The sequence below is a fragment of the Brevibacillus formosus genome (assembly GCF_003013405.1).
Classification (GTDB): Bacteria; Bacillota; Bacilli; order Brevibacillales; family Brevibacillaceae; genus Brevibacillus; species Brevibacillus formosus.
Map to the genome: position 1 here is coordinate 1 of NZ_PXZL01000008.1, position 57,671 is coordinate 57,671.

The following is a 57,671-nucleotide window of genomic DNA, read 5'->3' on the forward strand; positions in this document are numbered from 1 at the left end:
AGTTTTCAAAGAGCATTTTTAGTTCTGCTAAACTAGCAGGAACTCTATGGTAGCACATTGACCCTCAGTTGTCAAACGCTTTTTAAAGTGTTTTTCAACCGATCTGCAATTTGTTTAGTAAGAGCAGATTTTCAATATATCATGTGCATCACATTCATGTCAACCATCTTTTTAAGAAATCGATGGTCGGGAAGACAGGATTCGAACCTGCGACCCCTTGGTCCCAAGCCAAGTACTCTACCAAGCTGAGCTACTTCCCGATTACAGTTCTTCATTTTTTAAGATGAAGATGCGTGCCCTGAGAGATTCGAACTCCCGACCTTTTGATTCGTAGTCAAACGCTCTATCCAGCTGAGCTAAGGGCACATGTTATGGAGCGGACGAAGGGTCTCGAACCCTCGACCTTCGCCTTGGCAAGGCGACGCTCTACCAATTGAGCTACGTCCGCATGTTTATTGGTGCGGTCGAGAGGACTTGAACCTCCACGGTGTTGCCACCACTAGAACCTGAATCTAGCGCGTCTGCCAATTCCGCCACGACCGCATATAAAATTCAATCTCTCGCTTTTTTAAAAAACTGGTGAGCCATGAAGGACTCGAACCTTCGACCCTCTGATTAAAAGTCAGATGCTCTACCAACTGAGCTAATGGCTCTCGCTATATTTATCGCTATTTCAGACCATCAAGGTTGAAATGGCGGAGCTGACGGGACTCGAACCCGCGACCTCCGGTGTGACAGACCGGCGTGAACTCCAACTTCACCACAGCTCCATATTCGGTTGCACCCAAAGGGTACTCCCATCCTACTTGATCACGCATGATTACTCAACGGAGTCCATGTAGAAAATTTGGTTGCGGGAGCAGGATTTGAACCTGCGACCTTCGGGTTATGAGCCCGACGAGCTACCGAGCTGCTCCATCCCGCGATAGTTAAGTGGTGGAGGCTGACGGGATCGAACCGCCGACCCTCTGCTTGTAAGGCAGATGCTCTCCCAGCTGAGCTAAGCCTCCAGGATCCCTGCGTTTGCAGGGCGTTTTGCTAGGTGACCCGTAGGGGATTCGAACCCCTGAATGACAGCGTGAAAGGCTGCTGTGTTAAACCGCTTCACCAACGGGCCATTTCTAAGAAAGTGATGGCGGATGGAGTGGGATTTGAACCCACGAGACGGTTCGACACCGCCTACACGATTTCCAATCGTGCTCCTTCGGCCGCTCGGACATCCATCCGTATATTTGAAGTGGATCAAAGCGATCCGCTTGTTTGCCTTTCAGAATTCATATGTTAGCATGCATTCATCTGAAACGCAAGAACTTTTTTAGAGAAACTTAAAAAGTTCAATGTGACATAACTTTTCTGTCAGGCACAATAGCCATTGTAGCGTGTGGATCATGTGCTGTCAACGAAAAGTATTGAAAATCTCAACTTTTTTCTCTGTCACCAGCAATGTTACTCGCCGAGTACCACTCTTTTTGTCGAGTCGGCTCGTATCTACACTACTAACAGAACTCACCATAGAGTAAGCCGAGATGGTATAATTTAACTCGAGACAAGACTGGCGGTGGAAGACCACGGCACAGCTTCCTGTAAAGGAGGTGATGCTGATGGTCTCGCTCGGCACGCTTTACCTTTTCCTAAAAGTACTGGCAACCATGCTAAGCCTCTGGTTTAGCAGCAGGAAGCTCTACCGATGGATAAGAAAGTGGCGTAACAAGCGAAAACCCACCGCCTAAGGTTGACCGCCTGACGGTGGGTTCGCTGTTTTTGTAATCATGCGCGCCGTGGGTGTGCCACAGCTACTTGTCTCAGGAGCCTTGCCGCTGCAACGGTATTGGCTCCTTTATTTATATGTTGGATAATCCATATCTCTACCAGTAGTTTAACACCCTTTTTCCATTCCATACAATATTGGCAACGATTTACAAGTAGAAAGGATTTGAAATGGATGACCTCGATTAGTCTAGCTACTCCTCAAGACATTCCTGCTGTATGTACGATTGATGCCATGGTTCTCGGTTCAACCAGTCGTTCATCTGAACTTCAAGAAGCCATCGAGCAAGGGCATTGCTACTTGGCGTTAATCGACAAGAATATCGTCGGTTTTGCCATCATCAATCAATCCTTTTTTAAGAACAGCTTTATTCATCTGCTCATTGTTCACCCTCACTATCAGAAACGAGGGGTTGGCGAGGAGATGATGCGCTATCTGGAAACGATCTCCCCAACGGAGAAGTTGTTCACTTCTACTAACCTTTCCAACGAAAGAATGCAACGCCTCTGTCTGAGGCTGGGATATGTTCACTGCGGAACTCTGACTCATCTAGATCCAGATGATCCTGAAATGTTTTTCTGCAAATACGTTCGCCATCCACTATGACTGATTGCGCTCATAGATCAAACGAAGTCCTTTTAGCGTAAGATTCTGATCCACGACATGGATACAAGAGGTCTCATTTGCAAAAAGCGCTGCCAACCCTCCCGTAGCAACTACGGTAGGTCGCGTCCCGTATTCATCCATGATTCTGCGTACAATGCCTTCGACCTGACCGACGAACCCATAGAAAATACCGGATTGCATCGCCGCTATCGTATTCCGCCCCACTACACTTGCAGGCTTGGCAATTTCGATTCGCGGGAGTTTGGCAGCACGAGTGAAGAGCGCCTCTGTCGATATCCCGATACCAGGAGCAATCGCCCCGCCCCAATACTGCGCCCGCTCATCCACATAGCAAAAGGTCGTCGCTGTACCAAAATCGACAACAATAAGCGGCGCACCATAATGATGAATCGCAGCAACAGCGTTCACGATTCGATCGGAACCAACCTCTCGCGGATACTCATACTTGATGTTCAGTCCTGTTTTGATACCCGGTCCGATAATCAGCGCTTTTTGTTGCATGTACTTCCCACACATGCGTTCAATCGTGAGGTTTAAAGGCGGCACGACAGACGAGATGATGACGCCTCTTACCTGTTCAAGACCAAGCCCTACGCTACCAAACAAGCTTTTGACGAGCATGCCGTACTCGTCTTCCGTTTTGTTACGGTCTGTGGACACTCTCCAATGGTGTTGAAGCTCGTCGCCTTCATACAAGCCCAACACAATATTGGAGTTGCCTATATCGATCACCAATAACATCGTGGTCGCTCCTTACCGCTTGCGTGTATTCAGATCGAGGCTGATATCAAACGCTTTGACAGAATGAGTCAGCGCCCCGACCGAAATGATATCTACGCCTGTTTTTGCAATGTCACCAATCGTCTCTAGACTCACACCGCCAGATGCCTCGACAATCGCCCGCCCATTGATATACTGCACGGCTTCCACCATTTGATCGAGGGACATATTGTCGAGCATGATTGTATCTGCACCTGCTGCCAATGCTTCCTGAACCTGTTCGAACGATTCGGCCTCTACTTCTACTGTCATCGTATGAGGAATAACCGCGCGTGCCGCCGCAACAGCCTGTGCGATACCGCCCGCTCCTTTGATATGATTGTCCTTGATCATCACGGCATCATACAGGGCAAAACGGTGATTGTAGCCTCCCCCGACTCGAACCGCATACTTTTCCAAAGCCCTGAGGCCTGGTGTAGTCTTTCTCGTATCGACAACTCGTGCCTTCGTCCCTGCGACGGCGGTTGCGTATTCACTCGTTTTCGTGGCAATCCCAGACAGTCGTTGCATTAAATTAAGGGCAAGCCGCTCTCCGCTCAAAATAGAACGAACCGAGCCGCTGACTTGGGCGATCTGCTGACCAACCTCTACTTGTGCCCCTTCTTCTACTTTTGCCTCAAAAACGAGGGTAGAATCAACCGTGGAAAATACTTGCTCCGCAATCGGCAAGCCTGCCACGATCCCCGCTTCCTTCGCATATAAAATACCCACACCCTGCTCCGATTCAGGAATCGTGCTCATCGTCGTCACATCACCAAACCCCACGTCTTCCTGTAGCCATTCCTCTATTTTTCGCTGAAGCTCCCGTTTATTCCACATCATGCTTCTCACACTCCTCTTGGACACCATCTTCTATAGACTGGATCAAATGCTTGCGCCACACCAAGTCGTCTTTATTTGGAAAATCAGTACGATAATGCCCACCTCTACTTTCTTCCCGCAAAAGTGCCGCTCGCGTTGTCAGGACGGCAGCATTCAGCAGATTGAAAAATTCAAACGTTTCCAGACTCTCAGGCTCGTACTGATAGTATTGCTCCATTCGCGCAAGCTCTGCTAATGCTTTCGTTAATCCTTTATCGTCGCGCTTCACACTAACGTGCCGCAGCATGAGCTTTTGCATTTTCAATCGTTGTTCACGTGTATTGAACGCTTGGGGCAGTTTTTGCTTAGAACCAACCTGGAAGGGATGAATGCTCGGCAAATCAGCCAGCTGCTTGATACGCTCCGCTATGCGGTGACCGAATACAACAGCTTCTGATAACGAGTTACTAGCCAGTCGATTTGCTCCATGTACCCCTGTGCAGGAAGCTTCCCCGCATGCAAAAAGCCGCTTCGTCGAGGTCTCCCCGTTCAAATCAGTCTGGACCCCACCCATAATATAATGGCAGGCAGGAGCTACTGGAATCCAATCTGTCACCATATTGAGCCCATATTGTAAGCAAAAATTATAAATCGTCGGAAAACGCCGCTTAATAAGGTCCTCCGATTCGTGGGTAATGTCCAGATACACGAACGTAGACTTCGTCTGTTCCATCTCAGAGACAATCGCCCTGGCGACAATATCGCGCGGTGCCAGCTCCTTTTGCGGATGGTACTTGTCCATGAAGCGATCACCATTGCTGTTACGCAAAATGGCACCCTCCCCACGAACGGCTTCCGAAATCAAAAAGCGCGGGGCTCCCGGATAGTAAAGCGCAGTCGGATGAAACTGGATAAATTCCACATCTTTAATGCGAGCGCCAGCCCGATACGCGATGCCGATCCCATCTGCTGTAGCGATTTGCGGATTCGTTGTGTAACGATAAAGCTGACCTGCACCTCCCGTAGCCAGTACCGTTGCTTTTGCTTCCAGGAAAAACAGTTCGCCATCCGGCTTACGCACGAGGACACCCACGCATTCGCCATCCTGCGTGATAACATCCACAGCAAAATGATATTCCAAAACCTGAATGTTTGGCTGCTCTATCACACGCTTGGACAAAGCGCGGACGATCTCTGCCCCTGTGGCATCTCCGTTCGCATGCAAAATACGTCGTTTGCTATGCGCGCCTTCCTGTGTCAGCTCGTACTCCCCTTGTTCATCGCGGTCAAATTCCGTTCCATATGCAATCAGTTCATGCAAGCGATCAGGGCCCTCATGCACCAGGACTTCCACAGCGTTATACGAGCAAAGACCTGCTCCAGCGATTAACGTATCCTGTCGATGAAGGGCAGGAGAATCTGATTGGGCTGTTACAGCAGCGATTCCTCCCTGAGCCCAGCGTGTGTTACTATCATCGAGTCCCTTCTTGCTGATCAACACCACATCCGCATACTCACTCGTTTGCAACGCCGTATACAACCCAGCAATTCCTGCTCCAATAACAGCTACATCTGCCCTCATCCGAGGCAAGGTGTGCAAATCAAAGTCCACAATGTAACGGGGAATCATGACTGTGTCCCTTCTCTCTTGTAACTGATGATTTTCCACCCATTATAGCAAATACACGCTTGGAGGAGATGCAAAAAAAGAGCGCCCGCAAAAGCGAGCACTCCCCTCTATCCGATTAATTCGAATGTGTTACACATTCCTTGCACGTCCCATATACCTCGAACTTGTGCCCCGTCACCTGAAACTCTTCCGGTACCGCGGAAATGATATTCATCGGACATCCTGGCAAAGAAGAAGTCTTTCCACATTCGGTACAAATCACATGGTGATGATGGTGTCCATCTGTCGAACAGGCCAAACGGAATCTGCCTTCCCCATCCAGCTCCGTCTCTTCCAGAATCCCCAGCTCAACAAAAGTGGAAATGTTGCGATAGACGGTATCGAAGCTGAGTGTCGGATACTGCTCCTTGATTCTTTCCATAATATCTTTGGCAGACAGATATCGCTTCTCGGCCGCGCAGATTCGAATCATCTCCTCCCGCTTGCCGGTATACTTGAAACCATGGTCTTTCAATATTTGCAGCGCTTCTTCTACTTTCATCGACAAACACTCCTTCCTTTTGTCATATCCGGAAAACTCTTATCGAAAAGCGGCCCGCAGCTTTTTTACACCCAATACAACCAGCATAACCAGTACTGCCATCAGTACAATTGTACCACCAGATGCCCAATCAAGGAGATAGGCAAAATACAAACCGCTCAGCACGGAAAACTCCGCGAACAAAATCGACAAGAAAATCGTTTGACGAAAGCTTTTTGCGATTTGCAGACTAGCCGCCACCGGAAGCGTAATCAGGGCCGAGATTAACAGGACACCAACAATACGCATGGAAGCCGCAATCGTCAGAGCGACGAGCACCATGAACCACAAATTAATCGAACGCCTTGCCACGCCGGAGACGCGAGCGAATTCCTCGTCAAAGGAGACAGCAAAAAGCTCTTTGTAAATCAACAAGACTGTCCCTAAAACGACTACTGCCACACCAATCAGCGCATACAGATCTTCAATGGACACCGTCACGATTTTTCCGAACAAGTACGAATACAGATCTGCATTAAAACCGTCTGCGATACTGATCAATACCGTAAATAGCCCAAGTCCCGCGGACAAAATAATCGGAATCGCCAAATCCTGATACGCTTTGTACACCTTACGCAGCCGCTCGATGAACAACGAACCGATCACCGCAAACAACATCCCAAAAAACAGCGGATTAACCACGGAGAAGAAGGCGACCTTTTTGGAAATGAGCATCCCGGCAGCTACACCGGACAGCGTGACGTGTGACAAGCCATCTGCCATCATCGACAAGCGACGAACAATGAGAAACGTACCCAAAATAGGGCAGATCAGACCAATTAAAATCCCTGAAAACAGGGTATACCGCAAAAAGTCATACTGCCACCAATCAGCAAGCATGTGCATATTCCTTCTTTCTTACCTATTTACAAAGCTTAATGATGATGAGACAGCAGTCTGACCGAATCACCGTACATACTTTGCAAGATTTTTTCTTGGTTATGCTCAAAATCGTGCGCCGTTCCATGGAAGTGAATTTTTTTCTGCACACAAGCCACCTTGGTCACCCATTGCGACATGACTCCCACATCGTGGCTGACGATCATCATCGTCAATCCGTTCTCTTCCTTCAGCGAACGAAGCAAGCTGTAAAATTGATCGATCGATTCCTGATCGACACCGACTGTAGGCTCATCGAGGATCAACAGCTCCGGTTCAGCTACGAGAGCTCGCGCTATGAATACGCGCTGCAATTGCCCGCCGGACAAGTTGCCGATTCGTTGATCCAGCTTCTCCAGCAAGCCGACACGCTCTACCGCAGCCCGTACACTCTCATGATGCTGACCTGTCAGTCTGCGAAAAAGGCCTACTTTGCCGACCAATCCAGATGACACGACTTCTCGCACCGTCGCCGGAAATCCACCCGCTCCATGCGCAACCTGTTGAGCCACGTATCCAATGCGGTTCCATTCACGAAACTTGGATAGCGGTTGCCCGAAGAGCTCCACTGTCCCTTTGTTTGGCGTCAACAGACCCAAAATCAGCTTCATCAGCGTAGATTTTCCTGATCCATTCGGCCCGACGATGCCAACAAAGTCTCCGCGTTCCAGTGTGAATTCAACCTCATCGAGAACCTGTTTGTCTTCATATTGAAAGGAGACGCCTGTGAGCTTAATGACTGGCACCTCTTGTTTATGTGGTTCCATGAAATATCCATCCCTTAAATCGGATTTGTTCTTATTTGCTTCCCTTCATCGTACTACGATTTTACCCGAACCACAAGCATCCTACTAATGAATGAAAAAATGCCGCCTGGTCAGCGACATCTTTTCAAGGGAAAGCTTATTGGAGTGCAGTCTTCAATGTATTCATATTGTCGCGCATAATGGACAAGTAATCACGGCCTGCCTTCACATCGTCTTCCGTCAAACCTTCCAACGGATTGAGTGTGGCTGTCTTCACGCCCGCTTCCTTCGCAATCACTTCCGCTACCTTCGGAGAAACTAACGTCTCGAACAGCACATAAGAAATGTTGTGTTCCTTTACATGCTCCACCAAGCTCTTCAACTCTGTTGTAGATGGCTCATCAGAAGGATTAACCCCTGAGATCGCTACTTGCTCCAGCCCGTAGCGTTTTGCCAGATAGCTGAATGCGCTATGAGAAACCATGAATTCTTTCTTCGGCGCTTGCGTAACCATGTCTTTGAACTCTTTATCCAGCTGTTCCAGGTCTGTTGCTAATTGTGTGTAGTTCTTTTCATAATCAGCAGCATGCGCCTGATCCTTTTGCACGAGCGTATTTTTGACCTTCTCTGCCTGTGCCTTCAGTTGCATCGGATCGAGCCATACATGAGGGTCCATATCCCCGTGGTCATGCCCTGCCTCTTCTGCGTGACCTTCTTCTGTGTGTCCTTCTCCTTCATGCTCATGCTCAGCTGCACGAATCAGCTCGAGACCTTCCGTCGCATTAACGATCGTTGTTTTGTTTTTGTCGAGGTTGGTTACAGCCTTCTCTACCCACAGCTCCAAACCACTGCCGTTATAAGCAAAGATATCTGCTCCAGAGAGAGCGACCATGTCTTTTGCGGTTGGTTCGTAGTCGTGAGGCTCTACGCCAGCGGGAACCAGATTCGTTACCTCCACGTGTTCACCGCCGATTCGCTTCGCTACATATTCCAATGGATAAATCGTCGTGTATACTTTTGGCTTCCCGGACGCGTTACCACCAGTTTGCGGTGTACCAGCCGTTTCATTCGCTGCTCCACATCCCACTAGCCCCACTGCCGTAATGAAGCTGAGGGCTGCCAACATAGCTCTTTTCATCTATATTTCCTCCTGACCCAATTCAAAATGATTCCGATTTACGTTCTCGTCGTTTTTCATTATACGGAGAGGCGCCTAAAAAGTAAATAGGATTTATTCCGATTTAATCGTCATAAATGTGTATCTTCTCCCGTAGCTTCACAATTTCTCCATCGCCTTATGATAAAATAACTGGCAGGAGGTATGTCCAAGATGAAACGTAAATCATGGTTAGCCATTACTTTTATCACCGCAGCTCTGCTTACTGGCTGTGGCTCTACTGATCAAGCTGAACAGAATCATAGCGATCACACGCAGCACGCCCCCAATGGAGACTTGCAGGAATTGACTGCTTCCGCTGATCAGCTTCCAAAATTTTTAGACAACCAAGACCCTGTTATTATCCAATCCTACAAAGTTGCTGCCGCAAACCGTGAGTTGCTCAAATCCATTCCCTGCTATTGTGGTTGTGGTGAAAGTGCTGGACACGGGCATAATGGCAACTGCTTCATCAAAGAAGAAAAATCTGATGGCTCCATTGTCTGGGATGACCACGGCACTCGCTGCGGCGTATGCATGGAAATCGCCGTTATTTCCGGCAAGCTGAAAGAAGAAGGCAAATCTACAAAAGAAATTCGTACCTATATAGACCAAACCTACGGGCAAGGCTACGGAAAACCAACTCCTACCCCGATGCCTTCCTAAACACAGATAACAAGACTTCCCGACGAGGAGGTCTTTCTTTTTTCCCTTTTATGGAATAGAATAATACATAGGTATTCGAGGTATCGAAATCCGAGGTATAAGGAGGTAGCTATGGCAGTTAACAAAGAGTTGATGAAAGGCAGTACGGTCATTCTCATTCTTACCTTGCTGGAACAAAAGGCGATGTACGGCTATGAGATGATCAAGACGATGGAAACTAGCTCTAACGGTGTGCTGTCTCTCAAGGAAGGCACCCTCTATCCTATTCTTCATACCCTTGAGTCTGAAGGAAAGGTCGAGGCGTTTTGGAGTGAGGGGGAAGGAGAGCGGAAACGTAAATATTATCAAATCACCCGCGAAGGCAAGAAGCATCTGAAAGAAAAGAAACAGGAGTGGGAATCTTTTCGTACCGCTGTTGACTCCGTGCTGGGAGGGCAGGCTACATGAACGGGAACAAGCGAACTGCCCATTACATAAAAGAAGTTTGTGATCAGATTAAAAACAAAGAGGTTCATGCAGCGATTACGCTAGAGTTGGAGAATCATTTCGCCGAAAAGATCGAGGACTATCGTGAGGCTGGGTACGGGGAAGAAGAAGCGACTCGGATTGCGATTGCGGAGATGGGTGATCCTGTTGATGTCGGGCGGCATCTGCATCAAGCGCATAAGCCGCGGATGGAGTGGGGAATTGTTTCGATTGTGGGAATCCTACTCGCTATCGGGCTGGTTACCCTGTATTCTCTTCATATTGCAGAAGATAATCGCAATTTGATCGGTAGACAACTGGTCGGAATCATAATCGGAACAGTCGTCCTCGTGGCGATTCTCTTTTGGGATTACAGTAAATTAAAGAGATATAGTAAGATTCTGTATTTCGGCACGATGACCTTACTCTTATATACACTGCTCGCAGGGAGACCTATAGCCGGTATTCAGTATTTGGACATCGGAGATTCTCAACTCCATTTCATTGGAATCAGTCCCTTCCTGTTCATCGTAGCCCTCGCAGGAATTTTCACCGAGTGGAAGGAGCACAATCGCTACACCATCGTAAAACTGATATCGTACTTCCTCCCCCCGTGCCTACTTCTCATGTTAGGCGAATACGAATTTGCCGTTCTCTTATATGTCGGTGGCTACATCGCCCTCATGATTGCCGCTGTGCCTAAAAAACTTGTTATAATGAGCTACCTCGCTATGGTTTTCGCGTTTGTCGGAGGGATGGTTTACCTGTTCGCTCAACCTTATCAGCTAGATCGTCTATTTCACTTCCTGAATACGTACCTCGAACCGGATGGAAGAGGATATATCACCAATCAATCCTTGAAAACCATCCAGTCAGCTACCTTATGGGGACAAGGCTTCGGTGCCTCTCTAGATGATGCATTGCCTGCCCTTGAGTCTGACTATATTTTTGCCTACATGGTGTATATCTTTGGACCAATTGTAGGGATAGCCTTTTTCTTCCTGGGCGTCTTGCTGTTGCTTCGTTTGCTCCAGGCCATTAGACGAGTAAAAGATGTATACGGATCCTTGCTGTTATCCGGTATGATTGTACTCTTTTTCACGCCGTTTTTCTGGGGTATTTTCATGACTGTCGGTCTGGCTCCCCCTATCGCTGTGAATCTACCATTCGTTGGCTTTGGAATCGTGCATACCGTATTGCAGATGGCATTGATTGGACTCGCCCTGAACATTTACCGACGAAAAGACATCCAGCCCTTAACCAAAGCCTCCTAATAGAAAAAGGGAGTAAAGCCCCTGCGCTCTACTCCCTTTTTGCATTTGATCAGACTGCCTCTTAAGCAGGCGCTACCGCAAGCATGCGCTCCAACGAAGCACGTGCCGCATCAGCAACATCCTTCGGAACAAAAATCTCCGGCTTCATATTCTCCAGCGCCTCGACGCACTTTTTCAGGTTGTTCACCTTCATATTCGGGCAAACGAGGTACTTGGAAGCGAAAATGAACGTTTTGTCCGGACTGTCCTTTTCCAACATGTAGCGCGTGCCGTCTTCCGTTCCGATAATAAACTCTTTGTGCGAAGACTCACGGCAGTATTTCAAAATTCCGGTCGTGGAACCAACGTAGTCAGCCAGTGATACCACTTCTGGGCGGCACTCTGGATGAACGACAACCACAGCCTCTGGGTGCTGCTGCTTCAACGTCATGATGTCTTCTACAGACAGTTGGTCATGCGTATTGCAGTACCCTTCCCAAATAATCATTTTCTTGTCCGTGAATTGGGATACATAGTGTCCAAGATTTTTGTCCGGCACCCAAATGATCTCATCGCTGTCAATCGACTCGATCACGCGCTTCGCGTTGGACGACGTACAGCAGATGTAGGTTTCTGCTTTCACATCTGCAGAAGTATTGATGTAAGCCACTACCTTTGCATTTGGATGCTGTGCTTTGAGTTTGCGGAGCCCGTCTACGTTCACCATGTCCGCCATCGGACAGCCAGCCCGTTCATCGGGAATAATGACGGTCTTCTGGGGATTGAGAATTTTTGCACTTTCTCCCATAAAATGAACCCCACAGAACAAAATCACATCGGCATCCGTTTCTTTCGCTTTCTGCGCCAATCCAAAGGAATCGCCAATGAAGTCAGCGACCTCCTGAATCTCGGGACGTTGGTAAAAGTGAGCAAGAATGATGGCATTACGCTCTTTCTTCAGCTGCAGCAGTCGTTCACGTAACTCAGCGTTGCGCTGGGCTTTTTTTTCTAACGCTAAAGCGTCCATGGAAAAAATCCCCCTACGGTGGTGTCATAATTTACGGTCATTGTAAGCGTATAACCTCACCTTGTCAACGTGGTACATTTTAGAACGAAAAAAGCAGAAACCGGCCCGTTACAGACGCAGCTTCTGCTTTTTTATTCTCTTACTCGCCTTTCTCTCCGAGAACACGCTCCCGAATAAAGCGGGCTACGCCTTCCTCATTGTGGTGCGGGGCGATATATTTGGCCACCTGCTTGATCTCGTCAGAAGCATTTTCCATCGCGACGGAATATCCTGCGCCCGTTAGCGCCTCACGATCGTTTTCTGCATCGCCAAATGCCATTACTTTCTCCGGGGAGATTCCCCATTTCTCACAGAAGTATTGAAGCCCTTCCCATTTGGAAACCCCTTGAGGAATTACTTCGACATTCTGCTTTCCAGATGAAGTGATGGTCACTTGCTCGCTCCAAGGCTTCAGCTGTTCTTTCACCCACTCCAGACGATCCGGGTCATGATGCCAGATGAAGAACTTGACGATCTCTACTCCCCCGGACTCTACTTTTTCCAGCATCTCTGCCAATGGCACTACATGAGCGAGCCTGTAGTAAGGAAAATTCAAGATAGAGAACCCTTCCACTGATGCGTCCTCGCTTATGGTCGCTTCCAAACGTTCACGGTCTTCTTTGATCATCCAGCGATTGCTGTTGGTATCATGAAGCTCATAATAAATCGTTTCTTGCCTCAGGGCATGAGTCGCACCGATTACCATCTCAGTAGGAAGGAGCCATCGACGGACCAGCGTGCCATCCCCTTCGAAAACAGCCCCGCCATTGCTACAGACAAAGCCGTCAAAAGGAAAGGAATCAATCGGAATTTGAGCGGAGCCATACATCCTGCCCGTAGATAAAACGAGTTTGCAGCCTTGCTGTTGCAATTGGCGAAGTGCTTCTTTCGTTCCTTCTGTCAGCTTTGAATCGTGAGTCAGTAAGGTTCCATCCATGTCAAATGCAGCCATGCCTGGTGTAAGCAACATATCCAATCCCTCTCATTCGCTTTGGATTTGAGTCACCATAGTGGAAGAGAAGAAAAAGCACAGTTCTCTTCGACTCTGACACGCCAGCAGGGGGATTCACTGGACGTCTCCACTTAAGAAAACCTCCTACCGATGCCTTTTCAAGGAGGAGCGACCGCGTTTAATCGGAAAGTTTTCATGCGCTCCGGAATTTATATGATAAATTCCTATACGTTAAAAAAGGGGACCGTCGAGCCAAAGCCACCCTACGGGCGGAAGTTTCTCAAGGAAGAAGTGTTCGACAAGCGTGGTCCCCTTTTTTAAGTTCCGACTGGGGTGGCCTGTCAAGGTCTACGAGCCCTGTGCTTTTTCTTCTCACTAGCTTTATTGGTTCATCGTTACCTTTTAAAAAACTTAACCTAACACTTTCCGATATTGCAAAAAAGGGCACCTGAGGCGCCCCTTATTGTTTCGGTTCTTCGTTTGTATCTTCTTGCTTTGGTTCTTCTTTTACTTCTACTTCTTCCAGCTTCGGTTGAATGTTCACGACCACATCTTTATTAGCATCTGGATCGTTATCCATTTTACCTGTTTCGATCAATTGCTTGATCTGCTCAGCATCGAGAGTCTCTACACGGAGCAGCGTGTTCGCAATCAGATCGAGCTGATCACGGTGCTTCGTCAGCAATTCTGTACACTTTGCGTAGCACTCGTTGATAATATTTTGCATTTCGAGATCGATCTCGTAGGCAATCTTATCGGAGTAGTTACGCTCATTGCCATAGTCGCGGCCCAGGAATACCTGTCCTTGACTCTTACCGAACTGCATCGGTCCGAGCTTGCTCATTCCGTATTCGGTAATCATGCTGCGAGCGATAGCAGTCGCGCGCTGGAAGTCATTATGCGCCCCGGTACTAATATCCCCGAGCACCAATTCCTCCGCAACACGTCCACCCAACAGACCGACGATTTTGTCGAGCAGGTCTTGTTTGGTAGCAAAGAAACGGTCTTCTTTCGGCAGCATCACTGTGTATCCGCCAGCTTGGCCGCGCGGAATGATTGTTACCTTATGTACCATTTCTGCATTTCTCAGGTGGTATCCAATAATCGTATGACCAGCTTCGTGGAAGGCAACCAGACGGCGTTCGTCTTCGCTCACGACGCGAGACTTCTTCGCTGGACCTGCAATCACGCGGTCAATCGCTTCATCTACTTCTGTCATGGTGATTTGCTTTTTGTTTCTGCGGGCAGTCAAGAGAGCGGCTTCGTTAAGCAAGTTCTCCAAGTCTGCGCCCGTGAAGCCCGATGTACCACGAGCAATCACGTCCAGCTTCACGTCTTCGCCAATCGGCTTGTTGCGGGCATGAACCTTGAGCACCGCTTCACGGCCTTTGATATCAGGACGATCAACTGTAATTTGACGGTCAAAACGTCCCGGACGCAAGAGAGCCGGGTCGAGAATGTCAGGTCGGTTGGTCGCAGCGATCATGATGATCCCTTCGTTTCCACCAAAACCGTCCATCTCTACGAGCAACTGGTTGAGAGTTTGCTCGCGTTCGTCGTGGCCGCCGCCGAGTCCAGCTCCGCGTTGACGACCCACGGCGTCAATCTCGTCAATAAAGATAATGCAAGGAGCATTTTTCTTAGCATTTTCAAACAGGTCACGTACGCGGGATGCACCCACCCCAACGAACATTTCCACGAAGTCAGAACCGGAGATACTGAAGAACGGCACACCAGCTTCGCCTGCAACAGCGCGAGCGAGCAAGGTTTTACCTGTACCCGGAGGACCTACGAGCAGTACCCCTTTTGGAATACGAGCGCCAACCGCATTGAACTTACGGTTGTCTTTCAGGAAATCAACGACTTCCTCCAGCTCAGCCTTTTCTTCGTCCGCTCCTGCTACGTCGTCAAAGGTAACGCGTTTCTTTTCTTCGTTGTAAAGCTTGGCGCGGCTTTTACCGAAGTTCATTACTCGGCTTCCGCCACCTTGGGCATTGTTCAGAAGAAAGAAAAACAGGATGAAGATGATGACAAAAGGAATGATTGAGGTCAAGAACGTGAGCCAAATGCTGTTGCCCTCCGCAGGATTGAACGCTACATTCTTCATCTTTTGCGCATCAATTTTCTCTTCGACTAGCTTTACAACATCTGAATCATACAAAGGAACATTGGTAAAAAATTTGTTGCTTTCCTGTCCCGGAATAGCTTTTGCCAACGTACCCTCAACCCTGTAAGTACCATTCTCTGGTCGAAGCGCCAACTCAGTGACGTTGTCAGCTTTTAGCTGTACCCGGAATTCCTGATATGTAAGTTTCCCAACCTTATCAGTACCGGAGAGGATGAAATTCACGATCCCGACCGTGACAAGAAAAATCAGTAGGTAGAACCCGGTATTACGAAAAAAGCGATTCATTCCTTACCTCCTCTCACGAACAGACACTTTTCACATTTTATCATAGAAAGTACGGTCTCCACAACAAACCTACTTCGTGTAGACCTCAGGCTTCAATACACCGATATAAGGCAGATTACGGTAGTGCTCGGCATAGTCCAAGCCATATCCCACAACGAATTCGTCTGGAACATCGTAACCCTTGTAATCCGGTGAAATATCCACCTTGCGACGCTCTGGTTTGTTCAAGAGAGTCACCACTTTTACAGAAGCAGCTTCCCGATGGCGCAACAGCTCTACCAAGCGGCTCAGCGTCAGTCCACTGTCCATGATGTCTTCTACAACCAGTACGTGTCTGTTTTGCACAGATGTATCGAGATCCTTCAAGATTTTCACCATGCCAGAGGACTCTGTTCCACTTCCGTAGCTGGAAACTGCCATGAAGTCCATTTCGCACGGAATGTTCATGTGACGGATCAGATCAGCCATGAAAATGACTGCGCCTTTCAGCACGCAGATGACCAATGGATTTTTATCCTTGTATTCTGCAGCCAGCGTCTCACCCAATTCTCGAACTTTACCCGCAATATCCTCTTCTGATAGCAAAATCTTCTCGATGTCTTGATTCATGAAAAAACCTCCCGCCAATCTTCTCCAAACTCTACCCGCACGTGTAGAAAACGCCTGGTCTGTCCATTGACAGGCGCTACGGCGGAACGGCGCACACCTGGTACCAAAATCACCTCATCGCCCGCCGTCAAAAGCGGAAGTTTGTCACGCCATGCTCGCGGAAATTTGGCATCAATCAATAAATCCTTTAGCTTCTTTCCATCTGCTGAGCCAAACAGGGTGATGCGGTCTCCAGGTTTTCGGTTACGCAAATACAGCGATCCTGGCAACTGATCGGCATCAAAGACCGCTTCATTCGCCGGGAGTCGCTCCCAATCCATGGGACCTTCCAGGTAAGTAATATGTACCGTGGCCTTGCTCTCGTCGATCCAGGTTACACCGGGAACGGCGAGCTCGTAACTATACGTATGTATGCGATCCTGTCGCTTTCTACGACGGAAAGTGATTCGCTCGTACACCCGGTCGACTACTAGGTCATTCGGCAAATGCAATTCCGCAGAAGGGCGACTTCCCCCTAGCATGTGCAAAACGGTCTCCACATGTTGCGAAGACCATTCGGTATGTTTTGAGAGATAACTTAATATTAGAGTAATCATTCTCCTTTGTAAAGCAACGTCACAAGTTTGAAACTTGTCATTGTCCATCAAAAATGCTTCAGGTTTTTTCTCAATCGTTACCTCTTTCAAATGCTCAATCGCCAGCCTCGTTAAAAGCGCTTCGTCCTGACGGATTGCCTCTGCGGTAGCCAAGATATGCTCCCGATACTTGTCATTCACTTTTTCCAATAAAGGCATGACATCCAGACGCAGCAGATTGCGCGTATATTTGCGCGATTGGTTGCTGCTATCCTCACGGGGGACGAGTTGATGTTCCCGACAGTAGCCTTCCAGTTCTTGACGGGTTTTATGCAGGAGCGGACGCACGAGCTCAATCGGGCAATCCTCAAGCATTCTTCGCTTCGGCATCCCTGTCAATCCATGCAACCTGCTGCCTCGCACAAAACGAAAAAGAATCGTTTCCACCTGATCGTCGGCATGATGGGCCAATGCCAGCTTGGTCGCTCCCTGAGCCAGACCTACCTCTCGATACAGCCGATAGCGAATGTCGCGACTTGCTTCTTGCCCGCCTAGTCCCGTTTTTTCCATATAAGCGGGAACGTCATATTCAAACAGATGAAAATCTACGCCGAGCTGACGACACAGCTCTTCTGCATAGAGTGCGTCCTGCCTTGCTTCTTCCCCACGAAAGCCGTGGTTCAGATGGACAGCATGGAGCTTCCAATGATACTGGTATTGTTTATTGAGAGAAGCCAATATATGCAACAGTGCGGTAGAATCGTTGCCACCGGATATTCCGACGACAACGGTCTCACCAGGAAGCAAAAGCCCCTCAGACTCAATCTCGTTGCGCACGCTTGCCAGCATAGCGGGCTCCTTTCCAAATCGTCAGAACCGAAATTCCAAATATAAGTCCAGAAGCAATCGCGCCGGCCACCATCAATGTCTTGGTCGCCTGGGTGATCCCTCCGACATAATCGTTGTTTACAAAAGCAAGCATGGCTTTGTAAGCCAACGATCCCGGTACCAGTGGAATAATTCCCGCGACGCTAAAATTCGTAGAAGGAACTCGCAGTATAATAGATAAGAGCTGGCTGAGCAAAGAGACAGCAGCAGCTGAAACAAACGTCGACAACAAGACCTCTGCACCGTAGATAGGAAGAATGGAGTAGACGAGAAAACCGACCACTCCAGCTAAACCAGCCGCTACGATTGTTCGAACCGGCACATTGAACAGCACACACCACGCTACTGAAGAGGCGAAGCTAAGCGCCAATCCTTTTAACAACATCGTACTCACCTCGTAAACGAAAGAATAATGGCTGTGGCTACCGCTACGGAGACAGCTGTCAGCATGGCTTCTACTCCGCGTGAAACACCTGCAACCAAATCACCAGCCATCAGATCCCGAAGCGAGTTAGTGATGGCGATCCCCGGAAACAAAGGAAGCATCGCACCAATAATAATGATGCTTAAATGCAACTGCGGAAAGACCGTCACGGTCAACAATGCGAAAAGTCCTCCTAGTAAAGCGGCAGAGAACTCCGTAAAAAACTTCATCCGGACAAACTGTTCTAAATATTCCTGGCTCAGGTTCACAATCAACCCGGCCATCGCAGAAGGAACCAGACTGCCCCAATCTCCCCCTGCAAGCATAGCAAAGGAGCCGCTGGCCGTAGCGGCTGCTAGATGCTGCAACCATTTCGGATAGATCTGCTTTTTCTGATCGATCTCACGCAGCGTCCGATAGGCTTGCTCCAAATTAATTTTCCCACCGACAAACTGTCGGGAAACATCATTCACGAGCGTAATTTTATTGAGGTTGGTCGTACGTTTGGGGGTACGAACCATTCTTGTATGATCCAGTCCACTGCAACGAAAGGACAGGATGATGCTTGTAGGCGTAGCCGAGCTGTTGACGTCATCCATCCCCGCTGCCTTCGCGATCAATGCCATTGTCTCTTCCGTCCGGTAAGTCTCTCCACCGTTTTTCAAAATAATCGAGCCTGCCAACAAGCAAGTATCCATCACCAAATCTGAGGACACGAACCGTCACATCCTTCACATAAACCATGCGTAATACAAAGTGCCAGCCAACAGGAGTAACGAAGCGACAAAAAGACCGCTAATGCCCGCCCCTGCGTTCCCTTTCGTCCGCGTTTTCTTTTGCGGCTTTTGCGGTTTGGCGCTCATGCTATCTCGCAAGACCGCCAACAGCTCCGCCCGCATTTCTTTTGCTGTCGCAAACTTACCGTGAAACGCCTTCAATAAAGGCTCCCGGTAAGGGTACAGGCTGTCACTTTTTCGTATTATATCACAGAGTAATATCGTGTGACGTGGGTCACCAAGGCTGTTTTTCCACGTTTCCGGTCCAACCGTCAGACGCACCATCATCACGGCTGTCGAGAACAGGTCATAACTTACTTCAGCCCGTCTATCACCTGCGTGCCAAAAAGCTCGATCGTACTCTTCTGTAAACTGCCGAACAGCGTTGCCCAGCTTGGTCACTCCACCGAAATCAATCAAGCGTACCTGCTTGTCCGTTTGGGTAACCATCACATTCTGCGGTTTCAAATCACCAAAAATATAGCCATGCTGGTGCAAAACATCCAGTCGGGCCAGCAATTGAACCATCATCACCGCCACCCAGTCCGGACCCTCTTGCTTGATATATTCATCCAATTGCAAGCCTTGAAGATACTCCATGGCATAAAACGTACAAGCCTTCCCATTTACAACGAGATCGTCCACGTCGCACAGGAGCGGTCCCACTTTGGAATCCCGCCCCTGCTGTGTGCTTTTCAACACATTCACTTCCATTAAAATGTCTATGCCTTCCACGCCGACCTTAACCGCGCGCTGTACGCCACCTTGGGATACCAGGTACACGGTCCCATTTGCACCACGCCCCAACTCCCGTAAGACGTGGTACGATTTTTTGTTCCATTTGCCTGTAAAGTGCTTGGGCAGATCGGGGGTGGCTGCCTTAAAAGACATGGTCACGCAGCATTCCGTTCGAGTCGTCCTCTTCTTCTTGGTCGATGTACCGCTCTTGCAGCGAGCGTGGGAGCTTGTCCTGCTCAAACAGGGCAATTGCCTCTACGATGGCGGGGCCTGTAGGAGTAATTCCGCTCATCGCCAAATCACTCGTAATTTGATGAGCCTGCTCGACCTTTTCTGTCCACGGAATACGGATATCGAGATGCTTTTGTTTCCCCGGAAATGAACCGACCGCCATTCTGCTATGTCCACTCCGTGAATGCAGACTGATACTGAAATCGTGTATCGCTTGCTGAACAGCCGACAGCTTTGGCTTCATACTTCCTGAGGTATCGACCAGCATCACGACGTTCAAGCTGCTTTTTTCACCCAACTCGTCAACCATTCCGGCAACCTGCACTCTTTTATCAGGTGCCAGCTCCTCTATTCCGGAATCGCCCAAAATCTCTTTTAATTCTTTATTGACCACTTGATGAATAGTGCGCGTCATTGCTTTTCGCGTCAGCATTTGTACCGTTTGCGCAAGCTGTTGGGGGTACACGATGTCGCAGAGTCCACCACCTGCTTCCGCAATATCCCTAATTTCCTTCTCCCCTTTCTCACCCAGCTCACTCTTGTCGATTACGCCAATCACATTAACCGTAATTCCTTGCTCCCTTGCCAGTGCCGCCGCAGCAACAGGACTCATCCCCGAGTTGGAGCAGCCGTCTGTCACTACCAGTATTTGACGAAGTGTCGCTTCTTTCACAATAATCTCCCCATTCGATCTGTTTTGTCAGTCCCAGCTCCGTGTAGCGACCGTTCATCCACTTCACTTCGCAGGGTATTTTTAGCAACAGTATCGACGGGTAATAGAGAAAACATACTCCTAACTCACAATCCGTGGACGCTCGAGCTTCTCCAAGCCATGCACCGCGATGGCAGCCCACTGCGGTACAAAGCGGTCAATTCGCGCCACCAACACGGTCATGTCATCAACAATTTGTCCAGAATGCTGGCGAATGACTTTTTCCAATAATAAATCAGCGACCTCCTGTGGATCATTTGTCTCCAATTCGCTGATGATTCGCTTCATCCACGCTTGCCTGTTTTCAATATGGCGTGGTGCCTCATAGATGCCATCGGACATCATGACGAGCAAATCACCTGGCTTGAGCATACGAGATACGACATCCACCTCGATTTCTTCCAAAATCCCTACTGGCAGGTTGTTGGCGGTGATCGTGATGACGTCTTTATTTCTTTTGACAAAGCTTGGAGTGGAGCCGATTTTTACAAAACGGGTATGAGCGGTCTGCAAATCGATCAGAGCCAAGTCCACTGTCGCGAACATTTCCTCCTTGGAACGCAGGGCAAGCACGGAGTTAACGGTTTTGATCGAAATTTTTTCATCCATACCAGAACGAAGGAGCTGCTGGAGCATATCGAGGGCGGATTGACTCTCTATGGATGCCCGCTCGCCATTCCCCATTCCATCGCTGATCGCCAGCGCCATTTTTCCATTTCCCAAATCCATCGTGCGGAAGCTGTCACCAGATAGCAGCTTGCCGTCTTTGGCTGCACCCGCGACCCCGATATCGATCTCATACGTTTTGGCGGAAGCAAGGCACATCGTGCATGAACCGTCTTTTTGCGCTTCACAATGCCGCTCACGAACCACAATGTTTTCTCCCAATATCTCCGTGAGCATGGGAGCCACGATCTTCGCGCATTCATCGCGGCCGTAGCAAGTCGGCTGACTGATTTCGATATCGACCTTGCCTTCTTCCAAGCTGTGTATTTCTACGCGGCGTACTGACAGACCCAAGCCCTCCAATGCTTGTGAGACCTGCTTTTCCTGAAAGCTCAGCTCCATTCCCTCTCGCTGTATTTCCCGGGCAAAATCACTCATGACCCGAGAGACTCCAGATAGCTGGTCGGCTACGAGCATTCGGCTTTCCTTTATCTGCTTTTTCAGTTGGTCAAACGATTGCTGACGATCGTATTCCTGCTCCATCACAGTCATGACCTTTTCTGTTTTGACACACTTGCGCTCCCAATCACGTGGCGGTGTAACACCAGCCAAGGTACCGTGCTCGTACACTTTTTCCATTAAAAAGCGCATTCCCTCATAGGTCGATTGCGTATCTTTATCCCAGCATTGTTCTTTTTTCCAGCATTTCTGGCAGGTGAATTCAGATACACGGCTGAGAAACGCATCGGCCTGTTCTTCTATTTCTTCAGGACCGGCTGTCTGGGCAAAGCTATGGGAGAGTTGCGTAAACAAATCGGAGAATTGCTGGATTTTGCCCGCCGTCACATCGCGGACTCTGCGCATGTATTCTTGATGAGATTGTAGATTCTCGGGAGTCCCGGGGATAAATCGGGCTACCTTTTTCCAAAGAGCAGCAGGGGTCAGAACGAAGAGAACAATCGCCAGAGAGGTTTCGATCAAGGAGAAGTAGAGTGTCTCTTCTGCTCCACCGTAAATCGCAAGAATAGCCGTACCAATCAACAAGCCTGCGGATACGCCCACTTTGCCGCCTTCCTTCAGCAAGCCTGCCAGAAGACCGGAAAAAGCGAGCAGATTGATTTGTAAAAGAGCACTCACATTAGCCAGACTGAGGATGAGACCTGTGACCACACCAACAGCCGCACCGATCGTGCCACCACCAACAAAAGCAAAGACGAGCAGCAAATAGCGTGAAAGTACATGCTCCATCGAAATGCCTTCGACCATCCAATCCACAGTACCCGTCATTAAGGAAGCCAGTAAAATGACTAACGAAACGATCTCTTCATTTTTGAGAGGCTCATAAGGCTTCGCCAAATGAATGATCGATAAGGACTGGATGAAGATGAGCGTCAGTACAAAGCCAAGAATCGCTTCTACTGCCACCATTACGAGCTCGTAAGTCGTTACCTGATTGGTTAGAACCGCATACAACAGACGACTGATGAAAATCGTCCCGACAACCAGTAAAGGCGTCCGTGAAAAATCTTTCTTGCTCATTTTATTCATCAGCTTGCAGGCAAACAAGGCAAGTATCACACTCAAGGTGGTTTCCAGTCCAACAGGCACCGACTGGGTAAAAGCACCGATAATAAGAGCCATCCCCGTGACAAGCAAACAATCTCGGCGAATGTAAAACATGACAATGAAATACGGTATAGCAAAGGGAGTAAGCTCTTCCACGATGAGAGCTCTTCCTAATAAGAAGCCCATGAGGATGGGGAGAACATTCCACTTCTCTATGAGATCTGCTACTTTTTCTCCCCACGTTTGGGCAGTGGTACCCATTCGATCGGACACTTGCCGCGTCCAAGCCTGTCCGGCTTGTGTTACGTTTTTGTTCGCAATCATTTCGCTCCACCCCGTTCTTGGTCAATGTGTTTCTCCATTATACGGAGGGGGCATTGTAAAATTTGTCAAAAATCCAATGAATATTCACAGAATCGTGCGACAAATTCAGTAACGCAAATGGACAAAAAAAACCGACGTTATGGCGGATAACGTCGGCTGACAGGTGATTCGCGCTTTGCGAAACGGGCTTAGGATATTTTATTCGTCAAGACTTTGAAATGACCTTCCTAAATTTACAGTCAAAATGCGCTTTTCGCGAAGAAAGAAAAATCATAATTTTCCGAATCAAAAAGACCGGCTGCGACCCCTTTTCTCTACGCTTTTCTTCAAGGAGGACTGCCTGTCTTCACTTTCTTTCAAAAAACGGTTCAGCTTTTCTTCAAAGCCTTCCCTTCGCTCCCGCTGATAGCGGAGTGGCCGTTCCTTTTCCATTGTTTTTTTGATAGAAAGCCCGATCTTGCCCTCGCGGAGGCTGAGGACTTTTACCTTTACCGTGTCTCCAATTTTTAAAAATTGATGGATGTCCCGGACGTAGACGTCAGCAATTTCACTTATATGCACCAGTCCGGTGACATTGTCTGGCAACTGAACAAACGCTCCGAATTTGGTGATACCCGTGACTTTTCCTTCCAGTATGCTCCCAACCTCGATCTCCATGACGCGGAATGCCTCCCTCTCGTTGAAGATCAGCTGTATACTCAATCCGGAATGATATAGATGCTTTCGCCTTGCTTGGTAAACAAAATTCGCTTACGTACCAGCTCTGCCAAATAATCCTGATCGTTTAGCCGGCTTGCTTCATAGGTCAGATCGTCTTGCTTTTGCTGCAAGACCACTGATTCTTGCTTTAAGACCTCCAGCTCTGCCTCCTTCTTGGACAACTCGCCACTTTGCAAAAACAAGGTATAGCTAGTCCAGACGAAGAAGCACAGGATCACAAAGAAAAAGAGACGCATCCTCCTTCTCTGTCCTTTTCGGTTAATGGAAGAGGTTCTTGTTTCCTTCATCAGTACGCCACCTCGAATCTACTCCCGTTTTCTCTTTGAGTGAAACCAATTCTTCCAATTGGTCCAAAATCCTGTTGTTTTTCCATACATTTTTTTCCCCAAATGTTGACCCCATCTGGCAAAAGGGGAGGTGACAAAACGCGTCACTTTCCACAAAAAGCCGAGGATCGCGAGCAACACGGAGTACAAAAATGTCAGCACCATGATGATCACTCGGAAAAGAAAGAGCACAGGACGTACAAGCAGGATGTCTAAAATATTTATGACCGTACGGTAAAACCACTGACAGAATTTTATCATGCGGTGCAAGAAAAGGATATACTTCTTACTACCTAATAAGAAATACAGCCACGCGCCAAATATCATTCCGAAGAATATTGGAAACCGAATAATCCCGTCGTTCACTTTCACCAAAATCAAGAAAACAGCGCCCATACTGCCCACCCAAAATAGGATGTCGAAGAAAAAGACCAACCAGAGTGGCAGTCTGGCCTTGCCCTTAAATACATGGTACGTATCGAATCCCATACCCATCAGTGCACCACACGTCGACATGGCCAATACCGTCTGCAACTGGATGACGATGTTCACTTGAATAACTTGCCGAAGAATCCTCTCGACCGATCGCCGGCCTGCCCTTGCTCCAGATAGGCCATCTCGTGAACGAGCCCCTCGATCGCTACTTCTCCGGTTTCCAGACTCAGATTTTTCATATGCAGGTTTTGGCCTCGTATGGTTAAAAAGCCGCCGTCCGTCTCCAAGAGGAATTCTTCGCTGTCAAAGCTTTCGACGTTTTTTACTCCCGAAATCGCTAAGCTGCGACGATTAATCATCACGACTTCATGACGTGGCCGTCTCGTGTGATCGTTCATGATTACTCCCTCCTCACGTACCCTTCTTGTACTATCGTATGGGGAGGGATGTCCTAATAGAACAAAAACGGTCAAAACCGTTTTTGTTGACCGCAAGCGGTCGCATTAACTCTAATGAAAAACATCGAGATGTTTTTCACAAAAGAAAACCCCGCATGCATACGGGGTTTTTGCCAGACTGCCCTTACTTGTAAACGGTGTAATTCCCGTTCACATAGATGATTTTGTAACCGGTACGCTCTGTGATGGTTTTCAGAGGCAGGGTAGGAACGTTGTTTTTCAGCTGAACCGCTGCAGGCAGCGTTACATTTTTTCCATTGACGGTCGCTACGTTTGAACCGACCTTGAATTGCATGACCGTATTGCCGCTCACGACTTTTGCAGTCGTTTTCGTGTAGCTGATTGAAAAACCGAGGGCATCACGGAAAAACGTAGTTGGCATCAACGTGTTGCCATTTACGGTATACGGTGCCACTGCGAGTCCGGTTGTTTTACCAGCCTTCGTAAAGGAAGCGACGTTCTGCTTGAAGCTTACGCCATTAAGCGCCACGATGGTCGCCGGACGAGAGAAGAGCAGACCTCTCTCCTCGGAGTTGTAGACACCAATACTGTATACACCTGGAGTAGCCGGATTCACAATGCCAGCTGTCTCGGCGATGTTGACCTGAGCTGCTGTTTTTGCCGGAATATCCTGGGCAGGAATAATAATCAGATTTTGTCCGCGCACACCAACAAAGCTAGCGGCCACACCGTTCACCGTTACTGTATTCGCCGGCAAGTAGGCTGGAACACGGAAGCCAACTGGGAGTACGACTTCAATGAAGCCCTGATTCCGAACAATCGGAGCACCCATGGCTTTGATGCCGATTGAAATACCAGCAGGAGTAGAGGCAGTCGCTCTCGTCAGCCCAACCGTTGCCAATGTATTATCCACAGCGACTGGTGGAGTCACTCCGGAAACTTGAAATTCCTTCGACTTATAGGTCTTGTTGTCGATTTTGGCCGTCACGGTATAGGTTCCCGCAGTTATCGGGGCGGTCAAGTAGCCTTCGAATGCAAACTTGATGCTCGCGCGGTTCGTACTGGTGAATCCGTAAGGCGTGCGGAAATAAACTTTATTCCCCAACACACTTACATTCGTCACTTGTGCGCCATTGATGGTGACGCTGTTACTGGTAAGAACCGGTGGCACAGTTACCCCACTTGGGAATTCGAACTCGATTTCTGCGTTCGACCCCAGCTTGTTGGAAAGATCCACATCAAATGTATAGCTCGTACGCGCTCCCGCTGAACTGTCCGACAAAGAAACGCTGAAAGGCGTATGGCTTGTGTTTGTAATCTCTACATCTTTTGACTTGTATTCCTTGCTGTCATATTCGACTTCATACGAATAGTACTTGTCTGGCTTCGATGGATTTACAATCCCCGCGGCAGAAGTAAACTCCAGCTTTATGTAGCTATCTCCGTCTGCACCGCTCGGAACCTCAATCCGAATCGAGTCACTGTCGAGAATCGAGACGTAATCCGGTTTGTACCCGTTTACCTTCACATCAGATTTGCTGATGCTCTTTGGCAGCATGTCCTTGGAGGGGAAATTCACATAAATGTATTTGCCCTTTTTCAGCTTGCTTTTCGAGGAGAGATTAAATTTTCCGAGCGTTAGGGAAATCGCGTCCTCGGCATTTTTACTGCTAGGGGAAGCCTCGAAGTCACCCTTGCTACTACTGCTGCTGCTACTGCTTGAAGATTTGCTGATTGTAATCTTTTCGCCCTTGTAGCTGGTCTCCGCACTTGTTTTCACTTCGATTTCGTAGCTGCCCTTGTCTTCCGGGTTGGTGATATTATCAATGGTTAGTGTAAGTACAGTGCCTTTTTGGATCTTTTCATCGACTTCGATCTCAACCACATTCTTGCTTACATGTACACTGTCGATCGAAATTTCGTCATCGTCGTCATCTTCCAGCGTGACGTCCGATTTTTTCAATTTTTTATCTACCGAATACTCAGATGGGAACCTAACGAAAATACTGTCGCCCGATGATAGGGCCTTATTGATTTCAAACTCAATCGTATATTCTGTTTCCTTGTCCACACGTGTATCGTCTGCAGAAACATCCTCGATAGAGAGAGCATAAGCCGCTTTTGGCTCAAGCATCAGTGGACTTGCCAGTACCGCAGTCGCTAGCAGCACTGAGATCCCTTTGTTTACGCTTTTGTTCAACGGTAACGCCTCCTTATCTAAAGTTCCCTACTATGATAGGAAATGTTCGGCAGGAAAGGGTTACAGACTGGTAACGAATGATTTTCTTCACGCAAAAGAAGCTGCCCGATGACACAGGCAGCTTCTTCTTTAGAAATGTCTACTGGTTCGACAGGCTCTCCAGGATGGCATCGCCTTTCTCGCCAATTTTCACGATAGCGTATTTGGCATTCCGCTCGACTTCAAGTCCGGTTCCTTCTGGGACAAAATAGCTTTCTATGCCATATTCCACTTGATGGCCACCGATTGTGCTTCCATTAATGATCACATCCGATGGCTGAGGATCGTATGCCCGATTCCATCGACCATTGAGCTCATAAAAGCCACTGTAGCTGTGCAAGCCATTTGCTTGTTGGCGGAGTACGACTCGAATCTTATCCCCTGAGTCAACCTGTTCATGGTCCAATGTAGATATGGTGTAGCCAAGTCTGACGTAATCACCTTGCAGCAACGAACGCGGATCGATTGGGACCAGCTCCAGCTTCACCGTTTTTCCGTTGGCCAGGATCGTCTCACTGCTCCATACTTGATAGCCACTCAAAGCAAATTGCAGCAAAATGACAGGAAGCAACACAAGCGCTTTTCTCATAAAAAGGGAAGGCTCGCTTTTCGGCCACTCGATTTTCGCCCTTCGATCCCACCACAGGGCAACGATGAAAAACACCAGGCTGAGCAGGAGAAGGCTCAATGACTTGTGCAGCAAGCTCCATAGCATGTCGTAGTACTTCATGAGAAGAAAGGCAAACCAGAATCCGAGCACGATTCCGAACCTCGCCTTATTTTGCTGATGCAATGTTCGGTACAACAAATACGTGCTGACTGCGAAAAAAGCCAGATTCACGCCCACATTCATGGAGCCCGATTGAAAGCCTTCCTCTGTCAGGAGCAAAAGCGAGAGTAAGGCGTACACCAACGAGCTGTTTTGCAATATGACTGGCAATTGCTTTACGTAATGCAGCGCCAATTGCGTAGCAAAGATGATCATGAGTACATATTCAAAGGATGGCAAGTACTCATCCAACTTCGCAGCCAGAACGACTAAAAAGGTCAGCTGTGTCAAAAGCCGCGCCGGAATGGCAGAGACAGCTTTCCACACGTATAACAGGACCAACAGGAAAATGATCCAGTAAGCTCCTTCTAAAAACAGAACTGATCCGACACCCAATATATACCCCATTGTGAGCAGCGTATATCGTACCGTTGCATTCATCCCGCGCATAAACACCACAGGGCCAATAAAGCCAATTAATGAAAGGAAAAACAGCAAATCAATAACCGTTTCCTCTTCCATGATCAGAAAAAGCAGCCCTGCTATCGAAATGGCTCCAATGGATGCGGCGATAGTGGTGACGAGAACCGTGAATGCCTCTTGAAAAAACACAACCCATTTGCTTTTTTGATGCGCTGATTCCTTGCGCAGCCAATTAATCCCTGCAACTGCTCCCCAAACAATGAGTACCGTCAGCAGCAGCATCAAAACAAAGAAGCCTTCTGAGAAATACTTCACCATGTAGGATATGAAATTAACGAGCACAAACAGCGAGAGTAACGAGGCCGTCACAATCAGAAACCCGCGACTCGGCACCCATTTTAAAAACGTAACAAACAGAATCCCCCCTGTCAGGACATATAAAAGCTCAGGGAGCGGACCATACACTTCGGTGAAGGATGAACCGAAAAGACTGACGGAAAACGTCAGAAACGATAAGTAGTAAATCGGTTTGGAATGCAATTTCCCCGTAGAGGTTAACCAGAACAGGACCATATTTCCCAACGTAATCAACCAAAACATCATGAACCACCACTCGTCTTCACGCGCTACATGAATGACGGATGGATGGAGAAAGAAATAAATCGCCAAATGAGCAAGGACATAGCTGATGACATAGAATGGCTGATAGCGCGTGAAAATCGCGAACAGCAAATTCGGTATGAGCCATACGACGAACAGCATATAGCTATCGGCATGTGAATTGTATATTTGCCCCAACAAAGCCATACTGATACCAAAAGCCAAGCCTCCAGCCACCAGAAGCCAATTGCTCAAAAACGAATGTCGTTTGATGAAACGCAGTCCATAGGATAATAAATAAAAAAGAACGAGGATTGCCACACTGACGCCGATCTTTTGCTCCCTGACCATGAGTGGCCAGTTCGAAGCAAAAAAGTACAGGATAGATGATAACAGAAGCGAAATGGACAAAAAGTAACCCATTCGAACTCCGTTTTGTTGCATACAGCACACATCCCTTCGGAAATGCCTTAGGTACTCTCATTATATCCTCCGATTGGAAAAAAGCCTAAAAAAAGACTGCCATCCCGGCAGTCTCTTTTCGCGTACATATTACCCTTTGAGGTACGCGTCCTCTTCTTTTTCATCACGCGGAACGGGAACTTCGCCAATAACGGTATACAGCGAAGCTGCTTCTTCCTTGCGCGGGTTTTCTTTGATGTCCTCTACTTTTACCGACACGATTTTTTGTCCGAAACGGATCGCCAGCTTGTCGCCGATTTTCACGTTACTGGACGCCTTTGCAGGGCGATCGTTGATTTCCACACGCTGTTTGTCACACACTTCTTTGGCGAGTGTGCGTCGCTTGATCAGTCGAGACACTTTCAAATATTTATCGAGCCTCATGTTTTGCTTCCTCCCACCATTTGTCCATCTCTTGCAGGTCCGTCTGCTCAAAGGTGCGGCCCGCCTCTTGTAGCTTGCCTTCAATATAGGAAAAGCGCTTCTTGAACTTGTTGTTGGTCAATGCGAGGGCTTCCTCCGGATCTAGCCCGAGGAAGCGCGCCAGATTGACTACCGCAAATAGCAAATCTCCCAGCTCGCCAGCGCGTTCTTCCTCTGATGCTTCTTGCAGCTCGCGGTACTCCTCTTCTACCTTTTTGTACACGTCTGCAATATCGTCCCAGTCAAAGCCGACTTGGGCTGCTTTTTTCTGCAGCTTGTACGCGTACATCAGTGCTGGCAAGTCACGCGGTATTCCCGCCAGCTGTGATTGAACCGTTACATCGATGCCTTTTGCTGCCTTTTCCTGTGCTTTGATCTCCTGCCAATTCGCCAGCGCTTCCTCGGAATCATTCGCGCTCTTTTCCCCGAATACGTGTGGGTGGCGGCGAACTAGCTTTTCATTCAACGTTGCGACAACATCATCTACCGAAAAATATCCATCTTCGGCTGCCATCTGTGAATGCAGCATGATTTGCATCAACAAATCACCCAGCTCCTCACACATCGCATCTGGATCATCGTCGTCGATCGTCTCCAATACCTCGTACGTCTCTTCAATCAAGTTTTTGCGGATGCTTTGATGTGTTTGCTCGCGATCCCACGGACATCCATCCGGACTGCGCAGGATCGCCACGATCTCCTTCAAGTAGGAGAATTGGCGGTACGACACCTTCTCGTCCTTCGTCGGCGGTACATACACCAGGGACAAATTCCCGAAATGATCGAGTCTGTCCAGTTCATACAACGGCACTGTCTCAATGATTTCTTGCCCCGCTACCCCTACGGCTGTCGCTACCGTCACCTCGTAGTCGTCCGGCAGCACTTCCATCAAGGTCAGCTTCACATCAGAGGCCACAAACGCATCGTACACTTGCGCGATAATCGTATGCAGACCCGGTGATACTTGATGAGCAGCGAGCGCGGTCCCATCCAGCAAAGAGAATCCCTCGATCGGGTCGATATGTAGGCGGGCAAACAACGGATCAATAAAGCTCTGTCCACCGCCAATTTGGATTTCTACGCCACGGTTTGGTCCCTCTGCCAACAATAGCTGCACAGTACGTTCCGCTACCAAAGGATGACCTGGAACGGCATAGACAAGACTGCCTGCTTCGTTTACCCGTGAAAAAAGCCGTTCTACAATATCGGTGTACACATCGGAAAACGTATCGTGCTGCTCATATACATCATCAAAGGACTCAATCGTGATGCCTTCTGCGATCAACTCGGCTACGACCGGATGCTCTTTCGTGCGCAAATACAGCTGTTCGGCAGCTTTGAGCGTACGATAGATGCCATAAGGGAGCTGGTCCAAATCTCCGGCACCAAGACCGACTACAGTAATGGTCTTATTCTTCATTTCCACTCGTCACGCCTCCTTTTCGTTCATTCTCGCTTTCTCCGCTGGGAGGAGCTTGTATTTCGTTAACAGCGAAGCAATTCGCTTTCCTTTTGGCAAAAATTGGATATCGTTTCTCGTGAGTCCACCTGTTTTCAAGAGCGCCAGCAAATAGACCAATGCTCCTGAACCAACAGCAATCAAGCCTACCAGCGTATACAACAAGCGATTTGAAAGTCCGGCACTGCCGAGCACTGTAATAGCGAGCCACTCCATAATCAACACGACAATCGACATCATCACGACGGACACGAATGGCCTTTTCACCGTTTGGCGGAATCCAATGTGTGCTCCCGTGTATTTGATTACCGCTAGAACATTTAGTCCCATGGCGACTAAATAAGCTAAAACAGTGGACACTGCTGCACCAGAGATACCCCAGAACGGGACGAGCGCCAGATTGAGGATGAGCTTCACCAATACACCAATAAACAGGTTGCGGGCAGGTCGCATGACACGTCCCAAGCCTTGCAATATTCCCGCGCTGGCAATACTCACCGTGGCGAAAAGAATCGTGAAGGACTGTACAGCGAGGGCCTCAGTACCGTTACTATCTCCGTAAAGCATAACGTTGATCGGCTCCGCCAACAAAGCAAGTCCAAAGGAAGCAGGCAATCCCAACAGGAAGGTCAGTCGAATCGCGACTTCGGAACGATGAGAGATCAATTGATGCTGACGCTGGGCAACAGCTTCACTGATCGCAGGCACTAATGCCAGCGACAAGGATGTGGCAAAAAACGTACCAAACTGAATAAGTGGCTGACCACGATCAAATGCACCCTTCAAAAGCTTGGCCAAGTCCTCCGGGGTCCCGCTCCATTGCAGCATATTGACGACGGTCATCGAGTCTACAAGCGGAACAAGTGGCAGAACCAACGCGCCCATACAAATCGGAACGGCATAGGTCAAGAGATGACGTAATATTTGACGATTGGTCCACGAATGCACGGTTGATTGCTGCACTTGTTTGATTGTATGTAGCCCCATCTGCTTGTCTTTTCTCCAATACCACAGCAAGACGAGAATGGCAGCAATTGCACCTGGGAAAGCAGCAAAAACGGCACCTGTACCAGCCAAATAAGGGTCTTGATACATGTTCATCGCCCAGAATGCAGCAACCAGAATGAAAATTACGCGAATGAACTGCTCAGCAACCTGAGAGACGCCAGTCGGCATCATATTTTGATGCCCCTGAAAATAACCGCGCAAGATCGCAACCATCGGCACTAACGGCAGTGACCATGCTACCGCTCGGAGTGGGGTAATCAAATGCTCATCACCCATCATACGGGCAATCATAGGTGCCCCTCCATATAACAGCAAGAAGAAAAAGATCCCGAGAACGACCAGCGATATACTGGCTACTCGAAAGGCCCTGCGCGCCCCGATCGCATCCCCGACAGCGACGCGCTCTGAGACGATCTTGGAGATGGCAATGGGGAAACCCGCCGTCGCCAGAATCAACAACGCAGTGTACAGCGGGTATACTTGCATATATACGTACAAGCCGATATCTCCGGCAATGTTTTGGTATGGGATGCGGTATACAGCGCCTAAAAGCTTGGAGACAAGACCGGCAATTCCAAGTATCGCCGCGCCCTTCACAAATTGAACGGAAGCCTTTTCTTGAGCCATGTGCGTGAAATTTCTCCTCTCCAACCTAAAACTTCGTTCATTATACCACAAGGCCATAGGCACAAGAAAAACAGCCCCAGGGTACGAGGCTGTTTTTCTTGTGCTATCTTACTGCTCCATCTGCTTTGCCAGGAAACCGGCCGCTGTTTCCGACATTTTGATCTCCAAATCACTCATCTTGGTTGACTCGTTTTTGTTGAGGAGGATTACGGACCCGATTGGGTCGCCTCCCGCTACAATCGGTGCAACGACGAACGAACCATAAGTCTCGTTCATGTCACGACAAATTTCATAAGAGCCTGTGTTTTTCTCCAGTCGGGTTTTTCTTTCCTCTAAGCATTTCTCCACAATACTGCCAATCGCTTTCTCCAAGTATTCCTTTTTGGAGGCACCTGCCACTGCAATGACACTATCCCTGTCTGAAATCAGTACGGTATGATTCATGCTTTCGTACAAAGAGTCGGCGTACTCTTTTGCAAAATCACCCAACTCTCCAATCGGTGAATACTTTTTGAGAATGACTTCTCCGTCACGATCCACAAAAATCTCAAGCGGGTCGCCCTCACGAATGCGCAGTGTACGACGAATCTCCTTAGGAATCACGACCCGACCGAGGTCGTCAATTCGACGAACGATACCAGTTGCTTTCATGTCTTGTTGCCTCGCTTTCCCTGAGAAGTGGGTAGTGAATAGATGGTGGTTGGTTAGTTGTATTTTTTCCTCAAATTCTAATTTTAACTATGGGTGATGGTATCAATTTTTGCCAGTTACTTCAATTACTCTCCCCCGGGTGGTAGCGAGTGATAATAGTATTTGCCCACGTTTGAAGAATATGCGAGAAAACGAAAAAACAGGGAAACGAATTCCCTGTTTTTCTTCGGACTTCTTATTTCTTTGCCGGAGCATCATTTTTGGACTGCGGGATGTTGAATTTCGTAATGAGCTTGTCCAGCTCGCTCTTGGTGAAAGTATCGTACGCTTTCTCCAAAGAGCTCGCGCGGAGCTGTTCTTTCATCTCATCAAAGGTCTTTTCTTTGCGATTCTCGACCTTAATAATATGGTAACCAAAATTAGTTTTTACTGGCGGGCCAACTTCGCCGACTTTTTGTGTCAGGGATGCTTCTTTAAATTCTTGTACCCATTGCGTTACATCCGCATTTTCGTACAAGCCGCCAGATTGCTTGCTGCCTGGGTCATCTGTGAACTCTGTTGCCAGCTTCGCGAAGTCCTCACCCTTTTTCAGGCGCGCTACCAAGTCGTTGGAGATTTTCAACGCCTCTTCTGGTGTGCGCTTTTCGGTAGAGATCAGGATGTGGCGAACAGAAGCAACAGTACGGGAAGCTTTGTCCATTTGATCATAGGTTTGCTTCAGCGTAGCATCGCCGATATTCTTTTTCATCACATTGATGGACTGGTTGATCAGGTCCATCTGATTGATGATCATGTCCTTGGTTACGCCTTGGCCTTCCATGAGCTTGGTGAACTGAGCTTCATCCTTGCCCAAAAAGCCCATGTACTGTGTTTTAATTTTGTCGAAAGTTTTCTCAGCGAGTTCTTTGGACTCTTTTTTCATGGCCTCGTCGGAACGGCTAGCCAAAACCTTGGTAGCTGTGTACTCACGAGCAAAAGCCTTCAGTGCGTTGCTATCAGCCATTTCAATCATAGTACCTTGTTGCGGGTTCATGAAGTTAATGACACGCAGGAACTCTTCGAACTCTTTTCCTGTTACAGTTCCTCCCTGATACTCCACAACAACCGCTTTCTGGTCTGCTGCGTAAGGCAGAGTGAGTTTAGGGAATTGTACCAAAGGATCGTTAGCAGCTTGATTGCTGCCATCTGTCTGATTCGCTGGAGTTTTTGTTTCTTGTTTCGCTTCTTCTGCTTTTCCGCCGCAACCAGCCATGAGTGCCACGACCAGAACAGCCGAAGATAGAATCGCTACAGAACGTTTCATAAATAAGGTTCTCCCTTCCCGGGCAAGCCCATTTTGTCAGTTAAGACACAGGGCTCTCCGTACCGGTGTCTCTTCGCACCTGGTGAAATTGACGCAGCAGCTTTTCAACCAACTGCACGCCCTCATCTTCCTTTAACCCTTTTACTTTAACAGCAATCGTGATCTGTTGTCCACCCGACAGCCCAACCCTCTTGCTCCAGTTACTGGTAAGTGCAAACAAAGCTCCACCATCGATGTTGTTGTTCTGACTAGGGTGCAGGAGCAATTTAATCTCGTCTGGATTCTTTTGGCTAATTTCGGTGATGTGGTGCTTCAAGGCATACACACGCAAACGGGAAATAGTCAACAGATTATCAACCGGCTTCGGAACTGGCCCAAAACGGTCCAGCAGCTCCTCTGCCAAATCGTCGACGTCTTCCAAGGTAGACACTGCGACAAACTTTTTGTACATCTCGATTTTTTGTCGGCTGTCCGTAATGTACATCGACGGAATATAGGCATCCAGTTGCAGATTGATCTCCACAGGTGTGACAATTTCCTGTTTGACTTCGCCCTTCAGCTCATCAATGGCTTCTTTCAGCATCTGGCTGTACAAGTCGAATCCGACCGTATTGATAAAACCATGCTGCTCCGCACCCAGCAAATTACCCGCTCCACGAATGGACAAGTCACGCATCGCGATTTTGAAACCAGAGCCGAGCTCGGTAAATTCCTTGATGGCTTGCAGACGTTTTTCCGCTACCTCTGTCAGCACCTTGTCCCGTTGATACGTAAAGTAAGCGTACGCAATTCGATTGGAACGACCTACACGTCCACGCAGCTGATACAGCTGAGACAAGCCCATTTTATCTGCATTGTAAATAATCAGCGTATTGACGTTCGGAATGTCCACCCCGGTCTCAATGATCGTCGTGCTGACCAATACGTCAAAATTCCCTTCCAAAAAGTCGAGAATAACGCCTTCCAGCTCGCTTTCGTTCATCTGTCCATGCGCTACAGCGATGCGTGCGTCAGGAACGAGCATGGAGATCTGCTCCGCCATCTGTTCGATTCCTTGTACTTGGTTGTAGAGGAAGAACACTTGCCCATCACGAGCCAGCTCACGCTCAATTGCTTCGCGAACGAGAGCAGGGCTGTAATCCATCACATACGTCTGCACAGGAAAACGATTTTCTGGCGGCGTTTCGATGACAGACAAATCACGCACACCGAGCATCGACATGTGCAAGGTACGTGGAATCGGAGTAGCGGTCAGAGTCATGACATCCACATTCGTTTTAATCTGCTTCAGCTTTTCCTTGTGGCTCACACCGAAGCGCTGCTCCTCGTCTACGATTAACAGACCGAGCTCGCGGAATGTCAGGTCCTTGGAAAGCAGACGGTGTGTACCGATGACGACATCGACTGTGCCTTCCTTCAGTCCTTTTAGTGTGGCATTCTGCTCTTTGCGCGAACGGAATCGACTCAATACCTCCACGCGGATCGGATATTCCGCAAAACGCTCACGGAACGTCTCGTAATGCTGCTGAGCCAGAATCGTAGTTGGAACCAAGACAGCTACCTGTTTTCCGTCCATGACAGCCTTGAAGGCAGCACGAATCGCAACCTCTGTCTTCCCGTAACCCACGTCCCCACAAACAAGGCGATCCATCGGACGTTTACGCTCCATGTCCGCTTTCACTTCCGAAATCGCGCGGAGCTGGTCTTGTGTTTCCTGATACGGGAACATCGCCTCAAATTCACGCTGCTCTGCCGTGTCGGGAGAGAATGTATGACCGACAGCCGCTTCGCGGGCTGCATACAGCTTGATCAAATCTTCGGCGATATCCTTTACAGACGACTGGACTTTGTTTTTGACGCGTTTCCACTCGCTGCCGCCCAAGCTGTAAATCTTCGGCTGTGCCTCTTCACTCGCCACGTACTTCTGCACATGGTCGATTTGATCAATCGGAACAAACAGACTGTCTCCTGCCGCGTATTGAATATGAAGGTAATCTTTATGAATTCCGAGAATTTCCTTGGTTTCAATTCCAAGGTATTTTCCAATCCCGTGATTCACATGCACGACGAAATCACCGGGCTTGAGCTCGAGGTAGTTTTTGATCCGCTCCGCGTTGTTCATCGTCTGCTGAACTTTGCGCGCCTTGCGCTGTTTTGCGGTAAATACTTCACCTTCCGTAATAACAACCAGCTTGTTTAGCGGCAGCTCAAAGCCTGTCTGGAGGTTTCCTAAAATGATCGTAGGACGCCCCGGCGGCACCGTTTCGACTGCATCTGTTAAAACATCCGCTTCCATCTCGTAGTCATGCAAGACACGCTCAAGTCGCTTTGCACGCTCCAAATCAGCTGCGACAAAGACGATCTGATCCTGGGACTTCTTCCAACGAGCCAGCTCTGTTTTCAGCACATTCATCTGGCCATGGAAGTTTTGCATGGTACGACAAGTCAGATTCACGATGTTTTGCGGTTGGGTCTTCGGTGATTGTCTCAAAAATAGGGAGAGGTAAACGATCTGGCGCTTTTTCGTCGCCACGATCTCGTCGTACGTGCGCGACAGGCTGAGATTGGACATATATTCGCCCTGGACGATGCGTCCTGTCAACCATTCCCCTTCTTCTTTTTGCAATTGCGCTGCCGTATCCAACACACGAGAAGGCTCATCAACGATCAGCAAGGTATCGGAAGGCATATAGGACAATAATGTATCGCCAGTCGGGTAAATGACAGAGATGTATGAATACAACTGTGCAAAACGCTGTCCCTGCTTCATTCTCTCTGCATCAGAGCCGATTCGCTCCATGACTTTTTCCTTGGCAGCCCCATCCTTTAAATTGGCGATGGTTTCCCCCAGCTTTTGTTCTAAGCGAACAGCCGATTCCTGCAATAACGGAGTCGAAGCGATCATTTCTTTTGCCGGACCGAGAATATACGTTTGGACGGATTCCAATGACCGTTGGGAGAGCATGTCAAACGTACGGATCGAATCGATCTCCACATCAAAAAGCTCAATCCGCACCGGCCACTCCGAATCGATCGGATACAAGTCGATAATTCCACCGCGAATACTCATTTCTCCCTTGCGCTCGACCATGTCCACTCGCTCATAGCCAAGCTCAATACATCGGAGCAAAAAGGACTCGATATCGAGCTCATCACCGACGGACAACTGAATCTGTGCTTCCTTCCATACTTGCGGAGGAACGACCAAGCGACGCAAGCCAGCAAAAGGTGCAACCAAAAAACCCGTAAAGCCTTGGGCCAGACGGTTGAATACATGAATTCGCTGCGCCAGCATCTCAGGGCTGGCAATGGCAAGCTCAGAGCCAATCAGCTCATTACCGGGATAAAGCAACACCTGATCAGAGGGAACCAACTCGATCAAATCTTCGTATACTTTTTGTGCTTGGTACATGTTATGCGTCACAACACAGACCGGACGATCTGACATTTGTTGTAATGACGCCATCAATACTTGCCGGGCGGAACCAGCTAAGCCAGAGACAAGCTGCTCATGTAGTCCCTTCTCCAAACCAGCCACGATTGTCCCGACGTTCGTGTCCTGTTTCATCGGGTTAATGATGACTTGCATTCACTAATCCCCTCTCTAATTCTTCTGTCAACTAAAATCAGAGCTTCGCTTACGTTCACAACAACCGCAGGTCAGCCATGCGAAAAGAAGCCTTAGCTCCCCAAGCTAAGGCCTTGTCAGTGCAAGCCTTCCTAATGCGTATCCACTTATTGAAGTGGGTTTCCGACTAGCGAAAGCTCTGGATGCTGAATCAGCGCTTCACGGCAATAGTCGCACGTGATGCTGACGACCGTATCTCCACTTTGTTCTCTCGATATTATAAGAGCACGTTCCTCCGGGGTCAAGGAATCAAACCCGAGCTGCGCTTCTGTTACTTGCGATTCGTCAAATTCTGCAATCTTCATGCCGCAGCAACGACATGTATAGCGTATGCTCATGCATATACCACCCCCATACTGTTCCTATCGATTAGTATGGACGACTGGGTGGGAAATCATACTACTTCTTCAAGCTGTTGTAATGGTTCATGACCTTTAAAAACGACTCTCTTGTCCACATGGCGCATGCATCAGCAGCCAAGCCCACCGCTTCTTGAATGTCGGCTCTTTCTGCCACTGGAAACGTATTCAAAACATAGTCACTGACGCTCCGCCCTGGTTCAGGACGACTGATTCCTACTTTGATCCGTTTAAACTCCTGTGTGCCCAAATGCTGAATCATCGACTTGATGCCGTTGTGCCCACCAGCGCTGCCTTTTTCTCGTAGACGAAGATGTCCGGTCGGCAAATCAAGATCGTCGTAGATGACGACGAGATCGTCCGGAATCAGCTTGTAGAACTTGAGGACTTCCGCTACCGATTCACCGGAGAGATTCATGTACGTCTGCGGTTTCACCAGCAGTACCTTCTCCCCTTCGATGCGTCCTTCGCCCACGAGTGCACGAAACTTGTTTTGCGTAACAGGAATTCCCCATTTGTCGCTAATCTTATCTATGGCCATAAAGCCAGCATTATGTCTGGTGTCTTCATATTTTTTGCCGGGATTACCCAATCCGATTATGACTTTCACGCTTATTCCCTCCTACTCTCTCCCCATTGTACTCGAATGGTTACGTGAACAAAAGTAGAAGGGCAGAGATGAAATCACCTCGCCCTTCTTTTTCATGCCATGATTTTATTCGTTCGCTGTTCCTGCTTTTTCAGCCACTGCCTCTGCTTCTTGCTCTGCATCAATTGATTCATCGGACTTGACCTTCACAGGCAGTACACTGATCAGCACTTCTGTGGATTCGAGCCCCAAATCTATTCCAGGTGGGACATTCAGATCCGAAACCAGCACGACATCCCCAATATTCAATCCATCGACATCGACCAGGAACGATTCTGGTATATTACCTGGCAAGCAAGTCACTTCCACACTGTGGCGGATAAGGGTAGCCACACCCAATTCCGGATCTCCTGTCATAAGGACAGGGACAGACGTGTGTATTTTTTCATTCATATTGATCTTCTTAAAATCTGCATGCAATATGTTCCCCTGCAAAGGATCCCGTTGCAGCTCATAAACCATAACATCGTGGGTGTTCCCGTCTACACTTAACCGGAATGGCTTGTTCGTGGCTTGGTGACGCAGGGCAGCATCCAGATCTCTTCCTTTGACCTGAATCGGCTTGTTGCCCATATCGCTGCCGTACATAATACCAGGAACCCAACCTTCATTGCGCAGTACCTTTACAGCATTGCCTGTCTTTTTTTCGCGAGACTGTGCCTGTAATTGTTCCACAAAAAAAACCTCCTTCGGACTGCTAGTAAAAGTTTCCTCACTAGCTTGTCCATCGGAGGTTTAGTTCAATCCCCTAACAGGGGATTGTCTATTAATCGAACAACTTGCTTACGGAAAGCTCTTCGTGAACACGAATGATTGCTTCACCAATGATTGGCGCTACGGAAAGAACAGTAATCTTATCGATAATTTGTTCTTCTGTCAGCGGGATCGAGTTGGTCACAATCAGTTCCTTGATCTTCGAGTTAGCAATACGCTCGATAGCAGGACCAGACAGAACTGGGTGCGTGCAGCATGCATATACTTCACGTGCGCCTGCTTCTACAAGTGCATTAGCAGCCAGTGTAATCGTTCCAGCAGTATCGATAATATCGTCGATGATGATCGCTGTTTTGCCTTCGATGTTACCTACAATGTTCATTACTTCAGCTACGTTTGGTTCTGGGCGGCGTTTGTCAATAATGGCAATAGGCGCTTCCAGACGTTCTGCCAATTTACGAGCACGGGTCACTCCACCGTGGTCTGGAGATACGACAACGATATCTTCCAGACCTTTTTCAGAGAAGTGTTTACCCAAGATAGGCACACCCAGCAGATGATCTACCGGAATATCGAAGAAGCCTTGGATTTGTGTTGCGTGCAGATCCATCGTAATCACACGTTGTGCACCCGCTGTCTCGATCAGGTTCGCAACCAGCTTAGCCGTGATTGGATCGCGTGCACGTGCTTTACGATCTTGACGAGCATAACCGTAGTAAGGAATGACCACGTTGATACTCTTAGCCGAAGCGCGCTTCAATGCATCGACCATGACCAAAAGCTCCATCAAATGCTCATTAACGGGAGCAGACGTTGGCTGAATGACAAATACGTCACAACCGCGAACGCTTTCATTGAGTTTGAGTTGGCATTCGCCATCACTAAAGCGCACTACTTGTGCGTTTCCGAGTGGTACGCCGATGTGTTCGGCGATTTCTTTTGCCAGTTCCGGGTTTGCGTTGCACGTAAATACCTTCAGTTTTGGGTCGCGGTAGTTAGCCATGATCTTCTCAAGAACCTCCCGTTATGATTGCTTTTTGCCCTTGCGAGGCATTTTGTTCGCGTAATCGATTTTATTTACTTGACGCTCACGTGCGATCGCAAGCGCATTATCTGGCACATCTTGATTAATGGTCGATCCTGCAGCTACATAAGCATTTTGTCCAACTGTAACTGGCGCAACCAGATTGCTGTTGCATCCGATGAATGCTCCATCTTTTACTGTTGTTTTATGCTTCACTGCGCCATCATAGTTGACGGTAATCGTTCCACAGCCAATATTGACTCCGTCTCCGATCTCCGCATCTCCTACATAGCTGAGATGAGGAACCTTCGTACCGTCACCAATTTTCGCATTTTTCAATTCCACGAAATCACCGATTTTGGCATTGCTTCCAATCTGTGATCCTGGTCGAACATAAGCAAATGGCCCAACAGATGAATTGCTTTCGACACTCGAATCAACCATCACCGAGTAAGAAATGGTCACGCCACTCGCTACTTCTACATTCGTCAGATCCGCTTGGGGCCCGATTACACAATCAGCTCCAACGGTTGTTTGTCCACGCAGGAAAGAACCCGGGTGAATCACGGTATCTGGCTCAATCTTCACATCCGCTTCGATATACGTAGAAGCTGGATCGATGATTGTCACACCATTTCGCATGTGACCAGTCATAATACGTTTTTTCATGTAGGCTTCTGCTTCCGATAGCTGTACACGATCGTTCACACCCATCGTTTCCTCCGGGTCAACCGCTTCGTATCCAACTACCTTTTCACCTGCTTCACGCAAAATACCGACAACGTCTGTTACATAGTATTCGCCTTGTGCGTTGTCATTTTTCACTTCCGCCAAGGCTTTCCATAATTTTCGGTTGTCATAGCAGTATATGCCCGTATTAATTTCTCTGATCGCCCGTTCCGCTTCCGTAGCGTCCTTATGTTCCACGATTCGCAATACTTCGCCCGCCTCATTGCGCACGATACGCCCATAACCTGTTGCGTCAGGTAACACGGCGGTTAATACGGTTGCAGCCGCTTGCTGCTCCTCGTGATAGGTCAGCAAGGCCGACAACGTAGTCGCTGACAAGAGGGGAACGTCTCCATATAAAAGAAACGTAGTTCCTTCTTTATCCTGTAAAAACGGCGCTGCCTGCGAAACGGCATGTGCCGTTCCCAACTGTTCTTCTTGCAGTGCATAAGTGACGTCCTCGCCTAGCTTGGCACGGACAGCGTCAGCACCATGACCTACGACGACAACGATATCCTGGACCTGCATGGACGCCATCGTATCGACTACATGCTGAACCATAGGCTTTCCGCACACAGGGTGCAGGACTTTGTACAGCTTCGATTTCATCCGTGTACCCTGACCAGCAGCCAGAACCACGGCATGGATCTTAGACATGTCAACCCTCCATCGTAGAAGTTCCACAATGACTATATCCTAATTCATATGTGAATTTCAAGACAATCGATACAGGATTATCACTGATTCCTTGCATTGCCAGTAGTTAGACACATGGCAGACAACATTTAATTTTCTGACAGAAATGTGATATATTGTTTGGCGAAAGGGGTTATTTGAAGGAGGTAGGATGAGATGAGCGCAGAGGTATACTTGCTGACTGGGTATTTAGGAAGCGGAAAAACCACCCTTTTGCAAAAGTGGCTGACTCATTTGCGCATCACAGACCAGAAAGTAGTCGTCTTGATGAATGAAATGGGGGAAGAAGATATTGACGGGGAACAATTGCAAGGCTTCGGCTTTCCTGTCAAAAAAATGCTCGATGGCTGCATTTGCTGCTCGATCAAGGGAGAACTGACGGAGGGCTTGAAAGATATTATGAACGCCATTGCGCCAGACCGAATCCTCATCGAGACTACTGGTGTAGCCGATCCACTTGATGTCATTGATACGATTACCCATCCAGAGCTGTATGATCGACTGGAGTTAAAAGGGACCATTAGTGTTGTCGACGCCTCTCGCTTTCTGGACCTTAACTCACGATTCTCCTCGACTGCCACTCTGGTCAAAACGATTCGAAACCAAGTGCGTTACGCAGACCTGCTTCTTTTGAACAAAACAGATTTGACTAGTCCTGATGTCATAGAACGGGTCCGTCAAAAGCTCAGTGAAATCAATCCGACTGCACCCATACACGCTACTGTTCAGGCAGAAATAGAAGTCTCCCGGCTTTTGTCGGTCAAACGCACCGTTCATGAGCGGCCGCTCGACAACGAGGCAAACCGCCCCATTGCCGTACAGAAAAGCATCGGCAGAATGTCCACGATGGACAGGCTCAAGCAATCCCTTGGCCTGAAAACAAGCCAAACCACTCTCTACAATAGTATCGAAACGTTTTCCTATGCATTCACCGGACCCGTAGACCCGAAAAAATTCGAGGACTTTCTGTACGATCTCCCCAAAAACGTCTATCGGGCAAAAGGCTACGTCCAGTTCCACGGAAAGCCCGAGCTGATCTCGTTTCAACATACCGATAATCAGGTGCTCCTGTTCCCTTTTGAAAATTTCGGACCGAAAATGGTAGCTGTCTTCATCGGGGAAGGAATGGACCGAGAAATAATCTTGAACGATTTACAAAAATGTTATGGTTAACGGACGCCGAAGCACCCTGCCGCAAGTGACAGGGTGCTTTGTGAATCAGGACTTTTTAAGCACCAGCTTCGATAGTGCTCTCTTCCTCTTGACCTACGCGGTCGTATTCTGTGAGTACTGCTGCCTGGATTTTTTCACGGGTAGTCGAAGAAATCGGATGTGCAATATCACGGAATTCTCCATCTGGTGTACGCTTGCTCGGCATAGCTACAAACATACCATTGTTTCCGTCAATGACACGGATATCATGAACCACAAACTCATGGTCAATTGTAATGGATGCAATCGCTTTCATCCTACCATCCGTATTCACTCGGCGAAGTCTTACGTCTGTTACTTCCATCTAGTTCACTCCCTTTATCTATGTAACGCGTTTAGGATTATTTCCACCTGCTGGGTAAATATTCCTGCTTACCATTATGTAATTTTTGAAAAAATATATAAATATGTTTATATGTCATTTTTTGGAAACATTTTCTGCAAGTACAAAAAACAGCCCAATGCACGTGGCATCAGGCTGTCTTCCATTTTTTTCTATCCGATATAAGCTACGATTTCGATTTCGACTTTTACATCACGCGGCAGTCGTGCCACTTCTACAGTGGAGCGAGCTGGCTTGTGATCACCAAAATATTGGCCGTACACCTCGTTCAGTTGACCAAAATCATTCATGTCCTTGATGAATACCGTAGCCTTCACTACGTTCGTCAGATTGCCACCGGCTTCTGCCAGTACCGCTTGAATGTTGGAAAAAACCTGGTGGGTTTGCTCCACGACGTCACCTTCTACCAAAGTGCCGTCTGCGCGCAGCGGAATTTGACCCGATGCAAAAAGAAACGGACCTACCTTTGCAGCCTGGCTATAAGGACCAATAGCGGCAGGAGCCTTGTCAGTTGAAACAAAAGAGATTGCCATACCTATCTACTCCCCTCTATTTTCAAAAAAACTGCCCAGCTCTATTTCAATTTGCTTGCCCTTGAAGTCTACATCCTGCAGTTTTGCAAGCGAAACGTATTCATCTACCAAACGCTCAGAAACATCCGCTGTCGTTTCAACCAGTACGCCGCATCCCACTACGGTTGCACGGAATTCCTGCAACAAATCAATCATGCCCCGCAGTGTCCCGCCAGCTTTCATAAAGTCGTCCACAATGAGGACACGAGACTGCTCAGCCAAACCGCGGCGAGCGAGTGACATGGTTTGGATTCGTTTACTGGAACCCGATACATAGTTAATGCTCACTACTGAACCTTCCGTCACCTTATTGTCACGGCGCACAATCACAACGGGCACATTCAAAAACATAGCCGTCGCATAAGCAAGTGGAATCCCCTTTGTTTCCACCGTCATGACGACATCCACATTTTTATCTGCATAAGCGGTTGCAAAGAGCTTTCCGATCTTCGCCATCGTTTGTGGATTTCCGAGAATGTCGGACATGTACAAGTATCCACCTGGCAAAAGTCTCTCTGGATTAGCAAGTTGACCGATCAGTTCGCGCATGAAGTGAAGGGCCTCTTCCGTTTTGACCTGTGGAATATACTTCACTCCGCCTGCCGCTCCCGCCACCGTTTTCAACAAGCCTACCCCTTGGACTTCAAAAGCCTCTTTGATGATAGACAAGTCTTCACTGATGGATGATTTCGCTGCGCCGTATTGTTCCGCGAACAGAGTGAGAGGAGTCAGCGTATGGGGATGGGCAAGCAAGTGCTGCGTCATGTCAACCAGACGTGCACTTCTGCGCAATTTCTTCATGGCTCTTCCTCCAAAACCGAATATTATGCTGATAATGTATCATTTCCATACGTGTTTATGCAAGTATTTCCCCTTCTTTGGCGCCTAACATTCGGACAACAAACACATCTTTGACAAAACCTCGCAACGCGTTGTAGATCCGATGTACTTTCGCTTCCTTTTGCACAAGAGCAAACACCGTAGGGCCGCTGCCAGACATCAGGACACCATCTGCCCCCGAAGCGACCATGAGATCCTTGATCTGTCTTACTTGTGGATGGAGCGAGAGCGTGACGTTCTCCAACACATTCCCTAGAGATTGGCACATGAGTGAAAAGTCTTGGGTCGCAATGGCTTGCAGCATTTGTTTGGTATCGGGATGATTATCGATCTGGGCCACACGCAGGTTTCCGTATACATCCGGAGTAGATACTCCGATAGGCGGCTTGGCTAGAATGACCCAGCACGGTGCAGGCGCTCCCAGATGCGCAATCTGTTCGCCCCGCCCCGTCGCCAGCGCTGTTCCACCGTAAACGCAAAATGGCACATCAGAGCCAATCTCCGCTCCGATTTTAGCCAACTCATCCCTAGTCAACCCGAGATTCCATAATTGGTTCAAGCCGCGCAGTGTTGCCGCTGCATCACTGCTGCCACCTGCCAGTCCAGCTGCAACTGGTATTTGCTTGTCGATATACAAGTGTACGCCCTGGCGTACCTGAAATTTTTCTTTCATGAGCGTTGCCGCTTTATATGCATGGTTACGGATATCATCCGGTACGAAGCTGGCAGAACAGTCCAGCGTAATCTCACCATCTTCGCGTAGAGTCATGTCCACACGATCTGCCAAGTCTACGGTTGTCATCACCATTTCTACTTCGTGATAACCGTCCGGCCGTTTGGCAAGCACGTCGAGAGTCAAATTAATTTTGGCCGGAGCTTTGACCGAGATACGCACGTAATTCACCTCTGCCTACTTTCTAAATTTCCTAGTCTCTTATTGTAGCATAGGCAAACTCTCCCATGCCACTTGATCAATTAAAAAGAATATCATTATGGGTATTTCGAAAATTCAGCTCTCTTTGCGAAAAAAAAAGGCCGGGATGCCCCGACCTTGTCAACGAGTTTATATGGTGAGAAACGTCCGTACAATCAAACCCAAACGTTACAATCGCTTAGCGGCTAATGCTTCCTCAGCAAGCTGAACAGCCCGCTTGACCATGTTACCCGCGTCCCGTGTCGTGATGCCTCCCCAACCCTCAGATTTTACCGTATCGTAAAACCCAAGCTCTTTGGCCAGTTCCATTTTAAACTGCTCTGACATCAGTCCTCGTCTGCGACCCATAGCACCCTCCTTCTCGTTGACAGGCTTAGTGTGCTCCATGCCGCTCTTTTTATTGCCTCAACCAAATGTTCAGAGCTTTTCGATATAAAAAACAAAACAGTAGAACCCAAAAGGGCTCTACTGTTGTACAAATGTGATGCGGATGTGCTCGTTTTCGCGGCACACCGTCAATTCTACTGTTTCCGTCAAGATGTCAGCATAGCTGTAAGATACCCGCTCAAAAAGTTGGTCGTCATCCAGCTTTACCACAAACACAGATGGGTAAGTTTCTTCGAGGATGCCACTACGTTCAACGGTTTTGCGGCGACCGCCATTAGCCTTCAGCAGGATGCGCTCACCAATGTGTCCGTCCAAACTACGTTTAATGTCAAGTAACGCGTTTCTTGCCATTGTTCCATCCACCTCGCTTACATCTATTATAACAGCTCCCTTATATTTTGTCAAAGAAATAAAAAATTATAGCAACCCTGCCGATATTTTGTCAACGGGGTTTTTTTCATAAAAAACGTAGATATTTGTCAAATGATATGCATAAGGGGCATAAATACGCAAAAACCCCCATTCTCGGGGGGTCACGCCCAAAAATAAGGGGGTTGTCTACACGATTTACGTAATCAGTCCACGGCGCATACCTTCGTTCGCTAGGCGGGCAAATTCGTCCAAACTAAGTGTTTCACCACGTCGGGTCGGATCAATCCCGATGTCAGTGAGCATCTGTATTACTTCATCCTTTTGGGTTTTAGGAAACAGTCCGTTCATTAGGTTGTTCAACAATGTCTTACGACGCTGTGCAAACGAGCTGCGTACCACCCGGAAAAACACATCCTGATCATCTACTTCCACTGGCGGACGATCTCTTACCTTTAAGCGAATTACTGCCGAGTCAACATTCGGACGCGGGACAAATACACTAGCAGGCACAATCATCGCTACTTCTGTATCTGCATAGAATTGAGCTGCGACTGACAGAGAGCCATAGTCTTTCGTCCCTGGTTTGGCTGCAATCCTCTCTGCCACTTCCTTTTGAATCATAACCACGATGTTTTCGAGGGGCAATCTCTCTTCCAGCAGCTTCATCAGGATCGGTGTCGTCACATAGTAAGGCAAATTCGCCACTACGCTTAGCTTTTCCACTCCTGTCATCTTTTCTTCTATTAACTTCTTCAGATCCAGCTCCAGTACGTCCCCATGAACGACTTCAATATTTTCATAGGGTGACAGCGTGTCCTGCAAAATAGGCAAAAGACGCTGGTCGATTTCGATCGCCATCACTTTTTTTGCTGCTCGTCCCAATTGCTCCGTCAGCGCACCGATACCGGGCCCAATTTCAATCGCGCCCTTTTCCTTGGTGAGGTCTGCCTCTGAAACAATGTTATGTAAAATATTGGTGTCTATCAGGAAGTTCTGGCCCAGACTCTTCTTAAAAGAAAAGCCGTACTTCTCCAATATTTCTTTTGTGCGCGTAGGTGTGGCAATATCCTTGCCCGCTATTTGGGTCATGGCTTACTCCCTCTCTTTGTTGATGGCCGTAATGGCCGCTTCGAATTCTGCTCGACTGATCTGGAAGGCATTGAGCCGCTGCAGCATTTGCTTGGCGTTGGCGTATCCGATCCCCAATGCTTCTCCCAGCTTGATTCTGCGTTCTTTGGCATCCACTCCGGACGTCAGGCCATTTGCCAGCAAATCGTCAGAGGTAATCTCTCCAGCCGTTTCCGCCATTTCGGTACGCACTTCTGAGAGCGCACGAATAATTACGTCAGGGGTCGCGTTCTCGACGCCGATGTCGCCCTTTTTGGTCCCATCCTCCTGAGTAATAAATGCGTGCTTACAGCCTGGAACAGACTTGCTGATAATTTTTCGGATGCGCTCCCCTTGATAATCAGGGTCTGTGAAAATAATAACACCGCGTTTTTGTTGTGCCAGCCTGATTTTTTCAATCGTTCTTTTATGAATGGCAGAACCGCCAGTCTCAATCGTATCGGCGTTAACCGCACGCTTGATTGCTGCAGTATCATCTCGTCCTTCCACCACGATGACTTCCTTGATCTTCATCATGTGCTCCCACTTTCGTGCAAAGTCGGTACGATACTAGTGTTCCAAAAAAAATCGTACCCAAAGCCAAAAATACATGTAACATTTGGTAAAACAGGATCGTCTAACTAACAAACAGCTTATCACAATAACCATGGAGGAAACAGAAGAACAGGAGCAATCGCTCCTGTCCTAAGGCTTCTGTGGTCCAATGATATATACAGTTTTGTTGCGCTTGCGACCGAACTTCCTCGCCTCGGATTCCGTGCTTACGAATACGTCGATTTTGCCACCTTTCATGGCACCACCCGTATCTTCAGCTCGACGATACCCAACACCTTCAATGTACACCCACCATCCATACGGAATGACTTTAGGATCTACAGCGATTGTGTGACCTGCCTTGGCTTTTGCCCCTGTCGATGTGCGTCCATATCCCGGAGAACTTGGGTGTTTGCCACCTCCCGCAGGAGTATAAGCAGTCAGGGTAACCCCGTTCAGTACTTTTTTCGGCCTAAACACTTTTCCACCACGTGAGACCGGACCCGCTGCAGAAGCAACCAGGACCCGATCTGGTTGACCCTTTTTCTGCAACGTTGGGATTGCGGTACCCACGGCTACAACATTATCTTTCTTCGGTACAAGTACATCTCTTTTGACCAAATCACGGGAGACTTCTTTTCCATCTTCCATGATTATCTTGTAGTGTGCAATTGCCTTACCTTCTTGCCCGCTTTGTAATACGCGGGTCTTACCTTTTTCCAGCGCTGGATCATTTTTGCGTATTTCTTGAAAGGTGACTCGCTCATCGACTTTTACCATTTTCTCAACAACCCGCTTTACGCTGATCGAGGAGTTCTTGGTAAGTGTAGCGGTCAATGCCGGTTCTACCCGGTCCTTCTCACCTAGCACGATGCCGCCGTCCTTCAACGCACCAGCAACATCACGACTAAGTGTCTCTATCGTTTTTTTCTGCCCGTCAACCTGGATTGGTATAGACCAGGTCGTATATAAAGTAATGAGTGCTCCGTCTTTTAGCTTCGTCTCTGGTGTCGGTTGAAGGGAATCCTTTTCCGTTACCGTAATGTTTCGCTCGGTTAAGAACTGCTCCACGGTCTTGGCTTTTGTAGCGACCGTCTTGCTTTCTCCGTCCAACGAAAAAGTGACCTGTTTTGGCTGAGTAGCCTGGGCAGAGAAATAGCCAATCATGGGAACGAGCACAAGTGCAAGGCAGCCAAACATGACTAGCCCACGATTCTTATACCTTTCCCATATCGCGCGTAACTCCATTTCCCACACTCCTTTTCCTAGAAAAGCACGAGGCTCTTCTTGTCTAGCCAGGTAAGGGTCGATGTAATTGCACTAATATTCTGGAAGTGGCCGGTACTTCACAAGGTCGGCTTTGATTGTATTTCACTTTCCCGGCTTTGTCAAATTTACCCTCCCTTTTGGCTGAAGAGATAATGGTATCAGACTAGCAAAATAGGCTTGGCGAATGGTAGCAGAAACCTGTCGAGAAGCCATGTCGGATGGACAATAATCGTTCGACACATTGTTCATCGTATGCGTCGACAAAATGGAGTAGAACCCGGTTACCTCACACAAAAAAAGGGGAAATCACGTGATCAATCGTGATTTCCCCTTTTTATTAACCGTTCATGCGAAAAAGACGTCTGGCGTTGTCTGCGGTAATTTGTGCCATTTCCTCATAAGACAAACCATGAATGTTCGCCATTTCCTCACAGACGTAACGCACATATCCACTCTCATTTCGCTTTCCGCGGAAAGGATGCGGAGTGAGATACGGGCAATCCGTCTCTATCAACAGCTTGTCTAGCGGTACCTTCGCTGCTACTTCTTTTGGCTGCTTGGCATTTTTGAACGTAAGCGGACCACCGAACGAAATATAAAAATTCATATCGAGTGCCTGCTTCGCTGTTTCCCAGCTGCCAGAGAAGCAGTGCATGATGCCGCCAACATCTGCTGCCTTCTCTTCCTTCAGGATCGTCAAAACGTCTTGGTGCGCATCGCGATTGTGGATGATGATCGGCATGTCGAGCTTGCGAGCCAGACGAATCTGCTTGCGGAATACCTCTGCCTGCACATCACGTGGCGACGTATCCCAGTAGTAGTCCAAGCCCATTTCACCCAATCCCACTACTTTCGGATCACGACTGAGTTCCTCAATCCATTCTAGATGTTCGTCTGTCATGTCCTTGGCGTCTTGTGGATGCCAACCGATGACGGCGTAAATAAAGTCATACGCATGAGCCAAATCCATGCAGGTTGGAATTGTTTCAGCGTTGAATCCGATGTTCACAATCGTACTGACACCATTTTCTTGCGCACGAGCAATGACCTCTGCACGATCCTCATCGAATTCCTTCGCATTTAGATGAGCATGGGTTTCAAATAACAAGATGGGTTCTTCCTTTCCTTGCCCTCGTTACTTCACGATTGCTCCGTTTGGCATACTTGGGTCAACAGTCGCAAGTGTCAACTGATCTCCTGCCGATGCTGCCAAGATCATTCCTTGAGACAGCTCACCACGGAGCTTCACTGGCTTCAGGTTCGCTACGAGGATCACTTTTTTGCCGACCATATCTTCTGGAGAGTAGTATTTCGCGATACCAGAAACAACCTGGCGCTTCTCGTAGCCGAGATCCAATTGCAGAACCAACAATTTGTCAGCATTTGGATGCTTGGCACATTCCACTACCTGTGCAACGCGCAGCTCTACTTTTCCAAAATCGTCGATGCTGATTTCTTCTTTTGCATCAGCTGGTTTGTCAGCTGCTGCTTCTGTTTGGTTGGTGTTTGTTTCACTCACAGGTGCTTCCCCTTTCAAAGCTGCTTGCTTTTTCTTGTTTTCCTCCGCTTGGCGACGTGCCTCTGCTGTCGAATCGTCGATGAAAGCCAGTTCTGCTTGAACATCCAGACGAGGGAAGAGCAGCTCCTTGCGGCTAACGGTGCTTCCAGCAGGCAATCCACCCCATACACTTGCAGATTCCCAGCTCGTTGCTTCTTCATTGCCCAAAATACCCAGTTGGTCCCAAATTTTCGCTGGTGCTTTGGTCATGAACGGTTGGATCAACACGGAGCTAATGCGGATGCTTTCCACCAAATTGTACATAACGGTTGCCAGGCGACCTTTTGTTTCTTCGGATTTTGCCAAATTCCAAGGCATCGTCTCGTCGATGTATTTGTTTGTACGTCCCACCAGTTCCCAGATGTGAGCCAGTGCATTAGAGAAGCGCATTTCTTCCATGTGCTCTTCCACCAGCGCCTTCGTTTTCATTGCGAGGCCGATCAAGCTGTCATCCGGCTCTCCTGCATCCTGTGGAGCTGGAACGATACCATCGAAATATTTCTCAATCATCGTAGCGGTACGGCTCAGCAGGTTTCCGATGTCATTAGCCAAGTCGTAGTTCAGGCGCTGTACGAATGATTCTGGCGTGAAGATGCCATCCTGACCAAAGTTGATTTCACGAAGCAGGAAGTAGCGAACGCCGTCAGAACCGTAACGGTCGATCAAAACCTTCGGGTCAATGACATTGCCCTTGGATTTTGACATTTTTCCATCCGGCATCAGAAGCCAGCCATGACCAAAAATTTGTTTTGGCAACGGGATGTCCAGTGCCATCAACAGGATTGGCCAGTAGATCGTATGGAAGCGCAAAATGTCTTTTCCAACCATATGAACATTGGCTGGCCAGAAGTTACGGTATTTGCTGTCATCTTCGGACAAATAGCCGAGAGCAGAAATATAGTTCGTCAATGCATCGATCCATACGTAAATGACGTGCTCTGGATCGCTCGGCACCTTGATTCCCCAGTCAAATGTACTGCGGGATACGGACAAATCTTGGAGGCCTGGCTTCAGGAAGTTGTTGACCATCTCGTTGCGGCGGCTCTCCGGTTGAATAAACTCAGGGTGTGCTTCGATGTGCGCAAGCAGTCTGTCCTGATACTTCGACATGCGGAAGAAGTAGTTTTTTTCCTTCACTTTTTTCACTTCGCGACCACAGTCTGGGCAAGCATATCCGTTGTCTGTTTTCGCTTGGGTTTCTGTCCAGAAAGCCTCGCAAGGTACACAGTAGAAGCCCTCGTACTCGCCCAAATAAATATCACCTTGGTCGAGCAGGCGCTGGAACACTTTTTGTACGACTTCTTTATGACGAGGCTCTGTGGTACGGATGAAATCGTCATAAGAGATGTCCAACTTTTGCCACAGATCCTTTACCCAATCGACAATCGGGTCGATGAACTCGAGCGGTTGTTTGCCATCCTCGGCTGCACGCTCTTGGAGCTTTTGACCATGCTCATCTGTCCCTGTCAGGTAGTACACATCATAGCCGCGCAAACGCTTATAACGAGCCATAGCATCACACGCGATTGTGGTGTAGGCATTACCGATGTGGAGTTTGTTACTTGGATAGTAGATCGGTGTTGTGATGTAATAAGTAGGTTTCATTGCAACTATTCCCCTCCTGTTTACGTTTATTAAAATAAGGAAAAGCCCACCCCAAAAAATTGGGGCGAGCTCTATCTCGCGGTACCACCCAAATACTCCGTCCCCTCACGGAAAACGGACTTGGTGAGTCAAAACATGACTCTACCCGTAACGTGGGCATACGTCACAAACTATTAGGTACGGCCAATGCCGTCACTGTTCATCTGCAAGACTCAGGGTCCATGTTCAGCTTGCTCGCTTATGCCGGTTTTCAGCTACCCCGGCTCTCTGAAATAAGGAGGATCGGCTTACTCTTCCCATCATGGTCGTTTGGTATCATTTGCTGTATTTATCCTCTATTGTACACGACCAACCTGTTTTGTAAACATCCTCGGCAAGCCCATTTTCCTAAGGAATTTTATCGCTCGCTCCATGCCAACTTTACAAATTACAAGCGCAAAAGGGAAAACTTGGAGTTTTTGTCGAATCGCCATGTTGCAATTCGACATTCGTCGACTTATTCGACACCAATACTCCCAGTAAATTTTATCCATAAAAATTTCCATATCGCTTCCAACGCTTTAAGAAACACCGATTTAACAGCATTTTCGTTTTGAAAAAACATTTTTCTTTTCAAGGAATTGTCAAAATCATGTTGACACCTTTGGGAATGGCTGGTATGATAATCCCAACAGAAAATGTCGAATATTGACGATAAATGATGAGCGTATAACAATAGCATCGACATATACAGACTTTTGGGAGGAGATTTTAACTATGATGAAATCAACCGGTATCGTTCGCAAAGTAGATGAATTGGGTCGTGTTGTTATTCCAATCGAATTGCGCCGCACTCTGGGTATCGCTGAGAAAGATGCTTTGGAAATCTACGTTGATGGAGAGCGCATCATCCTGAAAAAGTATGAGCCTGCATGTATCTTCTGTGGAAACGCTGACAAAGTATCTCATTTTAAAGGTAAAATTGTGTGCCAAGATTGCCTGACAGAAATGCCTGTTAAACGCTAATTTCATTTGATTACATACACATGCCTTTGTGGGACGAGCCTACAAAGGCTTTTTGTTTGCTATTTTTTCTTCAACAGCGCTCGGAGGAAGAACAGCCTAGGCCCATACAAATCAGAATAAACCACATCTGCCAGCATTTCAAAGGATACATCGCCAGAAAACTGTAACCCAACCTCCGTCAAAGCTTGTTGCAGTCTCGCTAAATTGATTAGCGGGTAATCAAAAGTGAGTACGAGCTGTCCATCGTCTTTTAACACTCTGTGAAATTCGCAGAATGACTGCACCATAATCGGGTCTTCAAGATGCTCGAGAACAGAGATGCAAAATATCGTATCAAACTTTTGATTCGAGTACGGCAAATAGGTCAAATTGGCTCGACAATAATGAATACCGTCAAAATAATGCGCAGGCAAGCTGTCTGCTACTCTTTCCCCAAATACGTCCACAATATCTTGATAAATCGCTTCCTTAGACAGTATCCGATTATCGAGATCACAAGCGTGTACTTCTCGACAATGATCAGCCAAATAAAATTTGAATGGGTGGCAGATCCCGCATGCCGAATCAAGCACAACGTCATTCGGATTGGCAAACTTTTTGGCCCAAGCATATTCGTACGGTCTACTGTTCCATGTAACCGGCAGCGTAAATATGAAGTGATCGTCTTTTTCATCCGTATTCACAATAAAACGAGAATCACGAATACTCACTGCTGATTTCCCCTTTCATTCCTTCCGAAAACACCGACAGCGCCCCTTACCATCGTATTCACGCCCCCGGTTGAGATTACGAAAAGAAAAAAGCCGACCGTATCGGCCAGCTTCTCTCACTCATTACCTTCTATTCACGATGATATTCGTTGTAAACATCTCGTTTGGATACGTTTCGATCATCGGCTGCTTGCTTGATGGCTTCCTTTTTCCCCATTCCTTGTGCGCAGTAATGATCCACGTGCTCCACGATACTCAGCGATTGCCACCATGCATCATCGACTTCCGCTTCCAGCGGACCGGTATTCCCTTCGACAATGACACAAAACTCACCGCGCACCTCGCCGCTTCTGAGCCATTCCAGCAGCTCGTCCAACGTCCCGCGCGCGAATTCCTCGTAGCGCTTTGTCAGCTCTCTTGCCAGGACAGCTCGCCGATTCCCCCACGCTTCCTGCATGGCAGCAAGCGTCTTTTCCACCCGATGGGGAGCTTCATAAAAAATCAGCGTTTCTGGATATCGCTTCAGTCGTTCCAGCTCTTCGCGTCTTTCTTTGTTTTCGCGTCCTATAAATCCGCAAAATACAAAGCGATCAGTAGGAAGACCGGATGCGATTAAAGCTGTCAACGCCGCATTGGCACCTGGAACGGGGATGACAGGGAATCCAGCTGCGGTCGCATCTCGTACCAGCTCCGCACCCGGGTCGGAAATAGCGGGCAAGCCAGCGTCGCTTACCAAAGCAATCTTCTTGCCCTCGGCAAGCCACTGCAACAACCCATTTCCACTTGCTTCCTTATTATGCTCGTGATAGCTAACCGTCCGTTTTTCGATTTGAAAATGATTCAGCAGCTTTCTCGTCTGGCGCGTATCTTCGCACGCGATGACATCGACTTCACGCAACGTATTTAGACACCGAACCGTGATATCGTCGAGATTACCGATGGGTGTAGCCACCAAATAAAGGACTCCTGCTTCTTCTGACGCAAAACTGCGTTGCACATTCATTCGGAGGCCCCTCCAATCAATTCTTCTTTTTTCTTGCGCGTTAATCGTTTGATGCTCTCTTCACGCCTGAGACCCCAGGAACGGTCTGCTCCTTCTTCCCAATAGAGCAGCTCCACTGGCCCACGGCCTCTCGTATATTTGGCACCCTTTCCTTCATTATGAGCAGCCAAGCGACGGATCAGCTCTGTCGTATATCCGGTGTAGAGTGTCCCATCCGCACAAGAGAGGATGTAAACATAATGACTCTTACTCGAGGGAATCTCGTCTGCCATAATAGATTTCCTGTAGTTCTTCACAGTATTGCTCTCCATTTTCATACACAATCAGCGGCGGCTGAATTCTCAGCTCCGGCTTTCCACCCCTTATTCCCTCGATCAGAACCATATTCGGCTCTGCTTCCCTACGCGGATAAACCAGACGCATCCGTTTCGGCTCGATGCCGTATTGGCGCATAAGCGAAATGATGTCGATTAAACGCGTGGATCGATGCACAAGCGCCAGCTTCCCGCCGGTTTTTAGCAACTGACTTCCCACGCGAATGACATCCTCCAAGGACAGCATAATCTCATGACGGGCAATCGCAAAGTGCTCGCTGATGTTTTTCTCCCCGCTCGTCGCAGGCATATACGGTGGATTGCATGTGATCAAATCGTACTTCCCGTGCCCGAACAACGTCACCGCATCCTTCACATCGCCGTGATGCATCGTAATTCGCTCGTTCAAACCATTCAATGTCACATTGCGGCTCGCCATACTGAACAAGCGCTCTTGAATTTCGATTCCATCAAAACTGGCTTCTGGCGTACGCGTGGTCATAATGAGCGGTATTGCTCCATTGCCCGTGCACATATCCAATACTTTTCCGCGCTTTGGCACCGATGCGAATCGCGCCAAAAGAACAGCGTCCATCGAGAAGCAAAACACTTCGTGGCTCTGGATTATTTTCATTTCATGTGTCAATAAATCATCGATGCGCTCTGTTTCGTAAAGCTGCACGTTGGTGACAGGTTCCATCTACGGCTCGTACTCCCTTTTGTTCTTGTCTTATTATTCCTATCCGGAAAAAAGCGACCTGACACGTGGCCCAGGTCGCTTTTTCATGTGGTGCTGGTTACTCACCGCTTATTTTTGAGGGCCGCCGCTCAGGAATGAGAGACAGAACAGGCAATCCCCTTCTTTTCGCAGGCTGCCGAAATGCACATTGCAGATATGAAATCCTTCCGCGTACAAGCGGGCGAGGTTGTC

Annotated in this window: 56 protein-coding genes, 10 tRNA genes and 1 other annotated feature (1 of these 67 running past the window's edge); of the genes, 6 read left to right on the forward strand and 60 right to left on the reverse strand. The window is 48.2% G+C overall.

Annotated features, from left to right (window positions below; translation table 11 throughout):
- Nucleotides 1–183: 183 nt before the first annotated feature.
- From C7R91_RS08705 to C7R91_RS08750, 10 genes are all read right to left on the reverse strand, one after another.
- Nucleotides 184–260, reverse strand: a tRNA-Pro gene (locus C7R91_RS08705).
- A 32-nt stretch (nt 261–292) separates the two neighbouring features.
- Nucleotides 293–366, reverse strand: a tRNA-Arg gene (locus tag C7R91_RS08710).
- A 6-nt stretch (nt 367–372) separates the two neighbouring features.
- Nucleotides 373–448, reverse strand: a tRNA-Gly gene (locus C7R91_RS08715).
- An 8-nt stretch (nt 449–456) separates the two neighbouring features.
- Nucleotides 457–543 (reverse strand) — tRNA-Leu (locus C7R91_RS08720).
- 34 nt (nt 544–577) lie between these two features.
- Nucleotides 578–653, reverse strand: a tRNA-Lys gene (locus C7R91_RS08725).
- Nucleotides 654–693: 40 nt separating this feature from the next.
- Nucleotides 694–770, reverse strand: a tRNA-Asp gene (locus C7R91_RS08730).
- Between the two features lie 78 nt (nt 771–848).
- Nucleotides 849–925: transfer RNA gene (locus C7R91_RS08735), tRNA-Met, on the reverse strand.
- Between the two features lie 9 nt (nt 926–934).
- A tRNA-Val gene (locus tag C7R91_RS08740) sits at nt 935–1,010 on the reverse strand.
- Between the two features lie 33 nt (nt 1,011–1,043).
- Nucleotides 1,044–1,117: transfer RNA gene (locus C7R91_RS08745), tRNA-Glu, on the reverse strand.
- Between the two features lie 16 nt (nt 1,118–1,133).
- Nucleotides 1,134–1,226 (reverse strand) — tRNA-Ser (locus tag C7R91_RS08750).
- Between the two features lie 716 nt (nt 1,227–1,942).
- Here C7R91_RS08750 and C7R91_RS08755 point away from each other — a divergent pair.
- Entirely contained in the window at nt 1,943–2,374 is a 432-nt protein-coding gene (locus C7R91_RS08755) for a GNAT family N-acetyltransferase (RefSeq protein WP_047074529.1), read from the forward strand.
- On the opposite strand, the gene C7R91_RS08760 is transcribed toward C7R91_RS08755, so the two are convergent.
- From C7R91_RS08760 to C7R91_RS08790, 7 genes are all read right to left on the reverse strand, one after another.
- Nucleotides 2,369–3,136: a type III pantothenate kinase gene (locus C7R91_RS08760; RefSeq protein ID WP_047074527.1), complete on the reverse strand. Its 768-nt coding sequence runs from the start codon at nt 3,134–3,136 to the stop codon at nt 2,369–2,371. The two genes, C7R91_RS08755 and C7R91_RS08760, sit on opposite strands and share 6 nt — an antisense overlap.
- A gap of 12 nt (nt 3,137–3,148) precedes the next feature.
- A complete protein-coding gene (nadC, locus tag C7R91_RS08765; RefSeq protein ID WP_047074525.1) occupies nt 3,149–3,997 on the reverse strand; it encodes a carboxylating nicotinate-nucleotide diphosphorylase in 849 nt (282 codons plus the stop codon).
- The gene (gene nadB / locus C7R91_RS08770) at nt 3,984–5,606 is read right to left on the reverse strand and encodes an L-aspartate oxidase (RefSeq protein ID WP_047074523.1); all 1,623 of its coding nucleotides are present in this window, start codon (nt 5,604–5,606) and stop codon (nt 3,984–3,986) included. Before nadB ends, nadC begins: the two co-directional genes overlap by 14 nt.
- A 115-nt stretch (nt 5,607–5,721) precedes the next feature.
- Nucleotides 5,722–6,147, reverse strand: a complete 426-nt coding sequence (locus C7R91_RS08775; protein ID WP_047074521.1) for a Fur family transcriptional regulator — start codon at nt 6,145–6,147, stop codon at nt 5,722–5,724.
- 39 nt (nt 6,148–6,186) lie between these two features.
- A complete protein-coding gene (locus C7R91_RS08780) occupies nt 6,187–7,026 on the reverse strand; it encodes a metal ABC transporter permease (RefSeq protein ID WP_047074519.1) in 840 nt (279 codons plus the stop codon).
- 35 nt (nt 7,027–7,061) lie between these two features.
- Nucleotides 7,062–7,832 (reverse strand): metal ABC transporter ATP-binding protein, encoded by a 771-nt coding sequence (locus tag C7R91_RS08785; protein ID WP_047074517.1) that lies wholly within the window; start codon nt 7,830–7,832, stop codon nt 7,062–7,064.
- A 136-nt stretch (nt 7,833–7,968) separates the two neighbouring features.
- The gene (locus C7R91_RS08790; RefSeq protein WP_047074515.1) at nt 7,969–8,949 is read right to left on the reverse strand and encodes a metal ABC transporter substrate-binding protein; all 981 of its coding nucleotides are present in this window, start codon (nt 8,947–8,949) and stop codon (nt 7,969–7,971) included.
- 192 nt (nt 8,950–9,141) lie between these two features.
- Here C7R91_RS08790 and C7R91_RS08795 point away from each other — a divergent pair, with 192 nt between their 5' ends.
- The 3 genes from C7R91_RS08795 (at nt 9,142) to C7R91_RS08805 (ending at nt 11,372) form a co-directional block, all read left to right on the forward strand.
- Nucleotides 9,142–9,633, forward strand: a complete 492-nt coding sequence (locus C7R91_RS08795; RefSeq protein WP_047074514.1) for a PCYCGC domain-containing protein — start codon at nt 9,142–9,144, stop codon at nt 9,631–9,633.
- Nucleotides 9,634–9,744: 111 nt separating this feature from the next.
- The gene (locus tag C7R91_RS08800) at nt 9,745–10,080 is read left to right on the forward strand and encodes a PadR family transcriptional regulator (protein ID WP_017246969.1); all 336 of its coding nucleotides are present in this window, start codon (nt 9,745–9,747) and stop codon (nt 10,078–10,080) included.
- Nucleotides 10,077–11,372 carry an FtsW/RodA/SpoVE family cell cycle protein gene (locus C7R91_RS08805; protein ID WP_047074512.1) on the forward strand — a complete coding sequence of 432 codons (1,296 nt, stop codon included), beginning with the start codon at nt 10,077–10,079 and terminating at the stop codon, nt 11,370–11,372. The genes C7R91_RS08800 and C7R91_RS08805 overlap by 4 nt, the downstream gene beginning before the upstream one ends.
- A gap of 61 nt (nt 11,373–11,433) precedes the next feature.
- On the opposite strand, the gene nadA is transcribed toward C7R91_RS08805, so the two are convergent.
- The 27 genes from nadA to glmU form a co-directional block, all read right to left on the reverse strand.
- Nucleotides 11,434–12,378 carry a quinolinate synthase NadA gene (gene nadA, locus C7R91_RS08810; protein ID WP_017246967.1) on the reverse strand — a complete coding sequence of 315 codons (945 nt, stop codon included), beginning with the start codon at nt 12,376–12,378 and terminating at the stop codon, nt 11,434–11,436.
- A gap of 139 nt (nt 12,379–12,517) precedes the next feature.
- Nucleotides 12,518–13,387, reverse strand: a complete 870-nt coding sequence (locus C7R91_RS08815) for a Cof-type HAD-IIB family hydrolase (RefSeq protein ID WP_047074510.1) — start codon at nt 13,385–13,387, stop codon at nt 12,518–12,520.
- 442 nt (nt 13,388–13,829) lie between these two features.
- The gene (ftsH, locus tag C7R91_RS08820; protein ID WP_047074509.1) at nt 13,830–15,782 is read right to left on the reverse strand and encodes an ATP-dependent zinc metalloprotease FtsH; all 1,953 of its coding nucleotides are present in this window, start codon (nt 15,780–15,782) and stop codon (nt 13,830–13,832) included.
- 69 nt (nt 15,783–15,851) lie between these two features.
- Nucleotides 15,852–16,391 carry a hypoxanthine phosphoribosyltransferase gene (gene hpt, locus C7R91_RS08825; RefSeq protein WP_047074507.1) on the reverse strand — a complete coding sequence of 180 codons (540 nt, stop codon included), beginning with the start codon at nt 16,389–16,391 and terminating at the stop codon, nt 15,852–15,854.
- Complete coding sequence (gene tilS / locus C7R91_RS08830; protein ID WP_047074505.1) at nt 16,388–17,815, reverse strand: tRNA lysidine(34) synthetase TilS; 1,428 nt, start codon at nt 17,813–17,815, stop codon at nt 16,388–16,390. The genes hpt and tilS overlap by 4 nt, the downstream gene beginning before the upstream one ends.
- Nucleotides 17,787–18,239, reverse strand: a complete 453-nt coding sequence (locus tag C7R91_RS08835; RefSeq protein ID WP_047074502.1) for a threonine/serine exporter family protein — start codon at nt 18,237–18,239, stop codon at nt 17,787–17,789. The genes tilS and C7R91_RS08835 overlap by 29 nt, the downstream gene beginning before the upstream one ends.
- Nucleotides 18,240–18,244: 5 nt before the next feature.
- Nucleotides 18,245–18,994: a threonine/serine exporter family protein gene (locus C7R91_RS08840; protein WP_047074500.1), complete on the reverse strand. Its 750-nt coding sequence runs from the start codon at nt 18,992–18,994 to the stop codon at nt 18,245–18,247.
- A 15-nt stretch (nt 18,995–19,009) separates the two neighbouring features.
- Nucleotides 19,010–19,945 (reverse strand): serine/threonine protein kinase PrkT, encoded by a 936-nt coding sequence (prkT, locus tag C7R91_RS08845; protein WP_236697988.1) that lies wholly within the window; start codon nt 19,943–19,945, stop codon nt 19,010–19,012.
- Entirely contained in the window at nt 19,935–20,696 is a 762-nt protein-coding gene (locus tag C7R91_RS08850; protein ID WP_047074496.1) for a vWA domain-containing protein, read from the reverse strand. The genes prkT and C7R91_RS08850 overlap by 11 nt, the downstream gene beginning before the upstream one ends.
- Before the next feature lie 120 nt (nt 20,697–20,816).
- Nucleotides 20,817–23,291 carry a stage II sporulation protein E gene (spoIIE, locus tag C7R91_RS08855; protein WP_047074494.1) on the reverse strand — a complete coding sequence of 825 codons (2,475 nt, stop codon included), beginning with the start codon at nt 23,289–23,291 and terminating at the stop codon, nt 20,817–20,819.
- Between the two features lie 285 nt (nt 23,292–23,576).
- Nucleotides 23,577–23,948, reverse strand: a complete 372-nt coding sequence (locus C7R91_RS08860; protein ID WP_047074493.1) for a S1 RNA-binding domain-containing protein — start codon at nt 23,946–23,948, stop codon at nt 23,577–23,579.
- A gap of 41 nt (nt 23,949–23,989) precedes the next feature.
- Nucleotides 23,990–24,298: an FtsB family cell division protein gene (locus tag C7R91_RS08865; RefSeq protein ID WP_047074492.1), complete on the reverse strand. Its 309-nt coding sequence runs from the start codon at nt 24,296–24,298 to the stop codon at nt 23,990–23,992.
- An 18-nt stretch (nt 24,299–24,316) separates the two neighbouring features.
- Nucleotides 24,317–24,889 carry a spore cortex biosynthesis protein YabQ gene (yabQ, locus tag C7R91_RS08870; protein ID WP_047074490.1) on the reverse strand — a complete coding sequence of 191 codons (573 nt, stop codon included), beginning with the start codon at nt 24,887–24,889 and terminating at the stop codon, nt 24,317–24,319.
- Entirely contained in the window at nt 24,886–25,170 is a 285-nt protein-coding gene (gene yabP, locus C7R91_RS08875) for a sporulation protein YabP (RefSeq protein WP_007726414.1), read from the reverse strand. Before yabP ends, yabQ begins: the two co-directional genes overlap by 4 nt.
- A gap of 184 nt (nt 25,171–25,354) precedes the next feature.
- Nucleotides 25,355–27,391 carry a copper amine oxidase N-terminal domain-containing protein gene (locus C7R91_RS08880; protein ID WP_047074488.1) on the reverse strand — a complete coding sequence of 679 codons (2,037 nt, stop codon included), beginning with the start codon at nt 27,389–27,391 and terminating at the stop codon, nt 25,355–25,357.
- 139 nt (nt 27,392–27,530) lie between these two features.
- A complete protein-coding gene (locus C7R91_RS08885) occupies nt 27,531–29,666 on the reverse strand; it encodes a GDYXXLXY domain-containing protein (RefSeq protein ID WP_047074486.1) in 2,136 nt (711 codons plus the stop codon).
- Nucleotides 29,667–29,774: 108 nt separating this feature from the next.
- Nucleotides 29,775–30,068: an RNA-binding S4 domain-containing protein gene (locus C7R91_RS08890; RefSeq protein WP_012683879.1), complete on the reverse strand. Its 294-nt coding sequence runs from the start codon at nt 30,066–30,068 to the stop codon at nt 29,775–29,777.
- Nucleotides 30,055–31,527, reverse strand: a complete 1,473-nt coding sequence (yabN, locus tag C7R91_RS08895) for a bifunctional methyltransferase/pyrophosphohydrolase YabN (protein WP_047074539.1) — start codon at nt 31,525–31,527, stop codon at nt 30,055–30,057. Before yabN ends, C7R91_RS08890 begins: the two co-directional genes overlap by 14 nt.
- 9 nt (nt 31,528–31,536) lie before the next feature.
- A complete protein-coding gene (locus C7R91_RS08900; RefSeq protein WP_047074485.1) occupies nt 31,537–33,201 on the reverse strand; it encodes a putative polysaccharide biosynthesis protein in 1,665 nt (554 codons plus the stop codon).
- Between the two features lie 108 nt (nt 33,202–33,309).
- On the reverse strand, nt 33,310–33,852 hold the full coding sequence (gene spoVT / locus C7R91_RS08905) for a stage V sporulation protein T (protein ID WP_047074483.1): 543 nt from the start codon (nt 33,850–33,852) through the stop codon (nt 33,310–33,312).
- Between the two features lie 235 nt (nt 33,853–34,087).
- Nucleotides 34,088–35,155: a peptidylprolyl isomerase gene (locus tag C7R91_RS08910; RefSeq protein WP_047074481.1), complete on the reverse strand. Its 1,068-nt coding sequence runs from the start codon at nt 35,153–35,155 to the stop codon at nt 34,088–34,090.
- A 40-nt stretch (nt 35,156–35,195) separates the two neighbouring features.
- Nucleotides 35,196–38,744 (reverse strand): transcription-repair coupling factor, encoded by a 3,549-nt coding sequence (gene mfd / locus C7R91_RS08915; RefSeq protein ID WP_047074479.1) that lies wholly within the window; start codon nt 38,742–38,744, stop codon nt 35,196–35,198.
- A gap of 146 nt (nt 38,745–38,890) precedes the next feature.
- Nucleotides 38,891–39,121, reverse strand: a complete 231-nt coding sequence (locus C7R91_RS08920; RefSeq protein WP_007726431.1) for an anti-sigma-F factor Fin — start codon at nt 39,119–39,121, stop codon at nt 38,891–38,893.
- A gap of 61 nt (nt 39,122–39,182) precedes the next feature.
- Nucleotides 39,183–39,752 carry an aminoacyl-tRNA hydrolase gene (gene pth / locus C7R91_RS08925; RefSeq protein WP_047074477.1) on the reverse strand — a complete coding sequence of 190 codons (570 nt, stop codon included), beginning with the start codon at nt 39,750–39,752 and terminating at the stop codon, nt 39,183–39,185.
- A gap of 105 nt (nt 39,753–39,857) precedes the next feature.
- Nucleotides 39,858–40,466, reverse strand: a complete 609-nt coding sequence (locus tag C7R91_RS08930; protein WP_047074475.1) for a 50S ribosomal protein L25 — start codon at nt 40,464–40,466, stop codon at nt 39,858–39,860.
- 91 nt (nt 40,467–40,557) lie between these two features.
- Nucleotides 40,558–41,508, reverse strand: a complete 951-nt coding sequence (locus tag C7R91_RS08935) for a ribose-phosphate diphosphokinase (RefSeq protein ID WP_047074474.1) — start codon at nt 41,506–41,508, stop codon at nt 40,558–40,560.
- A gap of 21 nt (nt 41,509–41,529) precedes the next feature.
- Nucleotides 41,530–42,915 carry a bifunctional UDP-N-acetylglucosamine diphosphorylase/glucosamine-1-phosphate N-acetyltransferase GlmU gene (gene glmU / locus C7R91_RS08940; protein WP_047074472.1) on the reverse strand — a complete coding sequence of 462 codons (1,386 nt, stop codon included), beginning with the start codon at nt 42,913–42,915 and terminating at the stop codon, nt 41,530–41,532.
- Between the two features lie 195 nt (nt 42,916–43,110).
- On the opposite strand from glmU, the gene C7R91_RS08945 reads away from it, so the two are divergent.
- Nucleotides 43,111–44,127 (forward strand): CobW family GTP-binding protein, encoded by a 1,017-nt coding sequence (locus C7R91_RS08945; protein ID WP_047074470.1) that lies wholly within the window; start codon nt 43,111–43,113, stop codon nt 44,125–44,127.
- Between the two features lie 55 nt (nt 44,128–44,182).
- Here C7R91_RS08945 and spoVG read toward each other — a convergent pair whose 3' ends face one another.
- From spoVG to metG, 11 genes are all read right to left on the reverse strand, one after another.
- Nucleotides 44,183–44,470 carry a septation regulator SpoVG gene (spoVG, locus tag C7R91_RS08950; protein ID WP_007719936.1) on the reverse strand — a complete coding sequence of 96 codons (288 nt, stop codon included), beginning with the start codon at nt 44,468–44,470 and terminating at the stop codon, nt 44,183–44,185.
- Between the two features lie 191 nt (nt 44,471–44,661).
- Complete coding sequence (locus C7R91_RS08955; RefSeq protein ID WP_047074468.1) at nt 44,662–45,042, reverse strand: RidA family protein; 381 nt, start codon at nt 45,040–45,042, stop codon at nt 44,662–44,664.
- A gap of 6 nt (nt 45,043–45,048) precedes the next feature.
- Nucleotides 45,049–45,882 carry a pur operon repressor gene (gene purR, locus C7R91_RS08960; protein ID WP_007719934.1) on the reverse strand — a complete coding sequence of 278 codons (834 nt, stop codon included), beginning with the start codon at nt 45,880–45,882 and terminating at the stop codon, nt 45,049–45,051.
- A 55-nt stretch (nt 45,883–45,937) separates the two neighbouring features.
- Nucleotides 45,938–46,816, reverse strand: coding sequence for a 4-(cytidine 5'-diphospho)-2-C-methyl-D-erythritol kinase (ispE, locus tag C7R91_RS08965; RefSeq protein ID WP_047074466.1), 879 nt, complete (start codon nt 46,814–46,816; stop codon nt 45,938–45,940).
- Nucleotides 46,817–47,023: 207 nt separating this feature from the next.
- The gene (locus C7R91_RS08970; RefSeq protein ID WP_012683866.1) at nt 47,024–47,203 is read right to left on the reverse strand and encodes a small, acid-soluble spore protein, alpha/beta type; all 180 of its coding nucleotides are present in this window, start codon (nt 47,201–47,203) and stop codon (nt 47,024–47,026) included.
- 117 nt (nt 47,204–47,320) lie between these two features.
- Entirely contained in the window at nt 47,321–47,593 is a 273-nt protein-coding gene (gene veg, locus C7R91_RS08975) for a biofilm formation stimulator Veg (RefSeq protein ID WP_005830485.1), read from the reverse strand.
- Nucleotides 47,594–47,809: 216 nt separating this feature from the next.
- Nucleotides 47,810–48,703, reverse strand: coding sequence for a 16S rRNA (adenine(1518)-N(6)/adenine(1519)-N(6))-dimethyltransferase RsmA (gene rsmA, locus C7R91_RS08980; protein WP_047074462.1), 894 nt, complete (start codon nt 48,701–48,703; stop codon nt 47,810–47,812).
- Nucleotides 48,704–48,706: 3 nt separating this feature from the next.
- A complete protein-coding gene (gene rnmV, locus C7R91_RS08985) occupies nt 48,707–49,255 on the reverse strand; it encodes a ribonuclease M5 (RefSeq protein ID WP_047074537.1) in 549 nt (182 codons plus the stop codon).
- A gap of 171 nt (nt 49,256–49,426) precedes the next feature.
- Complete coding sequence (locus tag C7R91_RS08990) at nt 49,427–50,524, reverse strand: resuscitation-promoting factor (protein ID WP_047074460.1); 1,098 nt, start codon at nt 50,522–50,524, stop codon at nt 49,427–49,429.
- 358 nt (nt 50,525–50,882) lie between these two features.
- Nucleotides 50,883–51,653, reverse strand: coding sequence for a TatD family hydrolase (locus tag C7R91_RS08995; RefSeq protein ID WP_017246933.1), 771 nt, complete (start codon nt 51,651–51,653; stop codon nt 50,883–50,885).
- Nucleotides 51,654–51,680: 27 nt separating this feature from the next.
- Nucleotides 51,681–53,708, reverse strand: a complete 2,028-nt coding sequence (gene metG, locus C7R91_RS09000) for a methionine--tRNA ligase (RefSeq protein WP_047074458.1) — start codon at nt 53,706–53,708, stop codon at nt 51,681–51,683.
- 57 nt (nt 53,709–53,765) lie between these two features.
- Nucleotides 53,766–54,020, reverse strand: a binding site (T-box leader).
- Nucleotides 54,021–54,464: 444 nt separating this feature from the next.
- Between metG and C7R91_RS09010 the strand changes: the two genes are divergently transcribed.
- Nucleotides 54,465–54,713, forward strand: coding sequence for an AbrB/MazE/SpoVT family DNA-binding domain-containing protein (locus C7R91_RS09010; RefSeq protein WP_007719913.1), 249 nt, complete (start codon nt 54,465–54,467; stop codon nt 54,711–54,713).
- Nucleotides 54,714–54,772: 59 nt separating this feature from the next.
- Here the strand turns inward: C7R91_RS09010 and C7R91_RS09015 are convergent, their stop codons facing one another.
- From C7R91_RS09015 to yabA, 5 genes are all read right to left on the reverse strand, one after another.
- Nucleotides 54,773–55,423, reverse strand: coding sequence for a class I SAM-dependent methyltransferase (locus C7R91_RS09015; RefSeq protein WP_047074454.1), 651 nt, complete (start codon nt 55,421–55,423; stop codon nt 54,773–54,775).
- Nucleotides 55,424–55,553: 130 nt separating this feature from the next.
- Complete coding sequence (gene rsmI / locus C7R91_RS09020; protein ID WP_047074452.1) at nt 55,554–56,426, reverse strand: 16S rRNA (cytidine(1402)-2'-O)-methyltransferase; 873 nt, start codon at nt 56,424–56,426, stop codon at nt 55,554–55,556.
- A complete protein-coding gene (locus tag C7R91_RS09025) occupies nt 56,423–56,698 on the reverse strand; it encodes a GIY-YIG nuclease family protein (RefSeq protein WP_047074451.1) in 276 nt (91 codons plus the stop codon). Before C7R91_RS09025 ends, rsmI begins: the two co-directional genes overlap by 4 nt.
- Entirely contained in the window at nt 56,673–57,440 is a 768-nt protein-coding gene (locus C7R91_RS09030; RefSeq protein ID WP_047074449.1) for a tRNA1(Val) (adenine(37)-N6)-methyltransferase, read from the reverse strand. The genes C7R91_RS09025 and C7R91_RS09030 overlap by 26 nt, the downstream gene beginning before the upstream one ends.
- Nucleotides 57,441–57,548: 108 nt before the next feature.
- On the reverse strand, nt 57,549–57,671 hold the 3' end of the coding sequence (gene yabA, locus C7R91_RS09035; RefSeq protein WP_012683858.1) for a DNA replication initiation control protein YabA. It continues 249 nt past the right edge of the window; only the last 123 of its 372 coding nucleotides appear in the window; its start codon lies off the right edge, out of view; the stop codon is at nt 57,549–57,551.

Excerpts from the sequence above, each read along its gene's own strand:
- C7R91_RS08785 (WP_047074517.1), bottom strand. The coding sequence starts at position 7,832 with ATGGAACCACATAAACAAGAGGTGCCAGTCATTAAGCTCACAGGCGTC.
- C7R91_RS09025 (WP_047074451.1), bottom strand. The coding sequence starts at position 56,698 with ATGGCAGACGAGATTCCCTCGAGTAAGAGTCATTATGTTTACATCCTC.
- C7R91_RS08775 (WP_047074521.1), bottom strand. The coding sequence starts at position 6,147 with ATGAAAGTAGAAGAAGCGCTGCAAATATTGAAAGACCATGGTTTCAAG.
- C7R91_RS08955 (WP_047074468.1), bottom strand. The coding sequence starts at position 45,042 with ATGGCAATCTCTTTTGTTTCAACTGACAAGGCTCCTGCCGCTATTGGT.
- C7R91_RS08780 (WP_047074519.1), bottom strand. The coding sequence starts at position 7,026 with ATGCTTGCTGATTGGTGGCAGTATGACTTTTTGCGGTATACCCTGTTT.
- yabN (WP_047074539.1), bottom strand. The coding sequence starts at position 31,527 with ATGAAGAATAAGACCATTACTGTAGTCGGTCTTGGTGCCGGAGATTTG.
- glmU (WP_047074472.1), bottom strand. The coding sequence starts at position 42,915 with ATGTCTAAGATCCATGCCGTGGTTCTGGCTGCTGGTCAGGGTACACGG.
- C7R91_RS08865 (WP_047074492.1), bottom strand. The coding sequence starts at position 24,298 with ATGAAGGAAACAAGAACCTCTTCCATTAACCGAAAAGGACAGAGAAGG.
- C7R91_RS08920 (WP_007726431.1), bottom strand. The coding sequence starts at position 39,121 with ATGAGCATACGCTATACATGTCGTTGCTGCGGCATGAAGATTGCAGAA.
- C7R91_RS08910 (WP_047074481.1), bottom strand. The coding sequence starts at position 35,155 with ATGAAACGTTCTGTAGCGATTCTATCTTCGGCTGTTCTGGTCGTGGCA.
- spoVT (WP_047074483.1), bottom strand. The coding sequence starts at position 33,852 with ATGAAAGCAACTGGTATCGTTCGTCGAATTGACGACCTCGGTCGGGTC.
- C7R91_RS08790 (WP_047074515.1), bottom strand. The coding sequence starts at position 8,949 with ATGAAAAGAGCTATGTTGGCAGCCCTCAGCTTCATTACGGCAGTGGGG.
- C7R91_RS08800 (WP_017246969.1), top strand. The coding sequence starts at position 9,745 with ATGGCAGTTAACAAAGAGTTGATGAAAGGCAGTACGGTCATTCTCATT.
- C7R91_RS08885 (WP_047074486.1), bottom strand. The coding sequence starts at position 29,666 with ATGCAACAAAACGGAGTTCGAATGGGTTACTTTTTGTCCATTTCGCTT.
- C7R91_RS08815 (WP_047074510.1), bottom strand. The coding sequence starts at position 13,387 with ATGTTGCTTACACCAGGCATGGCTGCATTTGACATGGATGGAACCTTA.
- mfd (WP_047074479.1), bottom strand. The coding sequence starts at position 38,744 with ATGCAAGTCATCATTAACCCGATGAAACAGGACACGAACGTCGGGACA.
- prkT (WP_236697988.1), bottom strand. The coding sequence starts at position 19,945 with ATGTCTTTTAAGGCAGCCACCCCCGATCTGCCCAAGCACTTTACAGGC.
- C7R91_RS08935 (WP_047074474.1), bottom strand. The coding sequence starts at position 41,508 with ATGGCTAACTACCGCGACCCAAAACTGAAGGTATTTACGTGCAACGCA.
- tilS (WP_047074505.1), bottom strand. The coding sequence starts at position 17,815 with ATGCTGGCAAGCGTGCGCAACGAGATTGAGTCTGAGGGGCTTTTGCTT.
- yabP (WP_007726414.1), bottom strand. The coding sequence starts at position 25,170 with ATGAACGATCACACGAGACGGCCACGTCATGAAGTCGTGATGATTAAT.
- C7R91_RS08755 (WP_047074529.1), top strand. The coding sequence starts at position 1,943 with ATGACCTCGATTAGTCTAGCTACTCCTCAAGACATTCCTGCTGTATGT.
- rnmV (WP_047074537.1), bottom strand. The coding sequence starts at position 49,255 with ATGAAGATCAAGGAAGTCATCGTGGTGGAAGGACGAGATGATACTGCA.
- metG (WP_047074458.1), bottom strand. The coding sequence starts at position 53,708 with ATGAAACCTACTTATTACATCACAACACCGATCTACTATCCAAGTAAC.
- purR (WP_007719934.1), bottom strand. The coding sequence starts at position 45,882 with ATGAAGAAATTGCGCAGAAGTGCACGTCTGGTTGACATGACGCAGCAC.
- C7R91_RS08760 (WP_047074527.1), bottom strand. The coding sequence starts at position 3,136 with ATGTTATTGGTGATCGATATAGGCAACTCCAATATTGTGTTGGGCTTG.
- ftsH (WP_047074509.1), bottom strand. The coding sequence starts at position 15,782 with ATGAATCGCTTTTTTCGTAATACCGGGTTCTACCTACTGATTTTTCTT.
- nadA (WP_017246967.1), bottom strand. The coding sequence starts at position 12,378 with ATGGACGCTTTAGCGTTAGAAAAAAAAGCCCAGCGCAACGCTGAGTTA.
- spoIIE (WP_047074494.1), bottom strand. The coding sequence starts at position 23,291 with ATGATTGCGAACAAAAACGTAACACAAGCCGGACAGGCTTGGACGCGG.
- veg (WP_005830485.1), bottom strand. The coding sequence starts at position 47,593 with ATGGCAAGAAACGCGTTACTTGACATTAAACGTAGTTTGGACGGACAC.
- nadB (WP_047074523.1), bottom strand. The coding sequence starts at position 5,606 with ATGATTCCCCGTTACATTGTGGACTTTGATTTGCACACCTTGCCTCGG.
- C7R91_RS08970 (WP_012683866.1), bottom strand. The coding sequence starts at position 47,203 with ATGGGTCGCAGACGAGGACTGATGTCAGAGCAGTTTAAAATGGAACTG.
- C7R91_RS08900 (WP_047074485.1), bottom strand. The coding sequence starts at position 33,201 with ATGGCTCAAGAAAAGGCTTCCGTTCAATTTGTGAAGGGCGCGGCGATA.
- rsmI (WP_047074452.1), bottom strand. The coding sequence starts at position 56,426 with ATGAATGTGCAACGCAGTTTTGCGTCAGAAGAAGCAGGAGTCCTTTAT.
- C7R91_RS08795 (WP_047074514.1), top strand. The coding sequence starts at position 9,142 with ATGAAACGTAAATCATGGTTAGCCATTACTTTTATCACCGCAGCTCTG.
- C7R91_RS08945 (WP_047074470.1), top strand. The coding sequence starts at position 43,111 with ATGAGCGCAGAGGTATACTTGCTGACTGGGTATTTAGGAAGCGGAAAA.
- C7R91_RS08890 (WP_012683879.1), bottom strand. The coding sequence starts at position 30,068 with ATGAGGCTCGATAAATATTTGAAAGTGTCTCGACTGATCAAGCGACGC.
- C7R91_RS08835 (WP_047074502.1), bottom strand. The coding sequence starts at position 18,239 with ATGTTGTTAAAAGGATTGGCGCTTAGCTTCGCCTCTTCAGTAGCGTGG.
- C7R91_RS08860 (WP_047074493.1), bottom strand. The coding sequence starts at position 23,948 with ATGGAGATCGAGGTTGGGAGCATACTGGAAGGAAAAGTCACGGGTATC.
- C7R91_RS09010 (WP_007719913.1), top strand. The coding sequence starts at position 54,465 with ATGATGAAATCAACCGGTATCGTTCGCAAAGTAGATGAATTGGGTCGT.
- spoVG (WP_007719936.1), bottom strand. The coding sequence starts at position 44,470 with ATGGAAGTAACAGACGTAAGACTTCGCCGAGTGAATACGGATGGTAGG.
- C7R91_RS09030 (WP_047074449.1), bottom strand. The coding sequence starts at position 57,440 with ATGGAACCTGTCACCAACGTGCAGCTTTACGAAACAGAGCGCATCGAT.
- C7R91_RS08990 (WP_047074460.1), bottom strand. The coding sequence starts at position 50,524 with ATGGAGTTACGCGCGATATGGGAAAGGTATAAGAATCGTGGGCTAGTC.
- C7R91_RS08805 (WP_047074512.1), top strand. The coding sequence starts at position 10,077 with ATGAACGGGAACAAGCGAACTGCCCATTACATAAAAGAAGTTTGTGAT.
- nadC (WP_047074525.1), bottom strand. The coding sequence starts at position 3,997 with ATGATGTGGAATAAACGGGAGCTTCAGCGAAAAATAGAGGAATGGCTA.
- rsmA (WP_047074462.1), bottom strand. The coding sequence starts at position 48,703 with ATGACCCAAATAGCGGGCAAGGATATTGCCACACCTACGCGCACAAAA.
- hpt (WP_047074507.1), bottom strand. The coding sequence starts at position 16,391 with ATGAATCAAGACATCGAGAAGATTTTGCTATCAGAAGAGGATATTGCG.